General features: G+C 41.1%; 51 protein-coding genes and 2 pseudogenes. 32 read left to right on the plus strand and 21 right to left on the minus strand.

Annotated features, from left to right (window positions below; translation table 11 throughout):
* Nucleotides 1–230, minus strand: a pseudogene (locus tag I8748_RS34545) (hypothetical protein); the annotation flags it as partial.
* Nucleotides 231–275: 45 nt separating this feature from the next.
* On the opposite strand from I8748_RS34545, the gene ftsH reads away from it, so the two are divergent.
* A complete protein-coding gene (gene ftsH / locus I8748_RS07880) occupies nt 276–2,213 on the plus strand; it encodes an ATP-dependent zinc metalloprotease FtsH (protein ID WP_198124081.1) in 1,938 nt (645 codons plus the stop codon).
* Between the two features lie 365 nt (nt 2,214–2,578).
* On the opposite strand, the gene I8748_RS07885 is transcribed toward ftsH, so the two are convergent.
* Complete coding sequence (locus I8748_RS07885; RefSeq protein WP_198124082.1) at nt 2,579–3,496, minus strand: AEC family transporter; 918 nt, start codon at nt 3,494–3,496, stop codon at nt 2,579–2,581.
* Nucleotides 3,497–3,598: 102 nt separating this feature from the next.
* On the opposite strand from I8748_RS07885, the gene I8748_RS07890 reads away from it, so the two are divergent.
* The gene (locus I8748_RS07890; RefSeq protein WP_198124083.1) at nt 3,599–4,396 is read left to right on the plus strand and encodes a M15 family metallopeptidase; all 798 of its coding nucleotides are present in this window, start codon (nt 3,599–3,601) and stop codon (nt 4,394–4,396) included.
* 83 nt (nt 4,397–4,479) lie between these two features.
* Here the strand turns inward: I8748_RS07890 and I8748_RS07895 are convergent, their stop codons facing one another.
* On the minus strand, nt 4,480–6,075 hold the full coding sequence (locus I8748_RS07895) for an energy transducer TonB (protein ID WP_198124084.1): 1,596 nt from the start codon (nt 6,073–6,075) through the stop codon (nt 4,480–4,482).
* 923 nt (nt 6,076–6,998) lie between these two features.
* Between I8748_RS07895 and I8748_RS07900 the strand changes: the two genes are divergently transcribed.
* The 8 genes from I8748_RS07900 (at nt 6,999) to I8748_RS07935 (ending at nt 12,883) form a co-directional block, all read left to right on the plus strand.
* Complete coding sequence (locus tag I8748_RS07900) at nt 6,999–7,196, plus strand: hypothetical protein (RefSeq protein ID WP_198124085.1); 198 nt, start codon at nt 6,999–7,001, stop codon at nt 7,194–7,196.
* 87 nt (nt 7,197–7,283) lie between these two features.
* Nucleotides 7,284–7,481, plus strand: a complete 198-nt coding sequence (locus I8748_RS07905; RefSeq protein ID WP_053455883.1) for a hypothetical protein — start codon at nt 7,284–7,286, stop codon at nt 7,479–7,481.
* 87 nt (nt 7,482–7,568) lie between these two features.
* Nucleotides 7,569–7,766: a hypothetical protein gene (locus I8748_RS07910; RefSeq protein ID WP_198124085.1), complete on the plus strand. Its 198-nt coding sequence runs from the start codon at nt 7,569–7,571 to the stop codon at nt 7,764–7,766.
* A gap of 87 nt (nt 7,767–7,853) precedes the next feature.
* A complete protein-coding gene (locus tag I8748_RS07915; protein ID WP_198124086.1) occupies nt 7,854–8,051 on the plus strand; it encodes a hypothetical protein in 198 nt (65 codons plus the stop codon).
* 353 nt (nt 8,052–8,404) lie between these two features.
* Nucleotides 8,405–9,568 carry a phosphotransferase gene (locus tag I8748_RS07920; protein WP_198124087.1) on the plus strand — a complete coding sequence of 388 codons (1,164 nt, stop codon included), beginning with the start codon at nt 8,405–8,407 and terminating at the stop codon, nt 9,566–9,568.
* Nucleotides 9,569–9,832: 264 nt separating this feature from the next.
* Nucleotides 9,833–10,933 (plus strand): T3SS effector HopA1 family protein, encoded by a 1,101-nt coding sequence (locus tag I8748_RS07925; protein ID WP_198124088.1) that lies wholly within the window; start codon nt 9,833–9,835, stop codon nt 10,931–10,933.
* Nucleotides 10,930–11,967 carry an aldo/keto reductase gene (locus I8748_RS07930; RefSeq protein ID WP_198124089.1) on the plus strand — a complete coding sequence of 346 codons (1,038 nt, stop codon included), beginning with the start codon at nt 10,930–10,932 and terminating at the stop codon, nt 11,965–11,967. Before I8748_RS07925 ends, I8748_RS07930 begins: the two co-directional genes overlap by 4 nt.
* A 133-nt stretch (nt 11,968–12,100) precedes the next feature.
* On the plus strand, nt 12,101–12,883 hold the full coding sequence (locus I8748_RS07935; RefSeq protein ID WP_198124090.1) for a peptidylprolyl isomerase: 783 nt from the start codon (nt 12,101–12,103) through the stop codon (nt 12,881–12,883).
* A 212-nt stretch (nt 12,884–13,095) separates the two neighbouring features.
* On the opposite strand, the gene I8748_RS07940 is transcribed toward I8748_RS07935, so the two are convergent.
* From I8748_RS07940 to I8748_RS07960, 5 genes are all read right to left on the minus strand, one after another.
* Entirely contained in the window at nt 13,096–13,884 is a 789-nt protein-coding gene (locus I8748_RS07940; protein ID WP_198124091.1) for a peptidylprolyl isomerase, read from the minus strand.
* A 59-nt stretch (nt 13,885–13,943) separates the two neighbouring features.
* The gene (locus I8748_RS07945) at nt 13,944–15,455 is read right to left on the minus strand and encodes an HlyD family efflux transporter periplasmic adaptor subunit (protein ID WP_198124092.1); all 1,512 of its coding nucleotides are present in this window, start codon (nt 15,453–15,455) and stop codon (nt 13,944–13,946) included.
* Between the two features lie 168 nt (nt 15,456–15,623).
* Nucleotides 15,624–18,704 carry a peptidase domain-containing ABC transporter gene (locus tag I8748_RS07950; protein ID WP_198124093.1) on the minus strand — a complete coding sequence of 1,027 codons (3,081 nt, stop codon included), beginning with the start codon at nt 18,702–18,704 and terminating at the stop codon, nt 15,624–15,626.
* Between the two features lie 25 nt (nt 18,705–18,729).
* Nucleotides 18,730–19,326, minus strand: coding sequence for a helix-turn-helix domain-containing protein (locus tag I8748_RS07955; protein WP_198124094.1), 597 nt, complete (start codon nt 19,324–19,326; stop codon nt 18,730–18,732).
* 671 nt (nt 19,327–19,997) lie between these two features.
* Entirely contained in the window at nt 19,998–21,062 is a 1,065-nt protein-coding gene (locus tag I8748_RS07960) for a potassium channel family protein (RefSeq protein ID WP_318781201.1), read from the minus strand.
* Nucleotides 21,063–21,322: 260 nt separating this feature from the next.
* On the opposite strand from I8748_RS07960, the gene I8748_RS07965 reads away from it, so the two are divergent.
* A complete protein-coding gene (locus tag I8748_RS07965) occupies nt 21,323–22,603 on the plus strand; it encodes an aspartate aminotransferase family protein (RefSeq protein ID WP_198124095.1) in 1,281 nt (426 codons plus the stop codon).
* A gap of 219 nt (nt 22,604–22,822) precedes the next feature.
* Here I8748_RS07965 and I8748_RS07970 read toward each other — a convergent pair whose 3' ends face one another.
* Complete coding sequence (locus tag I8748_RS07970; RefSeq protein ID WP_198124096.1) at nt 22,823–23,212, minus strand: hypothetical protein; 390 nt, start codon at nt 23,210–23,212, stop codon at nt 22,823–22,825.
* Between the two features lie 276 nt (nt 23,213–23,488).
* Between I8748_RS07970 and I8748_RS07975 the strand changes: the two genes are divergently transcribed.
* The 10 genes from I8748_RS07975 (at nt 23,489) to I8748_RS08020 (ending at nt 35,991) form a co-directional block, all read left to right on the plus strand.
* Nucleotides 23,489–24,655: a phosphotransferase gene (locus I8748_RS07975; RefSeq protein WP_198124097.1), complete on the plus strand. Its 1,167-nt coding sequence runs from the start codon at nt 23,489–23,491 to the stop codon at nt 24,653–24,655.
* 191 nt (nt 24,656–24,846) lie between these two features.
* Nucleotides 24,847–26,901: a bifunctional metallophosphatase/5'-nucleotidase gene (locus tag I8748_RS07980; protein WP_198124098.1), complete on the plus strand. Its 2,055-nt coding sequence runs from the start codon at nt 24,847–24,849 to the stop codon at nt 26,899–26,901.
* 37 nt (nt 26,902–26,938) lie between these two features.
* A complete protein-coding gene (locus I8748_RS07985) occupies nt 26,939–27,454 on the plus strand; it encodes a GNAT family N-acetyltransferase (RefSeq protein ID WP_198124099.1) in 516 nt (171 codons plus the stop codon).
* A 62-nt stretch (nt 27,455–27,516) separates the two neighbouring features.
* A complete protein-coding gene (locus I8748_RS07990) occupies nt 27,517–28,404 on the plus strand; it encodes a M48 family metallopeptidase (protein WP_198124100.1) in 888 nt (295 codons plus the stop codon).
* Nucleotides 28,405–28,713: 309 nt separating this feature from the next.
* The gene (locus I8748_RS07995) at nt 28,714–29,244 is read left to right on the plus strand and encodes a protein-tyrosine phosphatase family protein (RefSeq protein ID WP_198124101.1); all 531 of its coding nucleotides are present in this window, start codon (nt 28,714–28,716) and stop codon (nt 29,242–29,244) included.
* A 638-nt stretch (nt 29,245–29,882) separates the two neighbouring features.
* Nucleotides 29,883–30,725, plus strand: coding sequence for an iron-containing redox enzyme family protein (locus I8748_RS08000; RefSeq protein WP_214662476.1), 843 nt, complete (start codon nt 29,883–29,885; stop codon nt 30,723–30,725).
* Between the two features lie 561 nt (nt 30,726–31,286).
* Entirely contained in the window at nt 31,287–33,125 is a 1,839-nt protein-coding gene (locus tag I8748_RS08005; RefSeq protein WP_198124103.1) for a thiamine pyrophosphate-dependent enzyme, read from the plus strand.
* Between the two features lie 52 nt (nt 33,126–33,177).
* Nucleotides 33,178–34,149, plus strand: coding sequence for a scytonemin biosynthesis cyclase/decarboxylase ScyC (gene scyC / locus I8748_RS08010; RefSeq protein ID WP_198124104.1), 972 nt, complete (start codon nt 33,178–33,180; stop codon nt 34,147–34,149).
* A 23-nt stretch (nt 34,150–34,172) separates the two neighbouring features.
* Complete coding sequence (locus I8748_RS08015) at nt 34,173–35,585, plus strand: carotenoid oxygenase family protein (protein WP_198124105.1); 1,413 nt, start codon at nt 34,173–34,175, stop codon at nt 35,583–35,585.
* Nucleotides 35,586–35,637: 52 nt separating this feature from the next.
* The gene (locus tag I8748_RS08020; RefSeq protein WP_096560520.1) at nt 35,638–35,991 is read left to right on the plus strand and encodes a Rieske (2Fe-2S) protein; all 354 of its coding nucleotides are present in this window, start codon (nt 35,638–35,640) and stop codon (nt 35,989–35,991) included.
* 352 nt (nt 35,992–36,343) lie between these two features.
* Here I8748_RS08020 and I8748_RS08025 read toward each other — a convergent pair whose 3' ends face one another.
* The 7 genes from I8748_RS08025 to I8748_RS08055 form a co-directional block, all read right to left on the minus strand.
* Nucleotides 36,344–37,051 (minus strand): actin-binding WH2 domain-containing protein, encoded by a 708-nt coding sequence (locus tag I8748_RS08025; protein ID WP_198124106.1) that lies wholly within the window; start codon nt 37,049–37,051, stop codon nt 36,344–36,346.
* A gap of 56 nt (nt 37,052–37,107) precedes the next feature.
* Entirely contained in the window at nt 37,108–37,812 is a 705-nt protein-coding gene (locus I8748_RS08030; RefSeq protein WP_198124107.1) for an actin-binding WH2 domain-containing protein, read from the minus strand.
* Nucleotides 37,813–37,834: 22 nt separating this feature from the next.
* Nucleotides 37,835–39,379 (minus strand): NAD(P)/FAD-dependent oxidoreductase, encoded by a 1,545-nt coding sequence (locus I8748_RS08035; RefSeq protein ID WP_198124108.1) that lies wholly within the window; start codon nt 39,377–39,379, stop codon nt 37,835–37,837.
* 320 nt (nt 39,380–39,699) lie between these two features.
* Complete coding sequence (locus I8748_RS08040) at nt 39,700–41,760, minus strand: pentapeptide repeat-containing protein (protein ID WP_198124109.1); 2,061 nt, start codon at nt 41,758–41,760, stop codon at nt 39,700–39,702.
* A gap of 30 nt (nt 41,761–41,790) precedes the next feature.
* The gene (locus I8748_RS08045) at nt 41,791–41,982 is read right to left on the minus strand and encodes a hypothetical protein (RefSeq protein WP_198124110.1); all 192 of its coding nucleotides are present in this window, start codon (nt 41,980–41,982) and stop codon (nt 41,791–41,793) included.
* 99 nt (nt 41,983–42,081) lie between these two features.
* Nucleotides 42,082–42,474, minus strand: a complete 393-nt coding sequence (locus tag I8748_RS08050) for a type II toxin-antitoxin system VapC family toxin (protein WP_198124111.1) — start codon at nt 42,472–42,474, stop codon at nt 42,082–42,084.
* Nucleotides 42,464–42,694 (minus strand): antitoxin family protein, encoded by a 231-nt coding sequence (locus I8748_RS08055; protein WP_198124112.1) that lies wholly within the window; start codon nt 42,692–42,694, stop codon nt 42,464–42,466. Before I8748_RS08055 ends, I8748_RS08050 begins: the two co-directional genes overlap by 11 nt.
* A 131-nt stretch (nt 42,695–42,825) precedes the next feature.
* Here I8748_RS08055 and I8748_RS08060 point away from each other — a divergent pair, with 131 nt between their 5' ends.
* Together I8748_RS08060 and I8748_RS08065 are read left to right on the plus strand one after the other, a co-directional pair.
* Nucleotides 42,826–43,572 (plus strand): Uma2 family endonuclease, encoded by a 747-nt coding sequence (locus I8748_RS08060; RefSeq protein ID WP_198124113.1) that lies wholly within the window; start codon nt 42,826–42,828, stop codon nt 43,570–43,572.
* A gap of 16 nt (nt 43,573–43,588) precedes the next feature.
* A complete protein-coding gene (locus I8748_RS08065) occupies nt 43,589–43,804 on the plus strand; it encodes a hypothetical protein (RefSeq protein ID WP_198124221.1) in 216 nt (71 codons plus the stop codon).
* On the opposite strand, the gene I8748_RS08070 is transcribed toward I8748_RS08065, so the two are convergent.
* Nucleotides 43,798–44,421, minus strand: a complete 624-nt coding sequence (locus I8748_RS08070) for a hypothetical protein (RefSeq protein ID WP_198124114.1) — start codon at nt 44,419–44,421, stop codon at nt 43,798–43,800. The two genes, I8748_RS08065 and I8748_RS08070, sit on opposite strands and share 7 nt — an antisense overlap.
* 404 nt (nt 44,422–44,825) lie before the next feature.
* Between I8748_RS08070 and I8748_RS08075 the strand changes: the two genes are divergently transcribed.
* Nucleotides 44,826–46,280, plus strand: a complete 1,455-nt coding sequence (locus tag I8748_RS08075; RefSeq protein WP_198124115.1) for an ATP-binding protein — start codon at nt 44,826–44,828, stop codon at nt 46,278–46,280.
* Between the two features lie 312 nt (nt 46,281–46,592).
* Here the strand turns inward: I8748_RS08075 and I8748_RS08080 are convergent, their stop codons facing one another.
* Nucleotides 46,593–48,425 carry a tetratricopeptide repeat protein gene (locus I8748_RS08080; RefSeq protein WP_198124116.1) on the minus strand — a complete coding sequence of 611 codons (1,833 nt, stop codon included), beginning with the start codon at nt 48,423–48,425 and terminating at the stop codon, nt 46,593–46,595.
* A gap of 193 nt (nt 48,426–48,618) precedes the next feature.
* Between I8748_RS08080 and I8748_RS08085 the strand changes: the two genes are divergently transcribed.
* The gene (locus tag I8748_RS08085; RefSeq protein ID WP_225896357.1) at nt 48,619–48,867 is read left to right on the plus strand and encodes a hypothetical protein; all 249 of its coding nucleotides are present in this window, start codon (nt 48,619–48,621) and stop codon (nt 48,865–48,867) included.
* Between the two features lie 18 nt (nt 48,868–48,885).
* Here I8748_RS08085 and I8748_RS08090 read toward each other — a convergent pair whose 3' ends face one another.
* Both I8748_RS08090 and I8748_RS08095 read right to left on the minus strand, forming a co-directional pair.
* Nucleotides 48,886–49,095, minus strand: a complete 210-nt coding sequence (locus tag I8748_RS08090; protein ID WP_198124222.1) for a hypothetical protein — start codon at nt 49,093–49,095, stop codon at nt 48,886–48,888.
* Nucleotides 49,096–49,102: 7 nt separating this feature from the next.
* A pseudogene (locus tag I8748_RS08095) lies at nt 49,103–49,198 on the minus strand (cyanophycinase); the annotation flags it as partial.
* Nucleotides 49,199–49,924: 726 nt separating this feature from the next.
* Here I8748_RS08095 and I8748_RS08100 point away from each other — a divergent pair.
* Nucleotides 49,925–50,785, plus strand: a complete 861-nt coding sequence (locus I8748_RS08100) for an SGNH/GDSL hydrolase family protein (RefSeq protein WP_198124117.1) — start codon at nt 49,925–49,927, stop codon at nt 50,783–50,785.
* 115 nt (nt 50,786–50,900) lie between these two features.
* Here I8748_RS08100 and I8748_RS08105 read toward each other — a convergent pair whose 3' ends face one another.
* Nucleotides 50,901–52,346, minus strand: a complete 1,446-nt coding sequence (locus I8748_RS08105; protein ID WP_198124118.1) for a cytochrome ubiquinol oxidase subunit I — start codon at nt 52,344–52,346, stop codon at nt 50,901–50,903.
* Between the two features lie 257 nt (nt 52,347–52,603).
* Here I8748_RS08105 and I8748_RS08110 point away from each other — a divergent pair, with 257 nt between their 5' ends.
* From I8748_RS08110 to I8748_RS08135, 6 genes are all read left to right on the plus strand, one after another.
* A complete protein-coding gene (locus I8748_RS08110) occupies nt 52,604–52,831 on the plus strand; it encodes a hypothetical protein (RefSeq protein ID WP_198124119.1) in 228 nt (75 codons plus the stop codon).
* On the plus strand, nt 52,828–53,112 hold the full coding sequence (locus tag I8748_RS08115) for a type II toxin-antitoxin system RelE/ParE family toxin (protein WP_198124120.1): 285 nt from the start codon (nt 52,828–52,830) through the stop codon (nt 53,110–53,112). Before I8748_RS08110 ends, I8748_RS08115 begins: the two co-directional genes overlap by 4 nt.
* Nucleotides 53,113–53,753: 641 nt before the next feature.
* Nucleotides 53,754–54,479 (plus strand): phosphoadenosine phosphosulfate reductase, encoded by a 726-nt coding sequence (gene cysH / locus I8748_RS08120; protein ID WP_198124121.1) that lies wholly within the window; start codon nt 53,754–53,756, stop codon nt 54,477–54,479.
* 68 nt (nt 54,480–54,547) lie between these two features.
* Complete coding sequence (gene sbcD, locus I8748_RS08125; RefSeq protein ID WP_198124122.1) at nt 54,548–55,798, plus strand: exonuclease subunit SbcD; 1,251 nt, start codon at nt 54,548–54,550, stop codon at nt 55,796–55,798.
* Between the two features lie 124 nt (nt 55,799–55,922).
* Nucleotides 55,923–56,504, plus strand: a complete 582-nt coding sequence (locus tag I8748_RS08130; protein ID WP_198124123.1) for a Uma2 family endonuclease — start codon at nt 55,923–55,925, stop codon at nt 56,502–56,504.
* Nucleotides 56,505–56,706: 202 nt separating this feature from the next.
* Entirely contained in the window at nt 56,707–57,348 is a 642-nt protein-coding gene (locus I8748_RS08135; RefSeq protein WP_198124124.1) for a Uma2 family endonuclease, read from the plus strand.
* The last annotated feature ends 323 nt before the right edge of the window (nt 57,349–57,671 follow it).

Here is a 57,671-nt window from a genome sequence, read left to right on the forward strand (position 1 = left end):
GGGTGATGAGGGGGATGAGGGGGATGAGGGAGATGGGGAGAATAACTAAAGTAATGCCCAATTCCCAATTCCCAATTCCCAATTCCCAATTCCCAATTCCCCTTCGGGTGACGCTCCTTCGTCGCTAACGCTGCGAAGATCGCCAGTCGCTCATGGGGAGCCACTGCGTTGGACGGGTTTCCCGGCTTGAAGCAAGTGGCGTGGAAACCCCCAAGACCGCGCTGGCTCACCAATTCCCAATTCCCAATTCCCAATTCCTTCGAGGATACATCAAAATGCCTGTTGAAACTAATAAAAAAAGACAAATCAAACCGCCGAGGGTTCGGCAGTTTGGAGGCAGTTTACTGATTCTGTTAACTCTTCTATTACTGCTTAACTTTATTGTTCCTAGCTTTTTTGGGCCACGATTGCCACAGGTTCCCTATAGCGACTTTATCGCTCAAGTGCAAGCAGGTAAAGTAGATAAGGCAATTATAGGTGGCGATCGCATTCAATATTCCATTAAAAGCGAAACTCCCGATGGCAAGGTTGTTGAACAGGTATTTGCTACTACACCAATCGCCATTGATCTAGATTTACCTAGAATTCTTCGCGACAATAATGTTGAGTTTGCTGCACCACCACCAGACCAAAATGGCTGGATTGGCACTTTACTTAGCTGGGTTGCGCCACCGTTAATTTTCTTTGGAATTTGGGGCTTTTTAATCAATCGCCAAGGTGGTGGCCCCGCTGCACTCACAGTCGGTAAAAGCAAAGCCCGCATTTACTCAGAAGGTAGTACTGGTGTCAAATTTCCAGATGTGGCTGGTGTAGATGAAGCCAAGGCGGAATTGGAAGAAATTGTTGATTTTCTCAAAAACGCATCTAAGTATACTACATTAGGGGCGAAAATTCCCAAAGGTGTATTGTTGGTAGGGCCTCCAGGCACAGGTAAAACACTGCTGGCAAAAGCGATCGCTGGTGAAGCTGGCGTTCCTTTCTTCAGCATTTCTGGCTCGGAATTTATTGAACTGTTCGTGGGTGTAGGTGCAGCTAGAGTCCGCGATTTGTTTGAACAAGCCAAACAACAAGCGCCCTGTATTGTCTTTATTGATGAATTAGATGCATTGGGTAAATCTCGCGGCGGTGCCGGTGGCTTTGTCGGTGGTAACGACGAACGCGAACAAACCCTTAACCAGTTACTCACCGAGATGGATGGTTTTGATGCCAACACAGGCGTGATTATCATCGCTGCTACCAACCGTCCCGAAGTTCTTGACCCTGCTTTACGCCGTCCAGGTCGCTTTGACCGTCAAGTTGTAGTGGATCGTCCCGATAAAATCGGTCGTGAAGCGATTCTCAAAGTCCATGCCAGAAACGTCAAATTGGCTGATGATGTCGATTTAGGTGTGATTGCCATCAGAACTCCTGGCTTTGCTGGTGCAGATTTAGCGAACCTTGTCAATGAAGCTGCACTGTTAGCAGCAAGGCAAAATCGCCAAGCTGTGATCATGGCAGATTTCAACGAAGCCATAGAAAGGTTGGTGGCTGGCTTAGAAAAACGCTCTCGCGTGCTGAATGAAACCGAGAAAAAGACCGTCGCTTATCACGAAGTTGGTCACGCCATCATCGGTGCGTTAATGCCTGGTGCAGGTAAAGTTGAAAAAATCTCCGTGGTTCCCCGTGGTGTAGGTGCATTGGGCTATACAATTCAGATGCCTGAAGAAGACCGCTTCTTAATGGTTGAAGATGAGATTCGCGGACGTATTGCTACTTTGTTGGGTGGACGTTCTGCTGAAGAAATCGTCTTTGGCAAGGTTTCCACTGGTGCTTCTGATGACATTCAAAAAGCTACTGACTTAGCAGAACGGTACATTACTTTGTACGGCATGAGCGATAAACTTGGGCCAGTGGCGTTTGAGAAGATTCAACAGCAATTTCTTGAAGGTTACGGAAACCCGCGTCGTTCAATTAGTCCAAAAGTGGCTGAGGAAATTGACCGCGAAGTGAAGCAGATAGTAGATAATGCTCACCATATCGCCTTGAGTATTCTGCAAACTAACCGCGACTTGTTAGAAGAGACAGCACAGGAACTTCTGCAAAAAGAAATTTTAGAAGGTTCTCAACTGCGCGAACGTCTCCAGCAAGCCAAAGCACCAGAAGAATTAAGTGAATGGTTGCGTTCAGGTAAGTTATCGGAAGATCAGCCATTGTTGCAATCGATTCTGAATTAATTATTTTAGATGGAATTGAAAAGCGATCGCTCCATCAAACGGGCGATCGCTTTTTTGATAGCCAGTTTATAACCTCTACAGAAATGCTTGATATTATTAATGCAGTAACAGGACTTACGTAAAAGTCATGGAAAAACGAACCACAGAGGCACAGAGAAGCCAGTGCGTTGCGGTGAGGGAGTCGCAGTCTTGGCGGTTTCCGGCGATTGCGAACTCCCGAACCCGAAGGGGGGTTCCCCCCGTTGAAGCAACTGGCGCGACACGGAGGAATGAGAGTTTGAGACGTTTTTCGCGTAAGTCCTATTCTTGTGTTGGGTCTAAGATAGTTAGGCGCATCTTCATACAGAATTGGTATAAATCCAAAATCAAAACAGCCACAGCCAAATAGGGAGAGTTAACAGCAATAATATAGCCCCCACTGCTAAGGCTGTAACTGCAAGATCACGATCTAGATTGAAGGTTTCGGCAATTACTAATGTGGCAAATGCTGGCGGCATGGCCATTTGTAATACAATCACCTGTGCTGGATCACCAGTTACACCAAAAAGTGGTAAGGTGATGCCGATCGCTAGAGGAACTACTAGCATTTTGATTGCCAAACTCATGGTTGCCTGTGGTAGTCTGTCCCAAGAATTAAGCCGCGAGAGTCGCATCCCAATTAACACTAGAGATAAAGCAACGATACTCCACCCAACTTTCTCTAAGCCAAATTCAACTGCATCCGGAATCATTACCTGTCGCAGTAACAAGCCAAAGCCAAAACTCCACAAAGCCGGATTAATTAAGATTGTCTTGCTAATTTCCCAATAGTTTCTCACACCGCCGCCAAAACGATAGGCTATCAACACACCCAAGGCATAAGCCCCGAAAAGTGACCCCAGTAAATCGTAGAATAAAGCCCAAGCAAAGTATTTTTGTCCTACCATTGCTAGGGTAACGGGAAAGCCAAGATAACCAGTGTTACCTACCATTGCTGCCAATATCAAACTACCTTGAGTTGATTCTGGGGTAATGGTGTTTGTGAAATAAGCCTGTCCTTTAATTCCTAGCCAAGCCAAAAAAGCCCCTAGGAAAATAGCTAAATAAGCGATCGCAGGTGCAATCCAAATTTGCCCTGATAAATCAGCTTGCCGTAAAAATGCTACTATACTAATAGGTACTCCCACCCAGAAAAGCCACTGACCTAAACGAGTGGGAACTGTGGCAGGTAGTTTACGTCCCAGAAAAAATCCTATTAGGACTAATCCCACCAGTTTGACGTATAGTTCTAAGAGGTTTATCAAAATTCCGCCTAAAATTTACAGATGTAAAATATCACCTAATATGTTGATTTTTCTCCAGTTTACGATCTGTTATGAATGTTGAACAAAAGCAGGAGTTGACCTTTGAATAAAGCTGGCTTTTCTGGACAACCACAAAACTCATCGGGTGAACCTGGTGATGATATTCCAGTGGCTTTACGTGATACTCCTGATGTAGCACCCAAGCTACGCTTGCGATCGCCTGTTTTGCTAATTGGGGGAGGAGTGGGGTTTGTTCTCTTGGCTGTAATTAGTGGTTTTTTGTTTTTCGTTACAGCACCTAAAAAAACTGCTAACACTCAATCTTCACCAACTAATTCTGCTGCACCGACTACACAAGACAGTAATAATAACGATACTGTTTTAGGACATTTGGCATATCCAGAAGCACCCGCCTCAGAGTTAATGTCAATTACCGCAGATGGGCGGATCAAAATGCGAAAAACCGCTGGCGAAAAGTTTCAAGCAATGACGCAAGCGGCGCGGAGTGCAGGTGTAATTTTAGTGCCAATTTCCGGCTTTCGTTCCGTGAAAGACCAAGAACAATTATTTTTCGGTGTTGGACAACAGCGCAATCAAACCCCAGCAGAAAGAGCCGCCCTTAGCGCTCCTCCTGGTCATAGCGAACATCACACAGGTTACGCTGTAGACATTGGAGATGGAGCAGCACCAGCAACTAATCTCCAAAGCAACTTTGACAATACAAATGCGTATAAATGGCTACAAACAAATGCTGCACGTTTTGGTTTTGAAATATCCTTTCCCAAAGACAACGTGCAAGGTGTGAGTTATGAGCCGTGGCACTGGCGTTATGTAGGCGATCGCGATAGCTTAGAAATGTTCTACAAAGCCAGAAACTTGAAACCCATCACGACACCATAGGGAATTGGGTATGGGGAATTAGGAATGGGTTTAGTTATTCTCCCCCTCATCCCCCTCATCTCCCCATCTCCCCACCTCCTCTACTACTGACTCCCCGTCGGCTGTGACTGAGATGGTTGACGCAAACGCCGTAAAGACTCTCGCAATTTGTTCTGGCTAGAGGATGAGTTATTGTCTCTGCGTCGCCGTCTATTTTGACTTGTTTGTGGTTGTTGTGATGAATTGTTAGATACTCGCTGACGCCGCAGACCCCGTAGAGATTCTCTGACATTTCCCTGACTCCGAGTTGCTGTCCCTTGAGATGAGGAGTTTGTAGCAGCAGTTTGCACTGGCTGACGACGCACCCGGCGATCGCGTCTAGATTCCGTTGATCTTTCAGCAGGAATATTTGTACTACTAGATGTAATCAAGGGCTTGCGTCTTGATGTTCCCTCTGTGGAATTAGTGTTAGATGCTGTTGTCTGCTGATTTCGCTCTCGTGCTTCTCTTTGTCTTTTCCGCTCTTGAACTTGCTCGTACCGACGTGTACCACGTAAAGCATATTCAGTGCCAATGGCAATTCCTTGTCTGCCACCTTCTGAGGGTTTTAATTTCCAGTTACGTGCTTGTCTCTTGGTTTCTTCATCTAACTCGCGATTGCCACTAGAACTAGTCACACGCACATTGGTAACATTACCTTGTGCATCAGTATCAACAGCAACCTCTACTCTACCTTGAATCCCTCGTCTTCTTGCTGACTCTGGATACTTTGCACTGCATCCACCTTCGCGGCAAGCTGCACGACCATTACCCGATGAGGTATTAATTTTTGGAGGTGTGGGTGCAGTCGCTACTATGGGAGGGTTTGCTGGTTGCTTGTTAGTGCCTGTACCCGTACCAGTTCCAGTACCATTACCAGTGCCATTACCAGGGCCATTACCATTTCCTGTGCCAGTGCCATTACCAATGCCTGTTCCGGGGCCTTTGCCAAAACCACTACCAGTGCCAGTGCCACTACCGTTGCCACTACCATTGCCGTTGCCAATGCCATTGCCAGTGCCGTTACCAATGCCGGAACCTGTTGCTGTTACTGAACCTCCAGCGTTACCCTGAGTTGCTCTAGAGTCTCTGATTCCGCCTAACAATTGCCTTAAGTTGTCACTACCTTGAGTCGCAGATCCCGATTGTGAAGTGGGTGCCGAAGGCTGCGTGACAACTTCCTGTGAAAGCTGATTTGTTGGTGTTTGCTGCGTTGGAGTTTTTATGTTCTGGGTTGTCTGAGTTTTTTGTACTGGTGTAGTTGCTATTGGCTGCTTTTGTGCGATCGCCTTTGGTTGCGGCACAACCTCTGGCTTCCGTTCCAGCGCTACTACACTTTGAGAATTAGCACTTTTGGAACCTCCTTTATAACCGCCACCTTCGATCCCGTTGCCACCACCCAGAGATCCTGAGTTTGGTTGCGCTTTCGTGTCTTCTATAATCTCTTCAGGTGGTTTTTCTGGTTGTTCAGTTGCTGGATCTATGATCGCTAACTCCATTGGTTCCTCTTCACCAGGCACTCGTGTCAAAAAACCACCTATGCCTGATGCTAGTAAGCCGATATGCAATACCAGTGAACCAATCAGACTGTACGCCAGAAAAGACCTCAGAGCCTCAACTTCTTTGGAACGTTGTTCGACGTTAATGTCAGAAAAGCTCATAGTCTATTGCTACCATTCTCACTAATGCAGTCATCTTAGAATGCAGTGTTACAAATATCAAGTCAAAATTTAAAATCATTATTCAAATTTTTATTGAGAAATATTATCAGTGGGGCTGATTACTGATTACTGATGACTGATCACTGATAACTGTTGTAAGAGTGTCGCAACCCCTGCACCCCCCTTGTGTGTACACCGTAGGCCCTTTCCCACATCCCGTGAAAAGTCAGATCCAGGTTTGAGTGACCAACCGTTCACTGTTACCCCATTTAGACGAATGCTAGAGGTAGTGTCATTAAATATGGAACGCAGGAGAAAACAGAGACAAAATTCCTGACAAAACTCCTTTAATAATGTCTTTACTAAAAGCTTTCACAAAATCTTCCCTTAAATAATTAATTTTATAACTTTAGGAAGATCAAGTGTAGTCAATCTCTCTTCAAGTTATTCACAAGAGACTACTTTTAAAAAATACAACGCTAATATGAAAGTTCTAAAAGTACATGGAGGTGCTGTTTAACACTGATAAAATGCTGCTAGATGCTTCATCAACAAACTGATGCTGTGATAAATAATGCAGATTTTAAGACTTTCATTATTGTAAATATTATATTATTTGGGTAATATCAAGCTATTTAAAGCTATATATCAAATATCGTATATCTTTGGATAGATAAATACGCCATTTTAGTTAATGAATTCTAATATTGCTCATATAAGTCTTCTATCTTTTTACATATTTTCATAGTTGAGATAATGCTAATGATTTGATGACATAAAAACAATAGTTATGACAAGATAAATCTAGAAAAAAGCTTTGTTATTGCTGATTTTTTGGGTAAAAATGAAATCAAGGATTAAGGCAAGAGCAAATTTAATCCTAAACAAAGATAACTGCAAAACTTTTTTTAGGGGTAAGAAAAATGGCTGAAATCAAAATTACCGAACTACGTCCTACCGGTTCTGAATTGTTTGAAGATTCTGAAACCTTTCTCAAAGAACTTAACGATGACGAAATGACTGTGACTTTAGGCGGTGGCGACAGTCTCGTATCTATTTCTGCTGACACAGTTGATAAGTCTTTCATCAGCGTTGGTGGCGATGTCTCTATTTCCAAGTAGGGTCTTGAAGTATTTGACTCTAATTGGTCACTAAGTTGAATTGCAAACCAGAAAATCAAACACAAGATTTTTTAAGGAGAAAAAATCATGGCTGAAATCAAAATTACTGAACTACGTCCTACCGGTTCTGAATTGTTTGAAGATTCTGAAACCTTTCTCAAAGAACTCAACGACGATGAAATGACTGTGACTTTAGGCGGTGGTGACAGTCTCCTCTCCATTTCTGCTGACACAGTTGATAAGTCTTTCATCAGCGTTGGTGGCGATGTCTCCATCTCCAAGTAGAGCCTTGAAGTATTTGACTCTAATTGGTCACTAAGTTGAATTGCAAACCAAAAAATCAAACGCAAGATTTTTTAAGGAGAAAAAATCATGGCTGAAATCAAAATTACCGAACTACGTCCTACTGGTTCCGAATTGTTTGAAGATTCTGAAACCTTTCTCAAGGAACTCAACGATGATGAAATGACTGTGACTTTAGGCGGTGGCGACAGTCTCGTATCCATTTCTGCTGACACAGTTGATAAATCTTTCATCAGTGTTGGTGGCGATGTCTCTATTTCCAAATAGAGTCTTGAAGTATTTGACTCTAATTGGTCACTAAGTTGAATTGCAAACCAGAAAATCAAACGCAATATTGTTTAAGGAGAAAAAATCATGGCTGAAATCAAAATTACCGAACTGCGTCCTACTGGTTCTGAATTGTTTGAAGATTCTGAAACCTTTCTCAAGGAACTCAACGATGATGAAATGACTGTGACTTTAGGCGGCGGTGATAGCCTATTATCTATTTCTCTTGACACAGTTGATAAGTCTTACATCAGCGTTGGTGGCGATGTCTCTATTTCCAAGTAGGGTTCTCTAATGTTTGAACTCTCATCGGTAAAGACTACTGTTATTTGTCCAAGCGTATGGGACAAATAAGCTCAATCGGAGTTATTCAAACTCCGACTGAGGATCAATTCTTAAATCCAATTATAGCGGTTCTCAGTTAATTGAGAACCCGCTTCTCAAAATTTCTTACTTCCTACTTAACTTTTTCCTAGCTTTCATACCATAAAAGGGTGAAAAAAGGGAATAAAGTTTTAGTTGGCAACGGTAAAGCCTCTCTTCTAATAAGGAAGAGAGGTTGAAAAGAATATTTTGCAGAATTGTCAAGTGTCTACTGAAATAAAAAATATAAATTGATTTAATTAAAGTTTTGTATCATGACATTTGTATTAGGTTCTCAAAATGTTTTCGATTTTTTGGTTGAGCAGGGTATATGTAACGTAGAAGATAAAGCTCAATGTGAAATCGAACATAAATCTGCGAAAAACTTTAACTTATTATTGACTTTGCCTGGCGATCGCAAACTTCTGGTTAAACAAGAACGCCGCAACCGAGACGGCAATACATCTGGCGAATTTTTATGTGAATGGCAGATTCATGAATTTTTACATCAATTCCTAGAACTCAGCCAAATGCGCTTATGGCTGTCAGAGGGAATCTACTTTCATCGTGAATATTCAATTATTGTTTTAAATTACTTAGATAACTATCATGACTTGATGAACTTTTATGCTACGGAAAATGTCTTTCCCCCACAAATAGCTACTTCTATCGGCACGATTCTAGCTAAAATTCATCGACTAACTCTAAATAGGCAAGATTATCGAGACTTTTTTTCGCAAAATCAGGATAATCAAAGCCTCGATACAGTTTCCCATTTGGTGCGGAAATTAGAACGGATTGGCCCGGAAATTTTCGGTTCAGTTCCTGCCGATGGTTTAAAATTCTTTAGTCTTTATCAACGTTATGAAAGCTTAGGACAAGCAATTGCTGAGCTTGGTTCTTCTTTAGCTCCTTGTTGTTTAACCCACAATGACTTGAAGCTAAACAATATCTTATTATCTAATGATTGGCAGCAAGTTAAATCTCCTGTGGTGCGTTTCATTGATTGGGAACGATGCGGTTGGGGAGATCCAGCTTTTGATTTAGGTACGCTCATCGGTAGCTATTTGCTGATGTGGATGAAAAGCTTGATTACCAGTAAGACGATGAGTATTGATGAGTCTTTACGAATGGCGACTACGCCTTTAGAACTTTTGCAACCTTCGCTTGCTGCTTTAGCGATCGCTTATACTGCTGAGTTTCCTGAAATTTTAGAGCGTCGTCCTGATTTCATGCGGCGAGTCGTGCAATATTCTGGCTGGATGTTAATTACTGCTATTCAGTCAAGGCTTCAGTATCAAAAGTCCTTTGGGAATATGGATATCTGTATGCTTCAGGTTGCTAAATCTTTGTTATGTCGTCCAGAACCATCTATTCCCACAATTTTTGGTATGGAAGCATCAGCTTTAGGCATAGAGTCTCAGGCTATAGCCGTTTAAGAGGTTGTTTGAAAAGTGATTAGCTGTGATTTTAATTGCATGTTACCCCCCTTAGTCCCACGCCACTTGCTTCAAGTCGGGAAACCCGCCCAACGCAGTGGCTCCCCTTGCAAAGGGGGGAAACAAGAAAAATCCGGTTCCCTCCCCCATGTATTGGGGAGGGTTAGGGAGGGGTAAAAAATATTTTATACATCAATCATGACTTTTCAAACATCCTCTAAGGGTGGATGAGAAGAATTAATTTATTTGTAGTAAAAAAATATTATGCAACTATTAGATTCGCGACAAATTTCAACAGAAGCTATTCCAGATTCATTGCAGACTGCACTGGATGACATTGTTAATCAATTGCAAATTCACTCACACTTTTGTATTAGTCACCCAAGCTATAAATCTTTAGAATTACCACCAGAGGTAGTTACACGTTTTCAAAACTTGCCCTTAAATCTACAAAATAAATTGCTCACTCAGCGATTATCTACTTTTCTCTATGGCATATATTACAATGCTTCCCTAAAACTTGCATTAGCAAATGATAGTAATGCAAGTGATTTAGCTTTAAACCAAAATTTAGAAAACGACACTTATTTAGGAGTAGACTTAACATTTTACGACCGCCTCCACGAAAGTAACACGACAGAAGGTTACTTTAGCCCTGGTTGGCAGGTAATTAAACAAGAAACAGATGGTGCATTAGCTGTACAGCAGGGAGGTTTGACACTACATATTAACCCAGCAAAGCATCTCCAACCAGATGTACAAGCCCCTTCTATTGGTGATGTAGTTGCTATCAAAATGCCCAAAAATTTAGTGCAGAATGGCTTTTATATGGCGGTTGGCAATGCCGGGCCATGTAAATCAGAAGATGTTGTACGTGTCTACTTTAACTTAACTCCAGCAGGTGCAGTGGCAATCATGGGTAGCTTAACTACCCAATTAAATAATATTTCCGTTCCCTTCAAATTTAAAGCTTTATATAACCCAAAAGACTACGGGCGTTATGATTCGGCGGTACTTTACTTTAATAAAAACAACTATCAAGCTGTTCACTCAGTATTACAAAAAGTATATGTAGAACACCAATCTGATTTTCAACCTGAAGTACCATTGTTTACCAAGCAATTAGCACCAGGATTAGCGATCGCCGAAGAACCAAACCAGAAGTTCGCCCAAAAAGAAAGTTTTGGCACAAATCGCTGTCAAATAGTCGCCAAGGGATTGTTAGAAGCTTGGGCTAAAGGAGATAATTCGCCGTCAGTTCGGCTGGCAGAGATTTTGCAACAATTTTCTCTATTACAAATAGAATTGCAACGTCCTTATCTCAATGCCAACTCTGAAGATATATATACAGTTTTAGAATTATGAAAATTACTAATCTTTCACCCATAGTTGAACCACAACCTGTAAATTTAGAAGCTGAGATTGCCCTAGCTAACAGTAAGTTTCCTCAGCCTGACTTACCTTTTTACCGTAAACTTGGACGGACAGACTTAACAGTTAGTTGTTTAGGATTAGGTGGTGGCGGTCGTATTTCTAGCGAAGATACTCTTTACGCCTTCGAGCAAGGAATTAACTACTTCTTCTACTCCAGTGATTTGCATCAATATTTTTACAGCACGATGGCTGAGACGCTACGTAAATTATGTGGGCGTAAATCTTCGGTAAGAGAAAAAGTAGTTTTGGCAACTGTTACTTATATTGTTAGGTCGCCAGACACAATATTTAGTTATTTATTCGATCAGTTTTCAGACTTGGGAATTGATTATATTGATGTGTTTTTTTGGGGTTGGATTGACCAGCATAATGCTAGTGCTTTTGAAAAATGTATTAGTGCTTCTGACGATATTCGCGGCCCAAATACAGTCTGTCAACGAACTATAGAAAGAGTGTTTGGTGTCTCAGAACGTCTCAAAAAAATGGGTGCTGTGCGCTACATTGGTGCTTCTTTCCACGACCACGATTTAGCAAGACAGTGGTTGAATAGTCCTTGGTTAGATGTTGCTATGGTCAGGCATAACATTGCTCACCGCACTGCCCAGACTAAGGTTTTTCCTCATTTAGATGCCAACGACCCACATCGACCTGGTATTGTCACCTTTAAATCTGCTGGTATGTCTGGCCCACCACTGTGGAATCCCCCTGTTGGACTACCTTCTGGATGCTGGCTACCTTCAGTCCCAGATTTATATCGCTATTCTTTAAGCCAGAACTGTGTGGATGTCGCATTAACAGGTTTACGAAATCGTCAGGAGGTTGATGCAGCAGTTGCGAGTGTCCATAAAGGGAAACTCACACCTGAAGAATTGGACTACCTTAACCTCTATGGAGATTTGCATCGCAGACGGGTAAAAATCCAAGACATTCCACCAGAAAGACTATTAGTTAGTAGTTCTAAATAGTTATAAGTTGTTCCACATTTAATTTGCATAATTAGGGCAGGCTTTCCGGCCTACCCCACAAAATTATGTAGTCATTTAATATGCAAACTAAATGTTTTTCACCTGAGAAACACATTTATATAAATCAACAGCCATGCAAAAACATTTATCAGAAAGCACTCTTAATGGAAAAGCTCACGAATTTGCTCCATTATCTATCCCCGCAGCGACGGATGCAGATGTAATTGCATATCTGCGCCGTTCGGCTAAATTTGCTGAATTTTCGGCTTTAGCTGAAAGGGAAGCACAAATTTTAGCTGCTTGCGAACAGTTTGGAATTACTGTATCGGAAGAGGAAGTACAAGCTGCTGGAGATGATTTTCGCCAAAAACATAAATTATGGGGAATGCAGGAAACGATGGCGTGGTTAGACCAGCAGGGTATGAGTGTAGAAGACTGGGTACAAGGAATTAGAATAGGGCTTTTAGAGAAACAACTCAAAGAATTTTTATTTGGCCCCAGTGTAGACGGTGAATATATGAGAAATCGCGATCGCTATAAACGAGTGGCGATATCGCAGATTCTTGTTGTAGACTTAGCAACAGCTTGGAAAATTGTCCAGTTACTACGCGAAGGACACGCTTCATTCTGTGCCTTAGCATTAGAATACTCTAAAGGCAAGATATCTCAAGAAAAAGGTGGGTTTGTTGGGATTCGCTTTTTGGTAGAACTAATGCCGGAAGTGGCTGATGCTATTAAGAATGTCGAAGAAGGTGAAATTTTAGGCCCCATTCAAACTAAATTAGGTTATCACGTTGTCAAGGTTGAAAAGTGGTTTCCTCTGCAATTAACCGAAGCAGTTAGAGAGCAAATCATGGAGACTTTGTTTCAGTCTTGGTTGCAGAATAAGTTGAACAATATTGTATATCAAGATTAACTGTATAGAGTGCTGAGTGCTAAGAGGTTGTTTATAAAGTAAACCTTAAATCGTAGGGTGCGTTATAGCAACGCTTAACGCACCGAGAAATGTGGTGCGTTACGGCTAACCATCAATCTCTGCAACTCCCAAATTCTTGCATAGCCGTAACACACCCTACTTAATTTTTTGATAGGGTGAGAATTTCTCACCCCACTATTTATTAGATTACCTTAATTTGCATTTGCTAGTTTAGGTTCATCAACCTTATTTTGAACATTGTTATCTTCCATTTGAATCACAATTTGTAGTTCGGCTATTTGTTGCTTTAGCCAATTGGTAAATAAATCACCTAATATCTTTACACGCAGTTGCTCATCTAATTCTGGTTGAATTATTTCTTCAACTCGAATTAAATGCACACCTTTTTGCGTCATAATTGGCTTCAAAATTTGTGGTGGCATTGCAGCAAAAACTGCTGCTGCAATTTCTGGTTTCATTTCAGCCCGACGCTGGATTCCTAAATACCCTCCAGCCCGCCGGAGTTCAGGTTCTTGAATGTATTGTCGAGCCAGTTCTTGGAAAGTTATTTCTCCTTCTTGTAGAGCATAAAATAGTTCTAGAGCCAAGTCTTCATCATCTAAAATAACTTGATAGATAACTGCTCCCGTATAATCAAGTTGGTGTTCGTAAAATATTCGTTCAACTTCATTGCCAAATAAATGTATTGCCAATTTCTTAGAAAGTAGGTTGGTATATGCTAACTCTTCAAAATCATCGAGAGAAAGATGATGTTTTTCTAGCCATTCCCAAGTATCTTCGGCTTTGAGGAGCTTATTGTTTAGACGCAAACTATTCGCAGCTTGTTGGAGTTCTTCAGCTTCAGTTTTAATTCCTACTTGATTAGCTGCCGCTTTAATAATTTTACGAGTAGCGATCGCGTCTACTACACTAGGAATTTGGCAGGATAATTTTACTTGTTCAAGAATGTCTTGACTCAAGATAGTTAAATCTTTTTCCATCAGTATTTTCTCCAATTATTTAGTTGTTTACTAGTTATTAGTAATGACTAGACTAATAACTAAAGCTCTAAACCCCCAGTTTGTAACTTTTTAAATGGGTCTAAAATGTAGTCAATGACGCGGCGCTGGCGGATAATTACTTCTGCTGTTGCTGTTTGCCCTGGAGTCAGAGGAATATGTTTATTTCCAGATTGGATATAAGGGCGATCCAAAGATATTTTTAATTCAAAATTTTGAATATTGCCTTGATTGCTTTGAGTAACTTTAGAGTCTGGTGAAATCCAATTTACTCGCCCTGGTACTACTCCATAATCTTGGAAAGGATAAGCATCAAACTTGATTTTTACTGGCATTCCTACCTTTAAGAAACCGCTTTGAGTGCTGGGCATTTCGGCTTTGAGGATTAAGGAAGCATTCTCAGGTGCAATTTGAGCAATTCTTTGCCCTGGTTGGACTACAGAACCGGGTTTGTCAATAGGTAAGTCAAAAATCATACCATCAACAGGCGATCGCACTATTCTCTGCTGTAACTGAAGCTTTAACGATACAATTTGACTTTTAGCTTGAGCAATTTGAGATTCTAAAGCAGCAATTTTTGTTTGTAAGTCTTTGAGTTGTTGCTGATTTCTCAGCAGCGCCAGTGTACCTGCTTGCTGCAAGCTCCGATAACTATTTTCCTCTTCTTGCAGTCGGAGTCTAGCTTGTTTAATATCAGACTCTAACTGATTCATAGTTGTTTGATAACGATTCTGTTCTTCAGTTAAGCGCAGTTGCGATTGTTTAACATCTGATATGGCTTTTTCGTAAAGTTGTTTACTTGCTTCTTGTTCTTTTTGGAGTTGATCGACTTGGGTTGCAGAAACTGCACCCTCATTTATCAGTTTGCTAAAACGTTCAACTTGTCTTGCATCTATACCTAAACGACTTTTAGCAGATTTTTGAGTATCTTGAGATGCTTTAATTTCTTGTTGTGCTTGATTAACTAAAGCTTGTTTTTCTAGTTTCTGTAAGTTATATGTACTTTGTTTTGCATCCAGGTTTTGTTTCGCCTGGTTGACTTGAGACATTTTTTCTAAAGCTTGAGATTGGTTTTGCTGCTCTTGAACATTAAGTGATAACTGTAGTTGATTTTTCAGGACATCAAATTGCGATCGCTGATTTTGTAGTCCTGAGAGTTTTGCTTCAGCTTGCTGGAGTTGGGTTTGCAAAATATTAGACTCGATATCCAAGAGAATTTGTCCTGCTTTTACTTTGTCTCCTTCCTTCACCCTGACAGATGTAACTCTCCCATCTGCTTGAGAGTCTAATTTTAGGGTTGCTCCTTGCGGTTCAATGCTGCCTCTAGCGGTACCTGTCTCATCTACCTTCGAGAACATTGCCCAAGGTAAAGCGATCGCTGTAAAACCTACAAGAGCATACAACAAAGAGCGTGTCCAAGCTTTGGGTAAAGCATCTAAAAGTTCTTCGGTACTGTAAGACCAATTGTTAGCCTCATCAGTTTTAGGAACTGTAGTTTTTTCATCTTCAATTTTGGCGATCGCCGATGATGAATTGCGATATTGGTTTGGCATAAGCAATTCTCAATGCATTTTCAATAGTAATTAATAGTTATCAAAACAATCGGGTTTAAAACCTCGCCTTTTAAGGCAAAAAGTTTTTGGAATGGGCTATAAATCCTCGTTACAAAAACGGCCTCCTGCCCCCTGCCCCCTGCCTTCGTTACCAAATCATCGAAACAATCAACTTACTTGTGTTAATTGTTGTTGATTGAGATAGTAATAATGCCCTTTTTTAGCAATTAGTTCGTCATGAGTTCCACTCTCCACTAAAACGCCACGATCCAAAACTAGGATTAGATCGGCGTTGCGGACAGTAGACAGACGATGGGCAATGATTAGGCTGGTACGCCCTTTTAGAATAGTTTTCAAGTTTCTCTGAATGATGCGTTCTGATTCAGTATCTAGATGGCTGGTGGCTTCATCAAAAATCAATAAGCGGGGATTACCCAACAAAGCACGGGCAATAGCTAGACGTTGGCGTTGCCCACCAGAAAGCATACCGCCACCCTCACCAATTTGAGTTTCGTAACCCAATGGTAATTGCTGAATAAATTCGTCTGCCCCAGCCAAACGTGCCGCCTCGATAATTTCTTCGAGAGTGGCTTCTGGATGAGCCATACTGATGTTTTCTCGAATCGTACCACCAAATAAAAAAGTATCTTGATCGACTACCCCTATTTGCTCTCGGAGCGATCGCAAGGCAATACTACTGACATCATGACCGTCAATTAATATGTTGCCCTCTGTTGCTGGATATAAACCTAAAATGAGCTTGGAAAGTGTAGTTTTTCCAGAACCACTCCGCCCGACAACTGCTACTGCTTGCTCAGGCTTAATTTCAAAGCTCAAGTTTTCCAGAACATTAGTTTCACTTTCGGGGTGATAGCGAAAAGTGACATTTTCAAAGCGAATATGACCTCGTAGCTGGGATAAAAACTGGCGCGGTTGATGTTGTAAATCTTCTTCTGGTTCTGCTTCTAAGACATCATTAATGCGTTCTGTGGAAACAATAACTTCTTGTACCTGATTCCACAGTACAGTTAGGCGTTGGAAAGGCTGAATAATGTTGCCTAACAACATATTGAAAGCAACTAATTGTCCAATCGTGAGTTGATTTTGAATTACCAACCATGCTCCATACCAAAGTAATCCTGTAGTAATTAGCGTTTGGATTGTAGAGCTAAAAATTTGAAATTGATTCCCAATTACCTGGGCACTAAACATTTTTTTAATGAAATTGTTTAGCAACTCTTCCCAATGCCAGCGTACTGTTTGTTCTACTGCCATTGAGCGAATTGAGCGAATCCCATTCAAAGATTGAATTAAATAACTACTCTCGTTGGCTAAGGCATTAAAAATCTCTTGGTTAATGCGGCGAAAGAAAGGCGTAGCGAACAACGCTAATAAAACAAATGGCGGCACAATCAACAGTGCTAACAAAGCCATTTGCCAGCTATACCAAAACATCAATCCCACATAGATAAATACTGTCAGCAAATCCAAAATGATTGACAGTGCTTCACCAGTAAGAAAACGTTGAATTTTTTGATTTTCTTGGACGCGAGAAACAATATCGCCAACATAACGCGACTCAAAAAATGCTAAAGGTAGGCGGTAAGTATGTTTAATAAAACCTACCATTAGCGCCACTCCCACGCGGTTGGCAGTGTGATCTAATAGATATTGCCGCAATCCAGTCATGGCGACGCGGAATAATCCAAATAGCACTAACCCTAACCCAACAGCATTTAAAGTTAGGGTACTACCTTGGACAATTACTCGGTCTAAAAGTAGCTGAGTAAATAACGGTGTTATTAACCCAAAAACCTGAATAAATACACTAGCGATAAATACTTCTAACAATACTTTCCAGTGAGGTTTAACTAACTCTAGAAACTGCCACAATGGGGTTCTTTCTTCTGGAGTTTCTTCAAGTAAGGCTGTGGGTTGCAATAATAAGGCATTACCTGTCCAACCAGCTTTAAATTCAGCATGAGTGAGGCTAAGTTGCCCAATGGCAGGGTCACCTATAATTACCCTTTTAGGTGTGATTTCGTAAACAACTATGTAATGTTTGCCTTCCCAATGCGCGATCGCTGGTAGAGGTTGTTGTGCTAACTTATCGAGACTGGCTTTAACTGGCCGGGTAGTAAAACCAATGCTTTCTGCTGCTGCTGTTAAACCTCGTAGTGATGCGCCACTGCGACCAACATTAGCTGTATCCCGCAAGCGATTGACGCTGAAGTGCTTACCCCAATAGCGACCAATCATTACTAGGCAAGCTGCGCCACAGTCAGAAGCACTTTGTTGAGCAAAGTATGGATAACGCTTGCTGAAGTGTCCCCATAGTTGCCCGACTTTTACCTTGGGACTAGGAAAATAAGCTCGGCGTAATTCCTGCTTTTGTTTTGTTGGCGAGGTTCGCGGGCGAAATGGAATGGTCTTTCTTTCGTTAACGAATTTTTTTGGAGAAGACTTTTTATGGAAGGTCTTAAAGTCTTCATGGGCAATAACTTTTGAGTCTGAGTCTGAACCAAGAAACTCTGTCAATAGAGGCCATAACTGCCTTGCTGCTGACCAATTAGAAGTCCGCAGACAGTAGACAATTGTTGGTTGCATCGCTTGCCAACTACCCCGTTTTCTCGCAGCATAGATGTTACCTGGAGTCAATCTGTGGCCGTCCGAATCTAATAATTCACCTCGATGCAGCAACCACAGCTTAGATTCTTTGCATAGTGTTGTGGGAACAGAGCCAATGTCTAAATAGTGCCGCTCAAATAGTGATAAGGCTTTGAGTATGGGCTGGGTACTAGTATTAGGAGGTAATTGAGAGTTTTGGAAACACAACAGCAATAAGTCAAAAACTTCTGCTTGATGATATAGGCGATCGCGGATTGCGGGATATTTATTTATTAAAGGTTGTAATATTTCTTGCTTGAGAAAGCAAAGCTTTAAATTTGTAGAAGCTCTAGCAGTGTAATAGCCGAAGTCATCTTCTGGAAACAGCGTTACTTCACCAAATGATGACCCTGCTGTAATGGTGGCGATTAAGTTGTCATTATCTAACAGTCTGACTTTACCCTCTAATATTATGTAGATACCCCTTTGTGCTTCTGCTGCTTGCCAAAACTGCTTTGCAATTGGTGGCTCCACTATTTCTGTCACAGCCAAGCAACTTTGCAGTTCTTCTGATGAAAGTCTCTCCCCCAAGGTCTGGGTAATAAATTCACCGACCTGTTGCTTTGAAAATACCGATACCATTGCTTCTCCTCCACCCAAGAGTTAGTTATTTAGTTAGGTTTAAATCAAATGACCAATCAAAACTAACCTCAGAGTTAGATTGCAAATCGCAGATGGTAATGCCTCTATCTTTATCCTTAGTTGATTTTTTACTAGAGGAATGTTTCTGTTTTGTCGAAAGTCCCAGTTGTTTGAGTAAGCGGTACATATGGCGGACGCTGATTTCTATACCAAATTCTTTGGCTAAATGTTTGCTTAACCATTGAGCTGTCCAGCACCGAAAAGGATAGCCATACTCATGAGGATGATGACTTACCAATTTCTGCAAACGTTCAATATATTCAGCATTAACAGTCTTGGGTCTGCCTATAGGTCGTTCATTCCATGTGTGCGCCATACCAGCTTGTGCTACAGCAATCCAATACCGTGCCATTTCTTGAGAACAACCTAATATTTGACAGATTTGAGTTTGAGATTTACCCGTATCTGCCAGTAGCATTATTTCTAATCTGCGACGGTACTCTGGTTGCAAATCATCTTGTAGATGCTTCAATAGCACCTTCCTCTGAAAAGAGGTTAAATATTTACTATAAGTAACATCGTACTTTTCAAATTCTTTAGGCTTACTAAAATGCTTTGACATTATTTTGATAACCTATACTTTTTTTTAATACAATTTATAATGTTAGGTAAAGCAAAAAAGTTACCATTTTTAGAACAGTTGCAAATCTCGTTAAATAAAGAAAAATTCGTCAAATATCAATATAATTTGACATTTCCCTTAACCCATCTCCTGATAGAGAGAGTTAATATGCTTACTTATTCCTCCGTAAGTAAGGTAAAGAAAAGGTTAATTTTTTGTAAGGATTCAGGTGCTAGGGGATTGACAAAAGGGATCTAAAGGGCAGAGCAGCCGCATCATGTCAATAAGACTAGTCTATTCTCATTAATTGAAGAAGGCAGCTATGCTGGAGGCAGACGGCAGAAGGTTCTTTTCAGAAGGGGATTCAAACCCCTCCTGAAAAAAAACCACCTTTCTTGAAATTTGGTGGAGGTCTTAAACCCTTGCTCACGAGCGGTCGCGCAGATGGTTCGGGCATTCAGGAGAAGGGATAAATCCATAAAAGCCTTCTGCCCTCTGCCCTCTGCCTTTCTCAATAATCCCTGCTGATTGACAAAGATTTTAGTAATGGCTTTGAGCCTTGGAAAATAAATCAAACCAGAAATAGTGATTTTTTCCTTGGGTCTTAATCTTGGTCGTGATCAAGAGTACTTTAGATGCGTTTGCCCTGCCTGCTCCCCTGCACCCCCCAGTTAGCCATTTCTGGGTTTACGCAAATTCTGAGGACGAATTGGCCCCAGAATTTGATTAATGCTACGCAGTTGTTCTGCTGTACCCATGCAAATCAGCGTATCTCCTGGCATTAAAACTGTGTCACCAGTGGGGCCACCAATGAGAGTACCATCGCTGCGACGAATTGCCAGCACCAATGCGCCACTTTGCGATCGCAACTTGGCTTTTTGTAAACTTTGACCAACAAAGGGACAAAAAGCAGGGTCAAGCAGAAATTCTTCCATATATAACTGGCGGTCTGCACCTGTGAGAATGCCATCCACAAAATCCAACACTTGGGGTCTGAGTGCTGCTGCTGCCATCCGCTTACCGCCAGTAATATAAGGAGAAATCACCGCATCTGCACCGCCGCGTTGTAATTTTTGCAAAGCTTCTTCTGTACTGGCGCGGGCGATCGCTCGAATTTCTGGATTCAGGGTTTTTGCTGATAGTACTGTATATAAATTCTCTGCGTCTGAAGGTAGTGCTGCAACTATACAAATTGCCCGTTCTATCCCAACCTTGAAAAGAGTATCATCTAGTGTAGCATCACCCTGGTATACTGTATAACCTTCTAATTGCGCCCTTTGCACAGATTCTGCTTCCGAATCAATCACCACAAAAGATACGCCTTCTGCCCGAAATTCCTTGGCAATTTGACGACCAGTGCGACTGAATCCACAGATGATGTAATGTTGTGAGAGAGATTCCATTAACCGCCTTTGTTGCTGTAGCCGAATTCCTTGTTGGAAGTAGCCTTGAATGATTGCTTCGGTAAATCTATTGACAATGTAACCGATATTGATTAAACCCAAGAAAATCAGGGCAATGGTAAACAACCGCCCGCGACTACCCAATGGGTGTGTCTCGCCATATCCTACGGTAGCTAGGGTGATGACTGTCATGTAAGCCGCATCTTCCCATGACCAGCCCTCTACTAGCCAGTACCATAAAGTACCAATTAAGAAAACACCACCAAGAGCGATCGCTCCTGCCATTAATTCTTTTTGAATACGTTGATATTTTTGCTCAAGAGTTGAGTACAAAGTTTTTCACCACCGCCACATGTTTCAAAGGGATTGGGATATGGGGCATAGGGCATAGGGCATTGGAAAAAGAAGTTATTTTCAACTTCCCCCTCATCTCCCTCATCTCCCTCATCTCCCTCATCCCCAGTCCCGCCTCGACTAGTTTAGAGTTAACCTAAGAGAAAGCACGAGCTGCGGTCAAGTCAGAAGAAATTTTAAAGAATATCTAGGAAACTAGTAAGTAAGTATACGATGAAAAATTTTCAGGAGGCGCGGTAGTGAGCATACAAACTCTAATTGAGCAAGCAACCATCCCCCCATCAGGTTCTGTGTCATCTCAGCCGTTTGATGCCGATAGCTTTAATGAAGCTGTCATGTCAACTTATGCCCGTTTTCCCCTTGCTTTAGAACGGGGTGCAGGATGCAGGGTTTGGGATACACAGGGGCGGGAATATCTAGACTTTGTGGCTGGAATTGCCACTTGTACTTTAGGACACGCCCACCCGGCTATGGTGGAAGCAGTGACACGCCAAATCCAAAAGCTACACCACGTTTCTAATTTGTACTACATTCCAGAACAAGGTGAATTGGCCCAATGGATTATTCAACATTCTTGTGCCGATCGCGTATTTTTCTGTAATTCTGGAGCTGAAGCCAATGAAGCAGCGATTAAATTAGCTAGGAAATACGCCCATACAGTTTTAGACATTGAAAAACCCATTATTATAACAGCCAACGCCAGTTTCCACGGGCGCACTTTGGCAACCATTACTGCTACAGGGCAACCAAAATATCAAAAATACTTTGATCCCTTGGTGCCTGGTTTCCACTATGTACCTTACAACGACATCAGCGCAGTAGAAGCGGCAATTAGCGAGTTAGATGAAGGTGATTACCGCGTCGCGGCAATTTTGATTGAACCATTGCAGGGAGAAGGTGGTGTACGTCCTGGGGATGTTGCTTACTTCCAAAAACTGCGGCAAATTTGCGACGAAACAGGCATTTTATTGATTTTCGATGAAGTGCAAGTTGGTATGGGGCGCAGCGGTAAGTTATGGGGTTATGAACATCTTGGTGTTGAACCGGATATCTTTACCAGTGCCAAAGGTTTAGGTGGTGGTATCCCCATTGGGGCAATGATGAGTAAGAAATTCTGCGATGTATTCCAACCAGGGGAACACGCCAGCACCTTTGGCGGTAATCCTTTTGCTTGCGGTGTGGCGTTGGCTGTCTGCCAAACATTGGAACGAGAGAATATTTTGCAGAACGTAGAAGCACGGGGTGAACAGTTGCGAAATGGTTTACAAGCGATCGCAGCTAAGTATCCCAATTATATTACTGATGTGCGGGGTTGGGGTTTAATCAACGGTTTAGAGTTGCAAGCAGACATTCAACTAACCGCCGCTGATATTGTCAAAGTTGCCATAGACGAGGGTGTATTGCTTGTACCAGCCGGGCCAAAAGTTGTCCGGTTCGTACCGCCTTTGATTGTCACAAAGGCAGAAGTAGATGCAGCTTTAGAAGCTGTAGAAAAAGCGATCGCAACTGTCACCAAATAGGGGTAAAGGGAGGGGTGAAAGAGAGGGGGAAGAACTTGAGCTAGTGTAAGCTAAAACACATTTACTTTGCATAACTAAATTTTTGAAATTCTTGTGGGGTGGGCATCTTGCCCGCCCAGTATATGCAAGTTAAATGTGGAACAGCTTATCCTTTTTTTGCCCAACCTACTTTACTCCTCATCTTACCTTCCCTTCCCCTAGTCTTACCTTCCCCTTCCCCTATTTACCTATGACATTTTCAACAGCTTCTTTTGCCTTTGTAACAATATTATTTTGAGAATCTGGCTGTTTTTCAGCTTTGAGATTTCTTTCATAAGCCTTCTCTATAGTGTTGAGGCTTTCTGAATCTTTTACCGCTTGTTCATAAGCTTCTTGTCGTTGTTCTTCTTGAACACCAACCCCAGGATCGTATTCGTAAGCGCGGTTAATTTTCTCTTGTGAATTTGGTTTATGTTCTGGAGGAATCAGCTTCAATTCTTCAAGTGTGGTTGCATAACTAGCTTGTTGAACAACGATAAACAAACTAGACAAACCGATAAAAAACATCAAGCTCACAATCAAAATGCTTGAGAAGAATGTTTTCTTTAAAGTTATGAGAATTTTTTGCATGGAAAAACCTCCCTTGTTGACTGTTACAAGCCTTTGTTATGCAGAATATAGTGAATATGTAACTAAAATGCATAACAACTTCACAATATCCAAGGCTCACAGGCATCCTAAGTGGTGAGGTACAGTTATTACTTCTACCAAAGGGTATATTAATTTATACTGCACATATTACAGAATAACCAAACTTTAGCACTAATAAAAAATATGCCATTGTAATTGTTGGTTTTTGGCTATTCACAGTCATCAGTCTTCTACTAGGCATATTATTGTGATTTTATGAATTTAGCTTCTGCATATCCACCAATTGATGAGGCAACGCTGACGACTGTTGTACGGTGTCTACTGAATAGGGCAAATGCTAAATTAGGCGAATGGCAAGCCAAACCCATTCCTCACCATATCATCAATAATGTTACAGCAGGTTTACAGCGTATCAGTGGTGTTGCTAGCGATCGCAACGAAAATTTTTCTTGGTCGGTGATTCTCAAGATTCTCCACCTCAAGCCAGAAGATTCTGCCGCAATTTTCAATTCTTCACAAGACCCTGCACACTGGAATTACTGGCAGCGTGAAGCTTTAGCATATACATCGGGAATACTCGATAATTTGACTAGTGATTTGGTAGCACCGCGTTGCTTTGCCACTAGTGAACCGTCTTTTAATGTTGTTTGGCTGTGGCTGGAGGATATCCAAGGTATTCCTGGTACAACTTGGTCTTTAGAACGCTTTGGTTTAGCGGCGCGTCACCTTGGCTATTTGCAAGGAACTTATGCACTGATGCCATCATTACCTAGTGAAGCTTGGTTGAGTCGTGATTGGCATCGCACATGGGTATCCAACATTGATTATACTGCTTTAGAAGAATTGCGAGAATTATCTACATCACAGCACCCACTGCTCAAGGGATTGTTTACCTCAACAGATTGCGATCGCATGATGCGTTTGTGGAGCGATCGCCATCTTCTATTTGATGCTGTAGATCAAGCACCACGCACCCTCTGTCATTTTGATATCTCGCCCAATAACTTGTTTGCTCGACATAACGCCCAAGGCAATGACCAAACCGTAATTATAGACTGGTCTTTTGTTGGGCATGGTGTTTTAGGAATGGACATTGTAAATTTTATTTTAGACAGCGTTTTTTTATTATTCGTTGATGGTTCATTACTAATACCACTGGAACAATTAGTGTTTGAAGAGTACTTAGCCGGGTTGCGTTCTGCTGGCTGGAATGGGGATCAGCGTGTGGTACGCTTTGTCTACGCTGCGGTGGCTGCACTTCACTTTGGTTTACTAGGGGGGAGGTTATTAAAACTAGTACAAAACCAATCCCGCCACAGTTGGCTTGAGCAGCGTTTTGGGCAGTCTATTGACGAGATTATCACATCAAGAGCGATCGCCATTACCCACGCATTAGATTTGGCAGAAGCAGTTCATAGTTAACAGTCATCAATTACTTTATGAAATCCTGATTATGGAATTAGGAATCAATAAAAATGATGCTATAAAATTTGCTTTACAAGTTCAAGTAGAGGACTGTAAAATAAGTAATAAAAGTGGTAAAAAGTTTGTTAACTTAAATTATTTTGCATCGTCTTGTATGCTCAGATATAAAATTATAAAATATTAAAGCGATGATGTCTATTTTCAAATTCAAAGTTAGTTGGCTGAAGAAGCTAATTAAACTCAAATTAAAAGCTGCAAATACACGTAATTTAGTTACATTTTTTATCTTTGTTGTAACTGTATTGACTGTTAGCGTAGCACAAGTAACAACAGCAGCCAAACCAAGTTTAACACTGCAACTATTACACACTTCTGACCAAGAAGCGGGTGTGCCTGCGTTGGAAGATGCACCAAACTTTTCTGCGGTACTGAATGCACTCAAAAATCAGGATGCTAATCGTGATGGGAAACCTGATTATCCTAATACCTTAATTCTTTCATCGGGTGATGCCTATATTCCCAGTCCTTTCTTATTTGCTAGTGACACAGTATTTGGTGGTCAGGGAAGAGGCGATATTTTAATTCAAAATGCCCTTGGTTTTAATGCGATCGCGTTTGGCAATCACGAATTTGACTTAGGTACTGCTGTTGTCGCCGACTTAATTAAAGCTAAAGAAAATTACCCAGGTATAAAATTTCCCTATCTCAGCAGCAACTTAGACTTTAGTACTGATAAAGAATTGGCAAAATTAGTTACTGCTGATGGACAAGAAGCGAGTAAAATTCCTAATAAAATTGCTCGTAGCACTATTATTACTGTGAATGGTGAAAAAATTGCTGTGGTGGGGGCGACAACACCCACACTACCGACTATTTCTTCAAGTGGGAATGTGACTGTATTACCCAAACAATTTAATGATAAAAATCCAGCAGACATCGCCGCTTTAGCTGCTGAGATTCAAACTTCTGTTGATACACTGTTGACAAAAAATCCAGAGATTAACAAAGTGATTCTCCTGGCACATATGCAGCAAATCGCCATTGAAATCAAGCTGGCACAACTACTTAAAAAAGTAGATATTATCGTGGCTGGTGGTTCCAATACCTTGTTAGCCGACAAGACAGACCGTCTACGAGTCGGTGATAAACCTGCTGGAACTTATCCAATTATTCAAAAAGCAGCAGATGGTAATCCCATAGCTGTAGTCAACACCGATGGAAACTATCGCTATGTTGGTCGTTTGGTTGTGGCTTTTGATAGTAATGGAGTGATTATTCCTAAAAGTATTAACTCGAAAATCAGCGGTGCTTACGCTACTGATTCCCAAGGTGTAACAGCTGTAAATGGAAAACCAGACCCTAAAATTGTTGCCATTACAACAGCAATCAAAAAAGTAATTATTGCCCAAGATGGTAAAATTTTTGGGAAAAGCAACGTCTTCCTCAACGGTTGGCGGGGTGATGTCCGCACCCAAGAAACCAACTTAGGAAATTTAGCAGCCGATGCTAATTTAGCGATCGCCAAAAGTTACGATTCTCAAACAGTCATCTCCATCAAAAATGGCGGCAGTATCCGCGATAACATCGGCGTATACACCTTTCCCCCAGGTTCTACTCAAAAAGAAGATGCCCTCAGATTACCACCCCAAGCCAACCCTGTAGCAGGTAAAAAAGACAGAGAAATTTCCCAACTTGATATTGCCAATGCACAGCGATTCAATAATGGTTTGACACTTATCACCTTAACCGCCGCAGAATTACAGACTGTCATTGAACACAGCGTTGCAGCGATCGCACCAGGTGCCACACCAGGAAGTTTTCCCCAAGTTGCAGGATTAGCCTTTAGCTTTGACCCAGATTTACCACCTGGTAAACGTGTTAAATCATTAGCTATCAAAGATAATAAAGGCAAAATCATCGATATAGTAATTAGAAATGGCAATTTAGTAGGTGATCCCAATCGTACCTTCCGTACTGTAACTCTGACCTTTTTAGCAACTGGTGGCGATGGTTATCCTTTTCCCCAAACCCAACGAGTTGATTTAATCTCAAAAGACACTGACCCCAGCAAACGCACCGGCTTAGCCACCTTTGCACCTGATGGTTCCGAACAAGATGCATTAGCAGAATATCTAACTGCTAACTTCAGACAAACTCCATTTACTCAAAAAGATGTGCCACCAGCAGAAGATACTCGCATTCAAAATCTGAAATATCGTCAAGATTTAGTGTTGTTAAAATAGACAATCCTAATATTAACTAAATTTAACTGAGCTTTTTATGCCATTGCTAGAAACATTATCTACGCCTCGCTTAATTGGCGATCGCTTGCGAATTGAACATTTTGATTTGCTTGACAAAATGCATCAAGACCCCAAAGTAATGGCAACTCTAGCTGGTGTTCGTTCCTATGAAGAGACACAGCTAATTCTTCAAGAACATCTGCAACATTGGGAACGTTACGGATTTGGTTTATGGGTGTTTCGAGACAAAATAAACAATCGTTTTGTTGGTCGTGCTGGTCTTCGCCACGTCCATGTGGAAGGTAACGATGAAGTAGAGTTAGCTTACGCCTTAATGTCAGAATTTTGGGGCAAAGGATTAGCAACAGAAATAGGTGAAGCCATCTTAAAAGTAGGTTTTGAGCAACTAAATTTACCAGAGGTAGTTTGCTTCACCATGACAACCAATTTTGCATCACAACGGGTTATGCAAAAGTTAGGATTTCAATACGAACGTGATTTTATTCGCGCCAACTTACCCCATGTATTTTATCGCTTGAAAGCTGAAAGTTGATAACCGTTGATTGACAACTTACAACTGACTACTAACCACTGACAAAAAAAAACTCAAAACCCATGACAAGAAAAATATTAACTGGACTGAGTTCACAAGCCTACGAACACCCGTTTGATCGCCAAGCCTTAACGGCATTACAAAAAATGCCTGGTATATCCTTGCTACTCAAAAAAATCAACGAGTATGGTATTGATCGCCTACTAAGACTGCTAACCCTTGGCAGTGAAATCAAAATTACGCCTCGGAATTTTCCTCAATTACATCAGACACTTGTAGAAGCTTGCGAAATTCTTGATGTTACTCCCCTTCCTGAACTATATTTGTCAAGAGGTCAAGGTCACGTTCAGAGTTACAGTGTTGGGGTAGAAAAACCCATAGTCGGTATCAATCTAGATGCAATGGAGTGGTTAAGCGCAGATGAATTGATTTACATCTTCGGACACGAAATCGCTCACATCAAAAGTCAGCATATGATCTATCATCAAATGGCATTTGTCATGCCAACTTTGAAACATTTGTTAAGTAGTACCACAATGGGATTCGGTGGTTTGGCGGCTAGTGGCTTAGAACTAGCTTTGCATAATTGGCGAATGATGGCTGAGTTAACTGCCGATCGCGCTGGTTTGTTGGCTTGTCAAAATATTGATGTGGCAATCAACACACTACTAAAACTCGCCGGTTTGCCACAAGAGTATCTAACTCCTCCTGTAATTGAAGATTTCCTTGTGCAAGCCCGCGAATTTTCATCTGATGGCTTTGATAGTATAGATCAGGTAACAAAAGTATTTAGTTATACTGAATCTCATCTTTCCTGGGTAGTTATGCGGTCTAGTGAGTTGTTAAAATGGATTGACTCAGGAGAATATCATGCTTTAACTCAAGATAATAATTTGAATACAACGACATCAGAAGAAATAGAAAAGTGGAATTTTCTCACTTCTTGGTAACTTCTAGATTAGGCATATATAAAGCACCAAAATATTGTGGTTATGGCAAAAATATTATTGAAACAGTGAGTCCACTCCTGTAAGCGGGTTTCCCACCATAGGAACTGGCTTTTATGTTTGTCATATGTCATTTGTCAGTTGTGATTATCCTTGTCCCCCCATCGCCCCTAATCCCCACTCACGAGCGGTCATGGGGGCCCCGAGTTCCCCATTGCCCCATCCCCCAATCTCCTCATCTCCTCACTCTTCCTACAGTGAAACTTGTAGGCGCAAAAGCTTATTTTTTAGATCTCCCCTATTCAATAAAACATGTACAAATTTGCCCCTGCTGAAGAGAAAGAGATAATAGTATTTGGTGCCGCACGTCCTGGATATTCTAATCAGGAGGTGGATAATTGGATTAAGTTCATGAAGCACCAAGACATCAAACGAGTTTGCTGCCTTCTCCCTGATAAACAACTAGCTAAGTACTCCAATCTGCTAGATAGATACCAACAGGAATTCGGTAATCAACAAGTTTGCTGGGCATCTATTGAAGATTTCTGTGTGTGTGATCTAGAAATACTCACAAAGAAAATACTTCCTTTCTTAGCACAAGCAGCTCAACAAAACCAGAAAGTAGTTGTACATTGTTCTGGTGGAATTGGACGCACTGGGCATGTACTAGTTGCATGGTTGGTTAGTGTTCGAGGATTATCAAACAAAGATGCAATAGCAGCTGTCAAAAGAACAGGCAGAAATCCTTATGAAGCAGTATTAGCTGCCGTGTTCATAGGTAAAAATCCATTTAAAGTTGCCAGAGAACTTGAAGCGCTTCTTAATAATTGTCGTTTCAGCTAATATGTGTCCAATTTGCTTTCTTATCTGGTTAAGACTGTCATTAGTCATTAGTCTTTTGTCCTTTGGAAATACTTTTGATTAATGACCAATGACAAAGAACGACCAGATGAAATGATTGTGCAAATTAAATGTGTCTAAGCTTAGTCATACGTGGTAAGTAGCATAGTAATCTCTCAGCTGCTTAGCGAACAGAATGTCTAAGGAGTTGGCAATCTATTGACGCATTTGTGGAACTTACATTAGTATCGTATTGAACTCAGTCTCCATATGTGAGAGGTAAATACTTTAATCAGCAAAACCTTTTAGAAGAGGAGTTAAAGATTATATAAACTTTAATTTTTGTAAGTGAATATACTGGTGTTAGGGAATAACTAGTTATAGAAGAAACTCAATTTATTCCTTTGGAAGGCAGGCGTCTTGATTCCCAAACATCCTTAGATGTCCCTAGCCTACTGACAGGAGGAATATTGTTAGTACTTACATAAAAGTACACTCTTTCTGCGACAATTCATCAATTGCTCCTAGATGAAAATAAGGGTTTTGGCTATTGTTGGCGTCAGTCCTGACTGAAAGCCGTAACCTCACACAAAGCTATGTCATGGTGATTCATCAGAAATCAAAAAATGAGTAAACAACACATGAGTGCAACACAATTGGAATTGCTAGATATTTCCTATGAAATCAACTCAAGAGATGAAGAAACTATCAATAAATTAGTATTAGAAAGTATAAGAATAAATCAAATTACATTGGAGATATTGGTTGAGCAAAAAACCAAGCTTAATGAGGCAGAAAAAAGCCAAGTGACTCCCATAGCTCAGAACGTGACAAATTATATGCTCCTCAAAATGCAAGAAATAAATGAATTACTTTACCAAAAAAAGGAACAAGGTAAAATTACATACAATGGCTACATTAGTTATTTAATTCAAGCTTGGTACTGTAGTAGTTATACACCTGAATTACAAAATAAATTTAATCAGCTTATATCCCAATATAGCCAAACATTTAATGAAGATAAATTGAGGCGGGGAAGTAAGCTTATCCTGATGATGGAGTCTGATTCCAATGAAGAAATAGGGCATGAAATTTTTGCTTTACAAGACTTGCAGAAATTAGGTATTAAACAATTTAATATAAGTCATGATATTTTTGATGAATCCAAACAATTAATTACTACTCAGTTAGGTCTATTAGATCAGAGTAAGTTTATTGGATTTTTAGGATACTGCTTCTATATGGAATTTTTGTTTGCTAAATACATTGATTTCCAGCTAAAGCTTTTAAGAGAAGCAGGAATTCCTAGAGAAGCACAAACTTTCTTATTTAATCACTATGTTATAGATTTAAGTCATGCTGGACATGATATTGAACTACTAAACTTTTTTGCCGATAGTGATGAAATTGTAGTTTTAATCAATGAAAATATTGATGTTGTTCACTCATTATATAAGGGTATTTTAACTAGAGCCTTTAATTAATTATGGTCTGAGCTACAAAACAAATAGGGTTAGTAAAATATAGTTAAGTAGGAGATAGGAGGCAAAAGCCTGTCCTTGAATAGGTTTTTATAGTTGGCATTTTACATTTAATTATGTCAGTTCGATGAACCTTTCCCTCCCAACATACCTAACCTTTGAGGAGAGGGAGGAGAAACAACAAAATCACGGTTCTACTCCCCTCTCCTACGAGGAGAGGGCCCAGGAAAGAGGTCAAAACAGCACTTGTCGAACTCATGCTTAATTATGTCCACCTACTTAGCTGAATTTTTTAGCATATTGTTAAATAACCCGATTTGTGATAATTTCTGATATTCAAAAATACATGATTAACATCTGAATTAATCATTTATCCATGCTTATAGCAAAATATGCTTATTACATGTATTACCTGTGGCTGTAAATATTATAAAAATGCTTAATGTCAAAAATAATCTTGAACAGATTAGTACTTTTTGATTGATTTTTGTAATTTAATACTCATTATTGAAATACAAATTATTTAGTTCTCTAGGTCTTCATTTAGTAGTTTTTTTGATAACCATGAATGAAAATATTATTTCGTCAAACTTGATTGTACTGCCTCAGTCTGGCAAGACATCTACAGTAGAGTTAGCAGAATCGAAACTAACAGACGCAAAGGTCAACGGTTATCAATCAAGCCATCAAAAGAATTTAGACATCCAGACATCGCCATCACTTTCAGTCTCAGAGGCAATTGTCAAGATGCTAGAAAATATGGGAGTTAAATACGCCTTTGGTGTTTCTGGTGGTGCAATGGCAAAGCTTTGGGGTTCACTGTCAAATAGCCAAATTCAAGTTCTTCACTTTCGCCACGAAGCAGGAGCAGCCTTTGCAGCCATTGAAGCATCTTTAGCTAGCGATCGCCCCATTGTCATCTTTACAACAACAGGGCCAGGTATTACTAATGTCTTGACTGGTATTTTAGCAGCCCGTGGCGAAGGAGCAAAGGTAATTTTGCTATCGGCTTCTACTTCTGCATCACAACGTGGACGGTACGCTATCCAAGAAACTGACGAACAGACAATGCCTGGTAGGGAAATTTTGACATCAGGAGTGCTGTTTGATTACGCAGCTACTCTGGAGTGCGCCGAACAAATTCCCCAAGCTGCTAAAAGAATTGCCCTTGGCTTAAAAAGACCAAATGGCTTTGTTGCTCATTTGAGTATTCCTACAAATATCCAGTCGAGTTTGGTTCATGAATTTTCACCTCAACTAGATTTGTCTTTGGATCTGACCATCCCTAGCAAGGAAACAATTAGCAAATGCATACATCTGCTATCTCAAGGCACTTTTGCTATTTGGGTTGGTTTTGGTGCAAGATTTGCAGCCGCAGAAATCCGCCAGTTCGCCCAAAGAACGGGAGCCGCAGTCATGTGTTCACCCCGTGGTAAGGGTATCTTTCCTGAAGAACACCCTCAATTTGTGGGTGTTACAGGTTTAGGTGGTCATTCTTCGGTATTTACTTACATGCAAGAGCAATTACCCCTACATATATTAGTGTTGGGAACCCGCTTAGGGGAAGCTACCTCCTTTTGGAGTAGCCAGATGATTCCCCAGTCAGGATTTATTCACGTTGATATCAATCCGGATGCCCTAGGTGTTGCCTATCCATCAGTACCAACTTTTCCTGTCGTATCCGATGTGAAAACTTTTGCACAGTCAATGCTGCAATACTTACCAGAGGATTTTGTTGAGGGCAAATTAGTAAACCTACCTCATCCTCAACCTCTAACAATTAAACCCAGCAACAGCCAACTAGTACGTCCTGAAGTCTTGATGCAGGAGATTCAACAGGTATGTGTTGACAACAGCGATGCAATAATCATGGCTGAATCGGGTAATTCGTTTACTTGGGCAACCCACTTGCTGCGATTTGCCCAACCCAATCGTTATCGAGTCAGTACTGGAGTGGGGGCCATGGGTCATGCAGTTACAGGCATTGTTGGTGCTGCGAAAGCCAGGAATGGGAAAGCGATCGCTATTGTTGGCGATGGTGCAATGTTAATGAACAATGAAATCAACACAGCGGTGAAATATCAGATACCTGCCGTGTGGATTGTCCTTAATGATGCATGTTACAACATGTGTGTTCAAGGCATGGCAATGCTAGGGCTTAAGGGTGCCGATGCAGCTATTCCCCAGGTAGATTTTGTCATGATTGCTCGCGGTATGGGAGCCGATGGCATTCGTGTAGAAAAGGAATCCGATCTGCGTATGGCGTTGGAACTAGCGCTAGCTGCGTCTACCCCCTTCGTAGTCGATGTGATGATAGACCCAACTCGCCAAGCACCATCTCGCGGACGCAATCAAGGTTTACTTGCCCAAAACAAACACTTGTCATTCCCCTTAATACAGTAATCATTTCAAGCAAAGAAACAGAAATATGTATCACTCAATCAGGTACTGAGCAATGGAAAAGAATACGTTTGTCACATCGACCTATATTGCAACTTCACCAGAAACAGCTTTTAACTATTTATCCCGTTTAGAGACTCTAGACGAGTGGACTATCAATTGTCGAATGTTAGAAAAGATAGATGATGATACTTGGTTAGGAACTTGTGCAGGCTATCAGAGAAATCTTTATTATCATGTAAAAAAGATAGAGAATCCTCTATTTTTAGGCATTGAATGGTACTGCGGGTTTTCTGTTGATAACTATTTTCATTGGTATCCCGTGCTGCTGTTTCCTCCTAACTACTTAGACCCTGAATCAAAAGAAACAGGAGTTTACTTTCATTGGATTAGTTTCATAGATCCAAAGCGGCGGACTCCAATGATTATGGAAGGAATTAAAACAGTACATCTTTGCGAAAGCCGCACTCTGAAAGCAATTTTAGAGCGTAACGAGGGTTTGAAAAAAGCGGCTCAGGGACAATACACTATTGATAGTGATACAATTTATGTAGATGCACCTATAGAATTAGCAGTTGAATATTTAGCAGATTTACGTAATATTGGTAACTGGTCACATTTATTGCGATCGCGTGGTGAAACTGACCCCCAATCAGGTGAGTTTCTAGATGAATATAACCAAACAGTAAAAATTACATTCCGAACTCATCCTCTAAACAATTACTATCTCATAGAACAAGATTACTTCTATCCTGAGTACCAATTTTTGCAACGCTGTCCCACCTTACTTATACCCTGTGATTGCGCTTTTAATGATCCGTCTGCTCGTGGATTTATTCTACACCGAATCGCCTTTTGGAAAGGTGGCAAAGCTAGCGAACACGGCAAACTCCAAATAGAAGATTACGGAGCAGAAAACATGAACATCAAACGCTTGTTAGAAGCTAAAGCCGGCAATCTTGAAACTTTCGCTCGTGGCATGAGCTATCTGCCATCAATTGCTTTTGATAATTCTCCCACAAACTAATTTCATGAAGGTAAGTTAAATATATGGTGATAGTTGCAACAAATCCCTATTTAGAAAGTAACTTTGCTCCCGTAGAGTTAGAAATCACAGCAGATCATCTGCCAGTAATTGGAGAAATACCCCCCGACCTAAACGGGATGTTTTTGCGTAATGGCCCTAATCCTTTATTTCCATCTCCAGCTTGGTATCACTGGTTTGATGGGCATGGTATGTTACACGGTGTCCAGATCAATAATGGCAAAGCCAAGTATCATAACCGCTATATACAAACAGAGGGGTGGAAAAGTGAAAAAGATGCTGGACGTGCAGTTTGGTCGGGTTTCTTAACACCACCTCAAGCTGAAAATGCTCCTACTCCTCCAGTTAACACTGCTAACACAGCCGTTGTCTGGCACGCGAATCGCTTATTGGCTCTTTGGGAAGGGGGAGAACCTTACCACATCCAACTGCCAGAACTGACAACAGTCGGCCCTTATACTTATGAAGGCAAGTTACAAAGTGCTTTCACTGCCCATCCCAAAATTGATTTCGTCACCGGCGAGATGATGTTTTTTGGCTACTCTTGGGTCAATCTACCTCACTTGCAATACAGCGTTGTTTCACCTCAAGGCCAGCTGTTGCGGACAGTACCAATTGATTTACCAGTAGGGGTGATGATGCACGATTTTGCCATCACCGCCAACTACACAATCTTTATGAATCTGCCGTTAACATTCCGTTTAGAACGCGCACAACAAGGAAAACCACCTTTACTCTTTGAACAAGACATTCCCAGTCGCTTCGGCATTTTGCCACGTCATGGAGATAACAGCAGCATCCGCTGGTTTGAAGCACCTGCCTGTTATGTCGCTCATACTCTCAATGCCTATGAGGATGGGGATGAAGTGGTACTTATGGCTTGCCGAATGCAAACTACTACCATGCTTGGTCTTGCCGGCAGACCACAATATAACCAAACTGATATTCCTTTTCTATATAAGTGGCGGTTCAATCTGAAGACAGGGGCGGTAATTGAAGAACCTTTAGATGATATTCCTTCAGAATTTCCGCGTGTGAACGACCAACAATTGGGGTACAAAACCAGATATGGCTACACTTGCCGAATGGCATCTCATTTAGTACCTCTGTTCAATGGCTTAATCAAGTATGATTTTGATCATGGTAGCTCTCAAACTCATGAATTTGGGCAAGAGCGTTATGGCAGCGAGGCAGTGTTTGTGCCTCGACCAGGTGCAACTGATGAGGATGAGGGTTGGTTGCTGACCTTTGTCTTTGACGAACTCACAAAAACTTCAGAACTGATTGTATTAGATGCTCAAGACATCATAGCTGAACCTGTTGCTCGCATTCTGATTCCCCAACGAGTCCCTTACGGTTTCCACGGCACTTGGATAGACCAGAAAAACTTGAATCAAGGCGCTTACAAATTGGTATAACTTTCCTAGTAGTCTGCCAAGCAGCATCCTTGTACAATCAAGAGAGGTATTGATGAACTGGATTAAAGTTCTTCCCCAAAATGAACTAGGGGCCAATGAGCGCAAAGTGGTAAAAGTCGAACAACGCGCTATCTTACTGCTGAACCACAACAACCAAATCTATGCGGTGGAAAATTCCTGCCCTCATCTGAAGCTACCGATGAAGAACGGCAAAATCACTAGTGATGGAGCTATTGTTTGTCCTTTTCACCGCAGCGCCTTTGACTTGTCCACTGGTAATGTTAAGGAATGGAGTCCTTTCCCCCCTGGTATTGGCAAGGTGTTGGGTGTAGTTTCCAAAGAAAAGACTCTAGCAGTTTTTCCCACTCGTTTAGAAGAGGGAAGTATTTGGGTGGGGTTACAATAGTTGACCAGATTTTAGATTTTGGATTTCAAGATTCAAAATCTAAATTCTAATAAGGTAATGTGCGTCCAAATTGCAAGTTATATCATGTCCGGTTAATTAGTTATTATTACCACAGTCATTGCACCCCACCCCTAACCCCTCCCCGTGAACGGGGAGGGGAACGAAAGCGTAGCTTTTGCGGGGTGGGGTTCTTCGGTTTTAATAAGTAATCAAGCGGACATGATATTATCTGGTTAATACTGTCATTAGTCATTAGTCCTTTGTCATCTGTAAATACAAATGACAAAGGACTAATCACAAAGAACGACCAGATCAAATGATCTGCAAATTAAATGTGTTTTAGCTGATCAACTTAACGTATACCCAATATTTCCGAAATCGCCGCTACAATGTCAAGATAAAAATTACCTTTTACTGCCCTAAACAGTTCAAACTTTGAGTCAGGCGCACCAAAAAAAGGTCTGAGAAACCATCCCAATTGCATACCAACAAAAGCATAAAGAAGTAACCAGGATCTTAAAATCGTGGTGCGGGTTTTTTTGCCAACTTCATCTTGTTGAGAAAGTAACTGCATTCCTTCATAAAGGAATTTAACGCCAAAAATACCTGTGATCCCAAAAATTAACACGTTTAACAGTTTAAAAAATTGATAAGAATCTGGGGTAGTGATCAGAAAAAATAGCGTGACTGGTGCAAAACTGAATAAAAGCACACTAATTACTGATACAGATGTGAGTAATACAACAAAATGCTGTTGAATAGTGCTTTGAGAACCAAAGAGAACGTTAAAGAAGAATAAAGTTGGAAAACAAATGATGAGGGTTAACAAATAGAAGGCGGGTAATTTAATAGCACCGGATAATGCCTGTGCCCAACTGTGAGATGCACCAATAATTGCCCCATAGATGGCAAAGAAAATAGAACTAGAAACAAACAGAGAACTAATTTTCTTTTGTAATCTCACCTCTTGGCGGATTTCTTCTAAAAATCCCTGGCGATCGCGTAGTAAACTAAGCAGAACACCAAAGTGTTGAATTTTGTAAGATGGCTTTTCCAACATAGTAATTTTAGATTAATTCAATAATATTGAAATCTGAATTTTTCACTCATAATTCATCAACGAAATCCCAGGAGGTAGCTAATAGCTTGAATGACGCTGAGATAAAAATTACCTTCTCTTTCTCGAAATAGTTGAAAGGCAGAATCAGGTGTACCAAAAAAAGGTCTGAGAGTCCATCCTAACTGACTGCCTACAAAAGCATAAAGAAATAACCAAAACTGTAAAATTTTCTTCCGGGTTTTGCTACCTTCATCCTCTTGTTCTAAAACTGAGTTCATCGCCTGATATAAAGCCGAAACACCAATAAATCCTGTGAGGGAAAAGATAACTACATTTAACAGAATTAAAAATTGGTAATTGTTGGTAGTAATTAAGAAAAATAAGGTGATGGGGGCAAAGCTAAATAAAAGTACACTAGTGACTGAAACTGCTGTCAATACTAGTGCAAAGTGCTGTCCAAAGGTTCGTTTGGAACCAAAAATAATATTTGCAAAGAACAGTGTTGGTAAACAAATTAGCAATGTAATTAAATAAAGGGCTGGTAGTTTGATGGCAGAAGACAAAGCTTGCATCCAGCTATGATATGCACCAATGATGCCGCCATAGATAGCCAGAAATATGGAACTACAAACCAGCAGAGAAATGATTTTAGTTGGTAATCTCGCACCTTGACGAATTTCTTCTAGAAATCCTTGGCGATCGCGCAGTAAACCAATCAGCACTGTAAAGTATTTGATTCCTAAAGATTTCCGTTCAATCATGTTATCCTCACACAGAGATTATTCATGTTTTATCCGAGTAATCAGCGCCAGAACCAAACTTCCAAGTATCAACTAAGCGATGCCAATAATATTGTTGTTCGCTTGGTTGATTCCTAAACCATGTTTCTAACATTGGAGTTAGCCAAACCAAGGCAGTGTAAATACCTAAATTGCTGTAATGTACCAGCCAATCGAGCAAATTTGCTAAACCTACCTGGGGAATTATTTTGGCAACTAATGCCGGATGGGATAAACCAGTTTTTAAAAGGGTTTGTGTCAGGGCAGAAAACTGTACGATATCTTGTAAAAATGGCTTGAGTACTGGTGTACCCAACTGTTGCATTTCTTGAAATACCGCAGAAAGCAGTTGGTTAATTTGATCTGGGGAAATTTGCTGATTTACACCGACACTCATGGCTTTTTGAAATAACCAGGTGACAGTCAGACTTGGCTGATAGGGTTGCAGCAGTGCCAGTGCCTTGGCAGATAATTGATTGGTTTGTAGTGCTTCATCAATGCCAAATGTTAAACGCTTCAGGTGACGCACCATTGCACCAAAACCACCAAAACTCAAGGGTGATTGATTACCGCTGCTATCTCCTACTGGTAGAATGCGATTCCAAGGAGTTTTCAGAGGGCTTTGGCGGTAAGTGGGAAAGAAGCCAAATAGCGCCCGTTGAAACTGCAACTGATTTAATGCCACACCCTGATATTCTGGTAAAAGACGCAGATATTCCTCAAACAAAGCTTCTAAACTTAGGCGTTGTGGATGTGCATCCATGTAGGTAAACAAGTAAGTGGTTCTACCGTCTCTAGCCGGGAAAGCTTCCCAGAAGTATTGGCATTGATTTTGCAAAGATGTGAATGATAACAACAAATCGCCAGAGTTATTTTCCGGAAAACCTTGGGCGCAACTTCCCACAACCAAGCAAAGGGCATCCGGTTTTTTGCCTTGACGTGCTTGTCGGGTGATGGGAGAAAAATGTCCCATAGCGTCGAGTAACAACTTAGCTGTGAATTGATTTACCATCACCCCATCCGGGTGAACCACCGCTTCAGTAAAAGGTGTGTTTTCTAACAACTTGCCACCAGCAGCTAAAAACTTACTTTTCAAAGTAGCCAGGAGATAAACAGGATCTACACCGATATTCAGGACATTTTCAACCCAAACCTCCACGCCACCTTGAAAGCCGACACGTGCCGGATTATATTGAGTAGCGATCGCTGTTTCTAACTCCTCCTCACTCAGCAAATTTAATTCCACAAATACTTCCAACTCTTGACGGGAGATATTCCACTCTTGTTCTCTCCCCCGCAAAATTCCGCGTTCTAGCAAAGCCACTCGCAGTCCCTTCACTGCCAAAGCGCAACCAATTAAAATGCCTAAAGTGCCACCGCAGATAATAACATCCCAGTCTACAGCCCCTAAAAGTTGTTCACTTTCTTTAACTACTGTTGGTATGGGTGCGGTATTCTCTCTAATAGATGCAAGAATGCGATCGCTTTGACGCAAACCTGCCAATACATCGCCTGGTAGTTGCGAGAGAATTTCTTCAGTTAAAGACATTTTCAACAAACTGAACTCTACATTTTAAAACTACCTGACAATGAAGAAAGTAGATATGATGATGACACTTCCATCCTTGAGATTTTGCAGCTACCCAATGTCCCGCCAAGAAATAAATTTCTTGGCTAATAGCTTAAGTCCACTTAAGTGGACTGAGTAACAGCCGCTGATAGGGGTTTAGTCCTCTTGAGAGGACTTTAACTATTAGCCATAGGTTTCTAACCTATGGCGGTTTTTGCAGCTAGTGCAAGATTTGTAAGCGTTTCTGGAGAAGTGCAGCAGATATTAATTAACAGCTTAGGGATTTTTGATTGGATGTATTATCCCAAATTGAATAGCTTAGCGATCGCAGGCAATAATTTATTAGCTGCTTCGTATAATGTGGCAACTGTGGGTAAGCCTGCAAATATCCCTTTCAACATGGTGATTGCTGTTTTTGCAGTCTTTTGCTTGGTGGATTCTTGGGGATTTTGACCGGCTTCGGCTAAAGTTTTTACCTGTTCCAAGGCTTCGGCTTTGTCTGCTTCTGGTAAATGTGAAGACTGTGTAATTGCATCTTGCAACTGTGACAACAATTCTTTAATTCCTGGTTTATCTGGTTCGGGAGAATCAGGCAATTGATTGAGGGCAATACTTACATTACCGCTGATGGTTCCGAGATTTGCAACAGAACCACCGCCAGCGATACCGCTGACATTACTGCTATTTTGTATATTAATGCCGCTGATATCAGACATATTATTAATATTTCCTTGTATATTATATTTTGACTCCTGGAGTGCAGTTGTGATCATATTTTGTAAATCACGAATATAATTATCTTTTTCTATAAGTAGTAATTGCTGACTTTGAGATAAAGCTTTAAGTTGATTATAATCATCAAAATATTCTGCGCTCAGTTGAGATTTATCGCTACCTGCTGCGGTTTTGGCTTGAAGCAAGATTTTATCTTCGCCGCGTTTCTCTATTGCCACGATTTCTAACTCGGCTTCTGGATGGTTTTCTACAAGTTTTTTGAAAGCAATGGCAATGGCGCGGGGGTCAACACCTTGATTGTGGTAAAGGTCGAGGGTGTCAAAAATTGGCTGGATAAAGTCGGCAAAGTCGCCGTCTGCAAAAACCTCTTTTTTATTATCAGGTTTGCGGAGGGGGTCAGGGTTCTGTTTGGTGGGTAAGCGCATGAAGACATATTCACACCTGACACCATGCAATTTAGTTGTATTTGTAATGCCCCAATCTTCAATGTAAGCGCCGGTGAGAGTTGCACCTGTTAAATCAGTTGCGTCTAGTTGCGTTTGCTTCAGCTTTGCTCTTGAAAAATCGGCATCTTGCAAATTAGCTTCGCTGAGGTCAGCACCAATAAAACTAGCATCTGCTAGGTTAGCTTTTTGTAAGTTGATACCGCGCAGGTTTTCACGGTTAAAGTTTTTATCCTGTCCTTGTCCTGTAACTAGCAGTTGACGTACTTGTGAATTGTCAAGATAAGTTTTACCAGGACTAACATAGTCAAGCATTTTTGCTTCCTGCCAATGAGTACAGATAAGAGTAGTGTCTCGGAAATCTGTACTTTTGAGCGTAGCGTAGGCGAAATTAGCATTGGTTAAGTCAGCGCCACGAAAACTTGTACCTCCTATTTGAGCATAGGTGATAGCGGTATTACGAATACGAACCAAGGAGTCCTTTTCATCTTCTTTCATGGCTCGCCATCTGGTATACATAGTCAATAACGCTACCGCTCCTGCTACGGCGAAGTTTTCGGCTCTGGCTTCGATAAAAGGTATAGCTTCCGGAGCCATCAAGGCTAGAACCCCGATTTTAACTTCGGCCAAGGCTCCGGTTACGGCAAAGACTCCAACTCCGGCGAAGGTTCCAGCGAAGGTTCCGGCTCTCGCTACGGCAAAGACTAAGGCGAAGTCTCCGGGTATCATTCCCGCTGCGGTGACCGCCAAGGCTCCTAGTCCGCCTCCAAATCCGGCGAACCGTGTTCCTATTGCAAAAGCTACAAAAGCTACGGCTACTAAAACATATCGTTCTTCCTTACTAATTGTGCCAATTAAGACAGCAATTAATGTGATTAAAGCAATCCAGCCCTCAATCTGGCTCTCTTTGCTGGATAAGTCAAATATTTGCGACACATACAAACCATTTATAGCCCAGACACATCCTGACACTACTGACAACAGCCACGAGACAAGGACTAGGAAAATTGCCCAGTGATGTTTTAGTCCTGCTTTGGCATGGCTGAAGTTTGCCCCTCTCAAATTAGCGTTAGTAAAGTTTGCCCCTCGAATGTCGGCATAGCTAAAGTTTGCACCCGCAAGGTCTTGTCTACCTTTGAAGTTGCGTCCTTGGAGATTTTGACCGGAAAAGTCTAAAGCCATGTTCCACTTTACAGAAGTGAGCAAATTTTACTACATGCTTAAGCTTGTATGTTCAGCAATGGTAAGATATTTTTGTTTGTTGAAGCTCAAAGGTGCAATTTTGAGCATAAAAGCCGCAACTTTGAAGATAAAAGGCTCATTGTTGAGGCTCAAAGGCGCAACGTTGAGGATAAAAGGCTCATTGTTGAGGCTCAAAGGCGCAACTTTGAAGCTTAAAGGCACAACGTTCAGGATAAAAGGTGCAACTTTGAGGTTTAGAGGCTCATCATTAGAGATTAAAGGCTGATTTTTACACTTTTTATTGAAAGCGACTTAAATGATTTACCACTGTTCCACGATGAGATTATCTACATAGTTAAAATGTTCATCGTTTGTCGCTAATCTCCAGCCATGTTCCAGACATTGGGCTGCAATCCAAATGTCATTTTCTGGGATTGGTCTGCCTTTGCGCTTCAAGGTAAGGCGTGTTTGGGCGTATGAACTTGCAGTTTCTCGCCCCATTGAAACTAAAGCACAAGCCTCAATAAACTGTAAATAGCGAGTCAAGTTTTGCAGGGGACGGGCAGAATTTTCCGCTCCAAACAGCAGCTCAGCAACAACAGGTAATGGAAGGACAATAATAGTAGGCAAAGCTGTGACTCTTGCAACTACCATCGCATCACCATTGAGATAGCGAATAGCAACGGAAGTGTCTAAAGCTATTTCACCAGCCATTGGAATCAATTTGCTCAAACTCCTGATCAATCACAGACTGCAATTGTGCGGCTTCTTCGTCACTCAGAATACCTGCAAACTGTAACAATGGATGAGGCTGAGTCTGTTGGCACTCAATTATGATCTTAACTTTGCTATGTTCTGCTACACCTATTAGTGTTTGCAGTGGACGCAAAACTCCATTTTCATATATTGCTTCAATCGTTTGAGTTTCTGGCATACAATTTTGCAACCTAATTCCTACTCAAAATTCTATAGCAGTTTACATGATTGCTTTTTCAAATTGTTCCCAGTGTAGCAAGAGAGTTGCCACAATAGAACTGAGAGTCTCATCGTCAGGACTGCTTTACAATGTATCAAACTGACCCGCCACGTTCTCCAAAAGATGTTTTACCTACGATGTATGATCTTCCTAGTGAAGACCCAGAGGAACCTGGTTTGCCCGATCAGTTTCATATACTGCAACCTCGTTTATTAGACGAAACCTTTTGTCCTCCAAATTACCCTAGCGATCGCATATTTGTTGCTAGCGATTTAAATCTTTACTACGATGCACAGCATCCACTGTGGCATAAACGTCCAGATTGGTTTGCTGTTTTAGGTGTTTCGCGTCTCTACAATCAGCGGAATTTACGCTTAAGTTATGTGCTTTGGCAAGAGGGTGTTAGTCCTTTTGTCGTCGTAGAATTGTTATCCCCTGGTACTGAAAACGAAGATTTGGGGCAGACATTACGGGATATTGAACAACCACCAGGAAAATGGGAAGTGTATGAGCAATTTTTACGTATTCCCTATTACGCTGTATTTGATCGCTATAAATATGAATTTAAGATGTTTAAATTAGATGGGGGTCGTTATGCTGAGGTAGCTTTGTCTGAATCACGCTTTTGGATACCTGAACTACAACTAGGTTTGGGTGTGTGGCACGGTAGTTATCAAGATGTAGAACAGCCTTGGCTGCGCTGGTACCATAGAACAGGCAACTGGGTATCTACTGCTGTGGAAATTGAAAGGCAACGGGCTGAAATTGAAAGACAACGCACACAAAGATTGATAGCACAATTGCGCTCTCTGGGTGTGGAACCTGATTTAGATTAATTTAAAGGAAATATTTATGAACCGCTCAAAAATAGTTGCCATTATTACAGGTGCGATTTCGATTATTTTAGCGATCGCCTACCTGATTCTCGTCCAACTCCTGGACTTCCGCGATATGAAACCCGCCCCCATTAGTCAAATTGAAACACCTGCGATCGCTATCTATCAATCGCAGGTTGACTGTAATTCCAACAGTTATCAGTTACCAATCATCTGTAATCAAATTTATTGATTAGTTGGGGGAGAAGGTGGGCGATCGCTATTAGGATGAGGTGGAACGCCCAGCGCATCCTTTAATTGTTGTTCTGTTACCCCCAACTTAGCCGCAGCAGCAGCAAAATCAGGACGAGGCGGACGCTTGCCTTCGCCGGGATTGGGAGGATTGGCAGGCACTCCCAACGCATCCTTTAATTGTTGTTCTGTCACCCCCAACTTCGCCGCCGCAGCAGCAAAATCAGGGCGAGGCGGACGCTTGCCTTCGCCGTGATTGGGAGGATTAGCAGGCACTCCCAAAGCATCCTTTAATTGTTGTTCTGTCACACCCAACTTCGCCGCAGCAGCAGCAAAATCAGGGCGAGGCGGACGCTTGCCTTCGCCGGGATTGGGAGGATTGGCAGGCACTCCCAACGCATCCTTTAATTGTTGTTCTGTCACCCCCAACTTGGCCGCAGCAGCAGCAAAATCAGGACGAGGCGGACGTTGATCGTCTGGTGGTTGGTTGGATGGGTCTGGAACTTGGGCAATTTGATGGGATTTAGTTTCAGCATTTGCTTGGTTGAGTGAAATATAACCAAATGTGCCAACCAAAACAGGAATTGTTGCGATCGCTAATATTCTACGAACGTTCATAATTAATCTCCAAAAGTTATTTAGAATTGGCTGATGATTGATGATTGATGATTGATGACTGATGACTGTTGCTGATATTTATAATTAGACTTGCTCTAAATGACAGTTTGCCTGGTTTTTAAATTACAGTTTTGTAATTTAAGGAATGCAAAGAGCGATCGCGACTGAAGACTAGGCAAAATGTAAGGGCACTGCAATTAATGTCAATTGGGTCTTATCTGGTTTTGAATTGGTGGCTGAACATTTCCTCAAAAACTCCTGTTGCTTACATTTATGATTAAGCCACCTCAAAATTACAATTTGCCTAGTTTGAAAATTACACTTTTGTAATTTAAACAAGAGGATAAAAAAATCTAAAATACAACCATCAGGAAACGCCCAATTCCCAAGCTTGGCTTTCGCTTATGAAAAGACTTTCGTTTCGATTCCGAATTGCCCTGTTGTCTGCAACTCTTGCAGGAAGTGCCATAGTAGGGTTTGGTGCAGTTTCTTGGTTGCAGATTTACAATGCAAATATCAGCCGCCTCGATGCAGAAATTTTAAATCATTTGATGCGAGCAACCCGTTCCCCGATGAAACCGCGATGGCAAGACTACGGAGACTCGTTAACCTATACCTTCAGCAGGAATGGAAAAACCCCTATTGCACTGCTGGTGCTTGACCCTAACGGCAACACACTTTATCAATCTAACTCGCTACCTGCCGACATCGAAGTGAATCGTCTGCTGGTGCAGCGTCTTCAGTTGACACCTCTGCCACCACCCCCTCCCGGTGAACTACCACCTTTACCTTTTGGGAATCCATCTAAATTAGTACCGCCCTTTCTTCCTCCACACCCACCTATCGCCGTTACTGAACGAACGGCGACAGAAACTTGGCGAATTGGGGCGGTTAAATTTCCTGATGTTCAAGTTGCCATTGCTGTCAGTCTGCAAGCCGTCAATCAAGACATGGCTGCAATTCGCAATATCTTTCTTGTTTCAATTCCGGGAGTACTGATGCTGGTTGCTGGGGGAGCATGGTTAATTTCTGGTCGTGCTTTGCGTCCTATTCGGCAATTAACCGAGGTAATTCAACAAGTCACCGTCAAAGGGCTAGATCAAAGGATTCCCAAAAGTACCACGGATGTTGAATTTGCCGAACTGATTCGGGTATTTAACCAAATGCTCGAACGCCTAGAACGCAGTTTTACTCAAGCTTCGCGCTTCAGTGGTGATGCGGCTCATGAATTGAAAACTCCACTGACAATTCTGCAAGGCGAACTAGAACGAACTTTGCAAGAGGTTGAGCCAGGTTCAAAGGTGCAACAGCGCTTAAGCAATTTGTTGGATGAGGTAGGCCGCCTGAATGGAATTACGCGCAAACTTTTGCTGTTATCTCTAGCAGATGCGGGAAAAATCAGCTTGTATTTAATTGAGGTGGATCTGTCTGAGTTGCTGATTGAGATGGTAGAGGATGTAGAATTACTAGCTCCCCACCTGAGTGTGCAAACTGATATTAGTGAGGGTTTGCGTTTGATGGGCGATCGCGATTTGCTCCTTCAAGTTCTGCAAAACCTATTCAGTAATGCCATAAAATATAACATTGCCGATGGTTGGATTAAGATTCGCGCTCATCAAACTCAAAGAACTATCCACGTTACCATCGCTAATGCATCAAAAGACATTCCCCAAAGCGATCGCGATCGCATTTTTGACCGCTTTTATCGCGGCGATCCCGCCCATACCCGGAAAATAGAAGGACTCGGACTCGGACTCAGCCTTGCTCGTGAAATTGCCCGCGCTCATGGTGGCAACCTCATCCTTAATTCTACATCTTCTGGTGAAACTGCCTTTACCCTAACTTTGCCGATTAAGTAAGTAGGTAGGCACAAAAAAAGTTAACTAGTGAGGATCGTCAGTTGTCAGTTGTCAGTTGTCAGTTGTCATTAGTAAGGGTTTCAGGCATTTTACGTTTCGTAACATAGTCATGTTGATTTTCACTTACTTACTTAGTTGAGCGATCGCGTCAGGAAAGCCTTTGATTCAGCCTAAAAACATCTCACTGGCAAAAAATCATCAAAGCTATTGTTCAATCTCAGCACGGATAGCTCAGGGCTACTACAAAGCCCCGCCCTTTAGGGATGGGGTTAGCTTACATTCTGCGGCGTAATCAAAAGCTAGTAGCCAATATTATCCCTGAAGAGTCTCCAAATGTGCGATCGCATCCATAATTTGTTGATAATATTGTATATTTCCTTCTTGGTAGTAAAGCTCGGCAGATTTTTGGAAATCGGCAATTGCGCCTTGATAATCTTGGAGATGACAACGGATATCAGCTCGCAAAATATAAGCTGAAGCTGAATAAGGCTGAAGTTGCAAAGCTTGGTTTAAGTCTGTTTGCGCTTTTGGGAAGTCTCCCAATTGCAAAAAGCTACGACCCCGATTATACCAGTATTCAGCCAAGCTAGAGTCGATGGCAATAGCTTGATCGTAATCTGCTATTGCCCCTTCATAGTCTTGCAGGGCATATCGAGCATTGGCGCGATCGCTGTACAATGTCGCCAACTGGGGATTGATTTGCAAACCTAGAGTATAGTCAGCGATCGCACCTTCATAGTCTTGTTGGGCATAGCGCAAAGAACCCCGATTATAGTAAGCTTCTACTAAATCAGGATTAATCTGTATAGCTTTGTTGTAATCTGCCATCGCTGCTTGTTCCGCTCCTAACAAACGGCGGGCATTACCTCGGTTACAATAAACTTGGGAAAACTCAGGTGATAATTCTATTGCTTTGGTATAGTCTTTGATTGCAGCAGAGAAATTCTGCAAAGCTTCCTGAACAATTCCTCTACCGTAATAAGCTTCTACTAATTTGTTATTTATCTGCAATGCTTGGTTGTAGTCTGCAATTGCTCCTTGATAATCTCCCAACCAGCGACGAGCAGTGGCGCGATCGCAGTATGCTTCAGCTAAATGAGGATTTTGTTGCAGTAATTGATCGCTATGTGCAATTGCTTGAGTATAATCTCCTAATTGGCAATGAGCATGAGCCAGAAAGCCATAAACTAAAGTTAAAGTCGGATTTTTCTGCAATGCGAGATGAAAGTCCTCAATCGCTCCTTGATAATCTTGTAGGTGAGAACGAATTAAACCCCGCTCATAGTATGCTTGTGCATCATCAGGATTCAGCATTACAGCTAAGTTAAAGTCCTCAATCGCTCCTTGATAATCTTGCAGGTGAGAACGAACCAAACCCCGATTGTAGTATGCTACGGCAAAATTAGGGTCAATTTCTAGCGTGCGATTGAAATCTGCAATTGCGCCTTGATAGTCTCCTAAAGCATAGCGGATATTAGCTCGGTTATGGTAAGCTTCTTTGAGGTTAGGGTCAAGTTGTAATGCTCGGTGATAATCAGCGATCGCTTGCTGATATTCTCTTAAATTATGGTAAGCAGTAGCGCGACTGCTGTAAGCTGCGGCAAAATCAGGATACCACTGTAAAGCTTGTTGGAAATCTGCAATGGCTGCTTGATAATCACCATGTTGATCACGAACAACACCCCGATTATGGAATGCCTGAGCAATATCGAAGTGGATATGATTAGCTAAGTCAGTACTCAACTCGATTGTTTGGTGATAATCTGCGATGGCTTTATCATAATCTCCTAAAACAAAGTAGGCATTACCGCGACTGTGGTAAGATTGGGCAAAGTCAGGATTGATTTGTAATGCCTGATAATGATCGGCGATCGCTCCAGTATAATCTGCTAAAAAGTAACGAGCATTAGCCCGATTGTAGTAAGCTTGTGCAAAATCAGGATTGATTTCTATTGCTCGATCAAAGTCAGCGATCGCTGCGTGATAATCTTTGAGTTCACCGCTCTTGATAATACCCCTATTATGGTAGGCTTCAGCATATTCATGATTAAGTTTGATTGCTTGAGTGTAAGAAGCGATCGCTCCTTGATAGTCTCCTTGTAAATGTTTGTCTAATCCTTGGTTAAAAAAATTCTCAGCGTTCATTTAAGTAGAAAGGCACAAATAAATCTAACCATATCAAACTCCAGGTTTGACTTGTCTCGCCTTCAGGCTGGTTACAAGCAGCCAATTATGCTTCTTCAAAGGAAAAATTCTTCTGGATCAAGTAGAGTTCAATTAGCAAACAGGCAGATGACTTTATCATTTCTTGCTTATTTTAGTGTTTTTAGTAAGCAAAATGCGTAAATGGTTACTCAAAAAGCTTGAATGCTTACTCAAAAAGCTTGATTGCTTTCTCATTTTGGTGTTTTCCGCAAGCAAAAAGCTTGAACACTTACTTAAAATGCTTGAATGCTTACTCATTTCAGTAGATCACGCACTCATTTTGGTGTTTTTTGCAAGTAAAAAGCCTGAACGCTTACTCATTTCGGTAGATCACGCACTCATTTTGGTGTTTTCCGCAAGCAAACGGCATATTGGCTTCTAAAAATGCTTGAATGCTTTCTTATATCAGTAGATAGCGCACTGATTTTAATCTATTTTGCAAGTAAACAGGTAGAGACTGCTGCCAAACTACAGACTGTAACTGGTAGGGTGTGTTGTCGCCAAGCGCAACGCACCCTTCGGCTTGGTGCAGTCGCCTGGGTCGGGCTAACCCTACCAAGAGCGCTGCTTCACCATCACTGTTTTTCGGTGCGTTAGGACGTTCGTCCATAACGCACCCATTGTTTGTGAATTGCCGCATCAAGTTTAGTATCTTTGAGAATGCTGGTAATGCGAGCTTGGTTACCTCCAGTAAAAAATATACCAGTTGCTTTGGCGTATGAAATTAAAAATGATAAATTCAACTATTTTTATTGGCAATGTTATACATAACAAGTTTTTATTTATTAGTAATAAAAACCCCTTCATAGCAATATGAAAGGGTTTTGAGGATTGTTTTTGAGAAAAATGATACTGCTAAAATTCATTCCTTAGATGATTAAACTTTAACTTTAACTACTATAAATTTACTCCACCTATAGTTTAATTTTAGATTAAGCTGAGAAGTTATCATGGATACAAAGAAATTTCTTGACAATTGTAAATTGATAATTATTAACACCATTACTTATACCTTTTGCTAAAAACTTACCCAAAAGAGGATGAAGTTTTTCATAATTGACGACTGAGGCAAACAATAGCTAAAACTCCTATTTTCATGTAAAAGCAATTTATGGATTGCAGCAAAGAGCGTGTAGTTTCACTTTAGTCCGATAATTTATTATTTATCCTTTTATTCATCTCAGGCACGTGGATATTCCTGTAAAGGGTTTCAAAGCTTGACTTAATTCAACTCAAATTTAAGTTTGGTAAAACTAACCAACAATAAGTTCGGTTTTGCCCACTAGTAAGACTTTCCTGATTTAGTACATTGGTATTACTGGTAAATAACCAAGGACATTAAACTTCTTCAGTACCTATTAGTTTTTAGTTTTTAAGCAAAAGCCTCTTTCTCTGAGCAGGAGGGGGCTTTAGCATTCTTGTGAAGGAAAACTGGAAGAGTGAAAAAAAAGATTTTTGCAGCAGTTCTTGCCCTTTTAACTTTAATTATGGTTTTACTTGCAGGTTCTACACAGAGTTTTGATAATTCTCATCAAATCAACGAACTCTATATCTTTGGTGATAGCCTTTCGGATATAGGAAATGTATTCAAAGCCACTAACGGAGTTTATCCTCCTAGTCCACCTTACTTTCAAGGGCGTTATTCTAATGGCCCAGTTTGGGTAGAATATCTTGGTTCTCAACTAGGATTAACTAATACAAAAAGCAGTAATTTTGCTTATGGAGGTGCAACTACTGTCAGCGGTAGTCTGAATGGAGTTCCAGGTACGTTAGTACAAGTATATACTTATACTAAATACCATCAAAAGTTAAATCCCAATGCACTTTATGTGATCTGGGCTGGAGCAAATGACTATCTTTTTGGTGCAGACCAGCCTGCTGCTTCAATTGCTAATTTATCCAATGCAATTAAATCACTTTCATCAGCAGGAGCTAAAAAAATCTTGGTTGCTAATTTACCAGATTTAGGTAAACTTCCAGCAACCTACAATACTTTTAATTCCCGTGCCCTTAGTTCATTGACAAACCTGCATAATTTGGAATTGGCTAAAAGTATAAATTTGTTTCACCAACAATCAGAGAATAAGACTCAAATATTTCAACTTGATGTTAATTCTTTATATCGGGAAGCAATGGATAAACCTGAAAAATTTGGTTTGACAAATGTGACTCAGGGGTGCATTTCTAATCTTGCTACTTGTGACAATCCAAACAAGTTTTTGTTCTGGGATGGCATTCATCCAACAACTGCTGCTCATCGCATCTTGGCACAAGCAGCTTTGAAGACCCTCTCTGAATGAATTTAAATTCACCTTGAAAAAGATTAGTTGACACTCTCCAGTAGGGTGCGTTGTCGCCCAGCGCAACGCACCGCCAACAATTGACTATGAACAGGAAGCTAGAACAATTAAGGGGCTACTGTTGTGCTTCAACGGGGCGTTCGTCGGGAAGAAACTCTCCAGGTTTTGTATCAATAGCTGGTTTGGTGACTTCAATTCCGGGTACAGGCAGGTTAAAATTCGGGCCTCTACGAATAATGCGGCTACCAAAATATACGTATGCAATCAGTAATAAAATGTAAGTAACTGTAAAACCTGTGAGGGATGCAAGCACATTGGTAGCAGGAACGTGAGAGGCAGAATCTACAGTGCGAATTTGCCTGTAAAGCGTCCACGGCTGCCGCCCAACACAGCGTACAATCCAACCGGTATCGATCGCAATAAATCCCAGAGGAGCTGCAAACATCCAACCACGCATTAGCCAACGCTGTTGAGTAATCTTTTCTTGTGAAAGCTTGCCTAGTAGCCAATAGAAAACACTAATAAACATTAATGCAGCTAAGAAAAAACCAATTGCAACCATCGTGCGGAAACAATAGTAGACTACACCAATCAAGCGTGGACGATCCTCTGGTTTCCACTCTTTTAAACCTAATACCGGCTCAGTTAATTTTTCTTTAAATTCCAAGATATATCCCAGTGCATTGGGAATGACAATTTCCCAATCATTTTTCTGTGCTTTGTTATTTGGTAAAGCTAGAAGACTCCAATCAGCAGACTGTCCAGCGGTAACTGTATTCCATTGTGCTTCCATTGCCGCTAATTTTTCTGGTTGATAGCGGTACACTTGTTCAGCATTCAAATGTCCTACATATATTTGTAAAGGAGCAACTGCGATCGCAGCTGCTAAGGCAATCACAAAAGATTTAGAAAAAAAGGCTGTATGGCGATTTTTAAGAATATACCAAGCACTAATCCCACCAATGACAAACAAAGACGTTTCTAGCGTTGCCAAAAACATATGCAAAACGCTGAACGGCATAAACGGGTTAAGGATTGCTTGAAAGTAATCATGAACTACAAACTTACCATTAACCATCTCTCCGCCTGCTGGTGTTTGCATCCAGGAACTCGCAGTCAAAATCCAAACCGTCGATAAATTTGCCCCAATGGCTACCAAAATTGTCGAGAGATAGTGAATCGCAGGATTGACACGTTCCCAGCCGAATAACATAATGCCTAGAAACGCGGCTTCTAGCATAAATGCCCAAGATGCCTCAAAACCAATAACACTGCCAAAAAAATTGCCAACCGCTTCCGAAAAGGGTGCCCAGTTCGTGCCAAACTGAAATTCCATTGGAATGCCCGTTGCTACACCAACACCAAAGTTGAGGGCATACAATTTAGACCAAAAGCGAGCATGATAGTAATAGTCAGGATTACGAGTTTTCAACCACAGTCCTTCAATGATGACTAAATAAATTCCCACACCTGTTGTCAGCGTGGGCCAAAGCATATGAATGCAAGCAGTCAGTGCAAACTGCATCCGCGACAGTACAACGGTATCAGATAGAAATTCCATGATCACTTCTGTTGATAGAGGGAACTATTGAGCAGGGCAGCTGTTACGTTTGGATTAGCTGAACCTGGAACTGAAACCACCTCTAATTATGAAACGGATATATAGTAATGGCCCAAGCACCAGAATTAAACACACTCAAGATAGAATCTGGTTGTGCCAAAAGCGCATCTATTCTCCCAAACTGTGGGGATAGAACGCTATAATTCACTCAATTTCCTAATCTTGTTCAACCTCAGAGTTATTAATCTAATTCCATCATGAGTAATCTCGATCAAGTGCTGCAAGATGCTTTGCAACTTTCCTACGAGCAGCAAGAAATGCTGATCAAGATTCTACAAAACCGCCGCCACGAAAATCGTCGTACAGAAATAGCCACGGATGCTCAACAAACCTTAGCTGATTTCCATATAGGTAAATTTCGGCATCAATCAGCCCAAGATGTCATTGCAGCGTTACGCCAGTCTTTAAATGAACCAGAGAAATGAGACTGCTGGTTTTAACCCCAAAATTCAAACGAGCATTCCATAAGTTTGTCAAGCGAAATGCTGAACTCCAGCAGCGCATTGAAGAAACTCTTCAACAAATGGAAGCAGACGTATTTGCCGCAGCCTTGGGTACCCACAAACTGAGTGGCAAACTCGATGGTCTTCAGGCTTGTTCTTGCGGCTATGATTGTCGTGTTGTCTTCTCCATTGAACTGGATGTAGAAACAAATAGTGAAGTCATTGTTCTGCTCGACATTGGGACGCATGATGAAGTTTATTAACTGTATGGTATTGACGACAGTAGGTCAGCGAACTTATCGTCAACATCTTTACACCAATGCATATACAGTTACTACCTGAGATTGAGATTTAGTGAACAGTTGGGGTAAAAAATAGGGTTAGCGATACCTGGTTTAGGTGTAGCGATCGCTTAATTGAAACATGCAACAAAATGCAAAAACCCTGCTCAAGACTGAGCAGGGTTTTGTAAAGTTTTTTTGCTAACACTTTGAGATTTTTTTTAGAAAACATTCATGATTGTGATGATGCTGACACTAGTCAACATAATCAAAGCGCCCATAACTATAGATTGACCCAGGGTATTAGAGAATTTTGAATTGTTCATTTTAGTAAAAATCCTTAATTTACTGGATTAGATAAACATATCAGTAACAGTATAAATATCCATAAAAGTATCGTAAAACTTAAATTTTTGTAAAGTTTCTTAGTAAATGCTGTGGTATTTGCTCAATATCTAAGGATATAACAATAATATTTGTATAAAAAAATACTAAAAAATTTTGTCTCTTGTTAGGTAGTGATAACCGAACAAAATAATTCACTTATCTCCGAGCGGGATATGAGCCTTTATAGGGTAAGATTAATCTTAATCAAGGTAAAACCATTTCATCGGAAAATAATCATGACAGCTTCTACGGCATCTAGAAACCAAACAGCCGCTTTTGACTTGGATCTATTAAATCAACAGTTTGAAACTGCTACTCCCAAAGAAATCCTGGCATGGTCTATAGAGAATATCCCCACAGGACTGGTACAAACCAGCGCCTTTAACGTCGATGATATGGTTATTACCCATATTCTCTACAGCGAACTCAAGCATCCAGTTCCAGTTATCTTTCTCGACACCTTGTTCCACTTCCCCCAAACTCTAGAACTAGTTGCTAAAGCCAAAGAAGTCTATAACTTAGATTTACAAACTTATAAAACTCCAGATGTAGACAGCCGCGAAGCGTTCACCGCTAAATACGGCGAAGCACTCTGGGATAAAGATATTGCTCAATTCCACCAAATTACTAAAATTGAACCACTATTACGGGGTTTGAACGAACTCAACACAGTTGCTTGGATTACTGGACGCCGCCGCGACCAAGCTGTTACCCGTGCTAATATGCCCATATTTGAACTCGACAATCAAGGTCGGTTGAAAGTAAATCCCATAGCTACCTGGACACGCCAAGATAGCTGGCGTTATGTGGCTGAACATGGAGTAATTTACAATCCTCTACATGACCAAGGTTATCCCAGCATCGGTGACGAACCCATCACCACCAAAGTAGCTGAAGGTGAAGACGAACGCGCCGGACGCTGGCGGGGAAGCAATAAAACAGAATGTGGAATTCATATTTAATTTAGTCATTAGTCAGTTGTCATTAGTCAGTAGTATTTAGAGAAAGAACAACTGACAACTGACTAAATATGATTAAAATCCTTCATCTCTCCGACATCCACATGGGAAGTGGCTTTTCCCACGGACGAATTAATCCTGCAACAGGGTTAAATACACGATTAGAAGATTTTGTCAATACACTATCTCAATGTATTGACCGATCGCTCGCAGAACCAGTAGATTTAGTATTATTTGGTGGTGATGCTTTTCCTGATGCGACACCACCACCATATGTGCAAGAAGCTTTTGCCAGCCAGTTTCGCCGTCTGGTGGATGCTAATATTCCTACAGTGTTGTTGGTAGGCAACCATGATCAACATTCCCAAGGACAAGGAGGAGCGAGTTTAAATATTTACCGCACCTTGGGAGTACCAGGTTTTGTAGTCGGTGATAAATTAACCACTCACCACATCTCAACGCGCAACGGTAGAGTGCAAGTTATCACCCTTCCTTGGTTGACACGTTCCACCTTAATGACTCGTGAAGAAACTGAAAACTTGTCATTAGCGGAAGTCAACCAATTGTTAACTGAACGTTTGCAAGTTGTTTTAGAAGGGGAAATTCGCCGTCTTGATCCTGATGTGCCAACTGTGCTTTTGGCTCACTTGATGGCTGATAATGCTTCCTTGGGAGCAGAACGCTATTTGGCGGTGGGTAAAGGCTTCACTCTACCCTTATCTTTACTGACGCGTCCTTGTTTTGATTATGTAGCGCTAGGACATGTCCACCGCCATCAAAATTTGAATAAATCTAACAACCCGCCAGTGATTTATCCAGGAAGCATTGAGCGGGTAGATTTTAGTGAAGAAAAAGAAGACAAAGGCTATGTAATGATAGAACTGGAGCGGGGTAATGTGAAATGGGAATTTTGCCCCTTGCCAGCTCGGGTTTTTCGTACAATTGAGGTGGATGTCTCCAAAGCAGATGATCCCCAAGCTGCATTGATCAAAGCGATCGCTAAACATGATATTCAAGATGCAGTAGTGCGGCTAATTTACAAACTCCGCTCGGAACAGTTGGATTTAATTGATAACCCTGCATTACATGCTGCTTTAAATTCTACTCACACCTACACCATTCAACCAGAATTAGTCAGCCAGCTAGCTCGACCGCGCATTCCGGAATTAAGTGCAAGTAGTAGCATTGACCCAATGGAAGCATTAAAAACTTACTTAAACAATCGTGAAGATTTGAAAGATATAGCTACATCTATGCTAGAAGCAGCAGAAAAATTGCTAGCAGATGATGTAGAAGTTTGGCTAGAAGCAACTAATTCGTAATTCGTAATTCGTAATTCGTAATTACAGAAACTAGGATTTAATCAGGATTTCTAAAGTTTAAAGTTCTGATATTAGTTAACAATGGCAGATTGAGTTAGTGACTGCTTAAGGAAATGCGAGCGCTATGACTCAAGTCAAATCTCAACTCACACTAAAAGAATTCCTAGCCCTACCAGAAGGCGATATAACCTACGAATTAGTTGATGGTAAAGCAAAACCAAAAATGGCTCCAAAAAGATTTCATTCAAGACTAACAGGCGCAATTTATATAATCTTAACTCCGTGGGCAAAAAATCACGGTGAGGTTGGTATTGAGTGGGCTGTCACTTTAAAACGCAAAGGTAGAGATTGGGTTCCTGTACCAGACTTATTCTTTGTTTCCTACTCTCGCCTGAATAGCGATGTGATTGAAGATGAACCTTGTCCCATACCTCCAGACTTAGCCATTGAAATCATCTCTCCTGACCAAACTTTTGGCGAAATGAGTGCCAAAGCTACAGATTATCTAGATGCGGGTGTGATGAGAGTTTGGGTTGTGGATGCAAAAGCTAAAACAATAACTATTTTTTATCCCGATGCACGACCTCAAACAAAAATCGGTGAAGATAGTTTAGAAGATTCTTTATTTGAAGGGCTGCAAATTACACCCGACCAAATTTTTCAACAAGCGGGAATTCCTGAGAAATTTTTAAGTGCGATCGCTTGATTATATGCTCTGTGAATAAAAGTGCGATCGCTGTTTCAATCATGAGAGAATATAGTAAAAGTTCAAAACAGTCAAAACCCCACCCCGCATTTGCTTTTTGCAAACCTCCCCTCCCCGTGAACGGGGAGGGGCTGGGGGTGGGGTTAAAGCGTACCTCATGCAAACGAGAACCGCTAAAGTAAAAGAATTAGTATAAAGTCTTATGGTTACACTTCAACTTAGACAAATTCGAGTCCCACCAGGGCAAAGAATAATACTAGAAGATGTGAGTTGGCAAGTATTTGAAGCAATTCTCAACGAATTAGGAGAACATCGTAGGAGTCGAGTAGCATACAGCCAAGGAACACTAGAAATTATGGCTCCGTTACCAGAACATGAGCGAAGTAAGGTCATAATTGGAGACTTAGTAAAAGCCTTGCTGGATGAACTCGATTTAAATTGGGAGTCTTTAGGTTCAACTACCTTGAAGCGAAAAGACAAGAATGCAGGTATTGAACCGGATGATTGCTTTTATATTCAAAATTATAAGTTAATGATTGGTAAAGACAACATTGACCTCAATGTTGATCCTCCTCCTGATTTGGCAATTGAAATTGATGTCACCTCTAAAACTCAAATTAGTGCTTATAAAGCATTAAAAGTCCCTGAAATTTGGCGATATGAAAACAGAAATTTAGAAATTAGTTTACTGCAAGGTGAGCAGTATGTGAAGTCTCAGACAAGCCCGACATTTCCTAATTTTGCTATCATTGAAATCATTCCTCAATTTGTGGAAATGGCGCGAACCACAGGAATGAGTTCCGCATTGAAAGAGTTTCGGAAATGGGTAAAAGAGCAGATTTGAGTAATTAGACTTAAGACTTTTGACTGCCTAAACCAGAAGATATGCTTTTTAGCTGTATGATAGCTGATCTACTAGGTAAGTGCGATCGCTAGACATAATATGTATTATCTGTAACAGATTATTTAGGAAAAACTATGTTATCCATGCAACCGTGTTTATTAGCTTACCTGCGAAAAAACCCGGTTTTTTTGTTCATAATACCGTTAATAACTTGATAATATCTTATTATATTAGATGTCGCCAGTAGTGTTAGGACATCAACAGATAATAAAACCTAGACCCAAAAAGACTTTTTACCCAGTCCCTAGTCCCTAGTCTCCAGT

The organism is Amazonocrinis nigriterrae CENA67 (genome assembly GCF_016056305.1).
GTDB lineage: Bacteria > Cyanobacteriota > Cyanobacteriia > Cyanobacteriales > Nostocaceae > Amazonocrinis > Amazonocrinis nigriterrae.

Bases quoted from the DNA above. Each gene is read 5' to 3' on its own strand.
- I8748_RS08005 (WP_198124103.1), top strand. From the start codon at position 31,287: ATGAATGAAAATATTATTTCGTCAAACTTGATTGTACTGCCTCAGTCT.
- I8748_RS08030 (WP_198124107.1), bottom strand. From the start codon at position 37,812: ATGATTGAACGGAAATCTTTAGGAATCAAATACTTTACAGTGCTGATT.
- I8748_RS08085 (WP_225896357.1), top strand. From the start codon at position 48,619: ATGCGTAAATGGTTACTCAAAAAGCTTGAATGCTTACTCAAAAAGCTT.
- I8748_RS07905 (WP_053455883.1), top strand. From the start codon at position 7,284: ATGGCTGAAATCAAAATTACTGAACTACGTCCTACCGGTTCTGAATTG.
- I8748_RS08130 (WP_198124123.1), top strand. From the start codon at position 55,923: ATGACTCAAGTCAAATCTCAACTCACACTAAAAGAATTCCTAGCCCTA.
- I8748_RS08050 (WP_198124111.1), bottom strand. From the start codon at position 42,474: ATGGCTGGTGAAATAGCTTTAGACACTTCCGTTGCTATTCGCTATCTC.
- I8748_RS07910 (WP_198124085.1), top strand. From the start codon at position 7,569: ATGGCTGAAATCAAAATTACCGAACTACGTCCTACTGGTTCCGAATTG.
- I8748_RS07900 (WP_198124085.1), top strand. From the start codon at position 6,999: ATGGCTGAAATCAAAATTACCGAACTACGTCCTACCGGTTCTGAATTG.
- I8748_RS07925 (WP_198124088.1), top strand. From the start codon at position 9,833: ATGCAACTATTAGATTCGCGACAAATTTCAACAGAAGCTATTCCAGAT.
- sbcD (WP_198124122.1), top strand. From the start codon at position 54,548: ATGATTAAAATCCTTCATCTCTCCGACATCCACATGGGAAGTGGCTTT.
- ftsH (WP_198124081.1), top strand. From the start codon at position 276: ATGCCTGTTGAAACTAATAAAAAAAGACAAATCAAACCGCCGAGGGTT.
- I8748_RS07935 (WP_198124090.1), top strand. From the start codon at position 12,101: ATGCAAAAACATTTATCAGAAAGCACTCTTAATGGAAAAGCTCACGAA.
- I8748_RS08055 (WP_198124112.1), bottom strand. From the start codon at position 42,694: ATGCCAGAAACTCAAACGATTGAAGCAATATATGAAAATGGAGTTTTG.
- I8748_RS08035 (WP_198124108.1), bottom strand. From the start codon at position 39,379: ATGTCTTTAACTGAAGAAATTCTCTCGCAACTACCAGGCGATGTATTG.
- I8748_RS08090 (WP_198124222.1), bottom strand. From the start codon at position 49,095: ATGGACGAACGTCCTAACGCACCGAAAAACAGTGATGGTGAAGCAGCG.
- I8748_RS08065 (WP_198124221.1), top strand. From the start codon at position 43,589: ATGAACCGCTCAAAAATAGTTGCCATTATTACAGGTGCGATTTCGATT.
- I8748_RS08015 (WP_198124105.1), top strand. From the start codon at position 34,173: ATGGTGATAGTTGCAACAAATCCCTATTTAGAAAGTAACTTTGCTCCC.
- I8748_RS08020 (WP_096560520.1), top strand. From the start codon at position 35,638: ATGAACTGGATTAAAGTTCTTCCCCAAAATGAACTAGGGGCCAATGAG.
- I8748_RS07995 (WP_198124101.1), top strand. From the start codon at position 28,714: ATGTACAAATTTGCCCCTGCTGAAGAGAAAGAGATAATAGTATTTGGT.
- I8748_RS07895 (WP_198124084.1), bottom strand. From the start codon at position 6,075: ATGAGCTTTTCTGACATTAACGTCGAACAACGTTCCAAAGAAGTTGAG.
- I8748_RS08080 (WP_198124116.1), bottom strand. From the start codon at position 48,425: ATGAACGCTGAGAATTTTTTTAACCAAGGATTAGACAAACATTTACAA.
- I8748_RS08025 (WP_198124106.1), bottom strand. From the start codon at position 37,051: ATGTTGGAAAAGCCATCTTACAAAATTCAACACTTTGGTGTTCTGCTT.
- I8748_RS07975 (WP_198124097.1), top strand. From the start codon at position 23,489: ATGAATTTAGCTTCTGCATATCCACCAATTGATGAGGCAACGCTGACG.
- cysH (WP_198124121.1), top strand. From the start codon at position 53,754: ATGACAGCTTCTACGGCATCTAGAAACCAAACAGCCGCTTTTGACTTG.
- I8748_RS08110 (WP_198124119.1), top strand. From the start codon at position 52,604: ATGAGTAATCTCGATCAAGTGCTGCAAGATGCTTTGCAACTTTCCTAC.
- I8748_RS07970 (WP_198124096.1), bottom strand. From the start codon at position 23,212: ATGCAAAAAATTCTCATAACTTTAAAGAAAACATTCTTCTCAAGCATT.
- I8748_RS08135 (WP_198124124.1), top strand. From the start codon at position 56,707: ATGGTTACACTTCAACTTAGACAAATTCGAGTCCCACCAGGGCAAAGA.
- scyC (WP_198124104.1), top strand. From the start codon at position 33,178: ATGGAAAAGAATACGTTTGTCACATCGACCTATATTGCAACTTCACCA.
- I8748_RS07990 (WP_198124100.1), top strand. From the start codon at position 27,517: ATGACAAGAAAAATATTAACTGGACTGAGTTCACAAGCCTACGAACAC.
- I8748_RS08115 (WP_198124120.1), top strand. From the start codon at position 52,828: ATGAGACTGCTGGTTTTAACCCCAAAATTCAAACGAGCATTCCATAAG.
- I8748_RS08070 (WP_198124114.1), bottom strand. From the start codon at position 44,421: ATGAACGTTCGTAGAATATTAGCGATCGCAACAATTCCTGTTTTGGTT.
- I8748_RS08000 (WP_214662476.1), top strand. From the start codon at position 29,883: ATGAGTGCAACACAATTGGAATTGCTAGATATTTCCTATGAAATCAAC.
- I8748_RS08040 (WP_198124109.1), bottom strand. From the start codon at position 41,760: ATGGCTTTAGACTTTTCCGGTCAAAATCTCCAAGGACGCAACTTCAAA.
- I8748_RS07940 (WP_198124091.1), bottom strand. From the start codon at position 13,884: ATGGAAAAAGATTTAACTATCTTGAGTCAAGACATTCTTGAACAAGTA.
- I8748_RS07950 (WP_198124093.1), bottom strand. From the start codon at position 18,704: ATGGTATCGGTATTTTCAAAGCAACAGGTCGGTGAATTTATTACCCAG.
- I8748_RS08105 (WP_198124118.1), bottom strand. From the start codon at position 52,346: ATGGAATTTCTATCTGATACCGTTGTACTGTCGCGGATGCAGTTTGCA.
- I8748_RS07930 (WP_198124089.1), top strand. From the start codon at position 10,930: ATGAAAATTACTAATCTTTCACCCATAGTTGAACCACAACCTGTAAAT.
- I8748_RS07955 (WP_198124094.1), bottom strand. From the start codon at position 19,326: ATGTCAAAGCATTTTAGTAAGCCTAAAGAATTTGAAAAGTACGATGTT.
- I8748_RS07920 (WP_198124087.1), top strand. From the start codon at position 8,405: ATGACATTTGTATTAGGTTCTCAAAATGTTTTCGATTTTTTGGTTGAG.
- I8748_RS07915 (WP_198124086.1), top strand. From the start codon at position 7,854: ATGGCTGAAATCAAAATTACCGAACTGCGTCCTACTGGTTCTGAATTG.
- I8748_RS08060 (WP_198124113.1), top strand. From the start codon at position 42,826: ATGTATCAAACTGACCCGCCACGTTCTCCAAAAGATGTTTTACCTACG.
- I8748_RS08075 (WP_198124115.1), top strand. From the start codon at position 44,826: ATGAAAAGACTTTCGTTTCGATTCCGAATTGCCCTGTTGTCTGCAACT.
- I8748_RS07985 (WP_198124099.1), top strand. From the start codon at position 26,939: ATGCCATTGCTAGAAACATTATCTACGCCTCGCTTAATTGGCGATCGC.
- I8748_RS07945 (WP_198124092.1), bottom strand. From the start codon at position 15,455: ATGCCAAACCAATATCGCAATTCATCATCGGCGATCGCCAAAATTGAA.
- I8748_RS07980 (WP_198124098.1), top strand. From the start codon at position 24,847: ATGATGTCTATTTTCAAATTCAAAGTTAGTTGGCTGAAGAAGCTAATT.